The sequence below is a fragment of the Deltaproteobacteria bacterium genome (genome assembly GCA_016178705.1).
Lineage (GTDB): Bacteria > Desulfobacterota > Binatia > HRBIN30 > JACQVA1 > JACOST01.
Window position 1 is genome coordinate 57672 of the sequence record JACOST010000024.1, and the last position, 57671, is coordinate 115342.

The following is a 57671-nucleotide window of genomic DNA, read 5'->3' on the forward strand; positions in this document are numbered from 1 at the left end:
CCATTCCCTCGGCGGCACCATCGCCGCGATGGCCGCAGTCGAGATCGCCGACCGCTTGGCCGCGTTGGTGATCGTCGACTCGCGCACCAAAGCCAGCCCCGACGGCTCGCGCTTCATGAAGCGCCTGGCGCAGATGCCGCAGCCGCGCTACCGCACACTCGAGCAAGGCGTTGCACAGTATCGCTTGTTGCCGGTGGACAGCTCCGCGCGGCCCGACATTCTCGTCGCCGTCGCCACGCACGCGCTCAAGCCGACCAGCGACGGCACGCACTGGACGTTCAAATTCGATCGCGCCGCGCTCGCCGCCATCCGCTCGCACGATGTCGCCCCCGCGCTGGCGCAATTGCACTGTGCCATCTTAGCGGTGCGCGGCGGAGCCAGTCCGCTGATGTCGGAGAAATCCATCGCTGCACTACGGGTTGCCGCGCCGCAACTCGAAGTGGTCACGGTCGAGGGTGCGAATCACCATATCATGCTCGACCGTCCGGAGGAGTTTGCCGAAGTGGTGGCGAGTTTTCTCGATCGAGCGACGTAGGGGCGACGCATGCGTCGCCTCCTACTGCTTGCACAATATGATTGCACGCTGGCGGCGGGGAATCGAATTTCCCGGCTGAGTTTCCCCAAGTCGGCTCGGAGCCGACCTGCCCTGAGAAGTCCACTTCAGTGGACTTGATCTCGATTCAGCCAGGGAATTTATTCCCTGGCGCTACTGAGTGTCGCTTCGTGCACGCTCCCTTGCCGCCTGCAATCCTCGGGTGTAATCAGCAGCGCGATGGCGCATCGGTCGGAGTTCGTCTCGGTTCGCGGCGTGCGCACGCACTTGCTGCACGGCGGGCGCGGTGAGCCACTGCTGGTGCTGCACCCGGAATATGCCGCCAACTTGTGGCCACCCTATCTCGACCGCTTGGCCATGCACTTCCGCGTGCTCGCGCCCGACCATCTTGGCTTCGGAGACAGCGAGCGTCCCGACTGGCTCGACGGCATCGATGATCTCGTCCTCCACTACGCCGACCTCCTCGATGCGATGGAGATCCCACGTTGCGCCGTGCTCGGCAGCTCACTTGGCGGATGGATTGCGGCGGCGTTGGCGATGACGTATCCCGCCCGCGTCACGCGCTTGGTGTTGGTCGGCGCGGCGGGACTCAAAGTCGACGGCGTGCCCCGCTACGATGTCTTTCTCAACCAAGTGGAGGATACTCTGCGCCATCTCTTTCACGACGAGTCGCGCGCGGCGCAGTTGCTGCCGACCGAGTACGGCCCGGAGGTTTTGGTGCGCGGATATCGTGAAGCGACCACGCTCGCGCGCCTCGCGTGGAATCCATATCTCTACGATCCGAAGTTGGAGCGCCGGCTCGCGCGCATTACCGCGCCGACGCTGGTCGTCTGGGGCGAGCAGGACACCTTTCTCCCGCCCGCGTATGGCGAGGCGTATGCGCGCGCGATCCCGGGCGCAACGCTGCGCACGGTAGCCGAGTGCGGCCATCTCGTCGCATTCGAACAGACTGCGGCCTTCATCGAACTGACAACCGAGTTCCTGCTCCGGCCATAAGCCATCAGCCACAAGCCATTAGCCAACCGCGCCCATGCAATTCTTCTACTTCCATCTCATGCCGTGGCCGGATTTGCCGGCGGACTTCGATCGCCGTCACAAGTCGGCGTGGGTGACGCTGCCGAATCGCATCTACGATCCCAAGCGCGGCCAGCATCTCTACAATGAGTATCTCGACGAACTGGAGCGCGCCGAAGCGCTCGGGTTCGACGGCATCGGCGTCAACGAGCATCATCAGAACGCCTACGGTACGATGCCATCGCCGAACCTGATGGCGGCGGCGTTGGTGCGGCGCACAACCACGGTGAAGATCGCCATCCTCGGCAACGGCATAGCGCTGCACGACCATCCGCTGCGCGTCGCCGAAGAGATCGCGATGCTCGACGTGATGTCGGGCGGTCGCATCATTTCGGGTTTCGTCCGCGGCATCGGTTGCGAATATCTCTCCCTCGGCGTGAATCCGACCTACTCGCGCGAGCGCTTCTACGAAGCCCACGACCTGATCGTGCGCGCGTGGACCGAGGAAGGGCCGTTCGCGTTCGAGGGCAAACACTTCCGTGTGCGCTACGCCAACATTTGGCCACGGCCGCTGCAGCAGCCGCACCCGCCGATTTGGCTACCGTCGCAAGGCAGCACGGAGACGATTCGTTTCGGCGTGCAGCATCGCTACCCATTCGTGACGGTGTTCACCTCGTACAAACAAACGAAGCGGCTGCTTGAAGAGTACAAGGCTGAGGCCGAGCGCGTCGGCTACGCGGCGCCACCCGAACAGATTGGCTTCGCCCTGCCCGTCTATGTTGCCGAGACCGACGCCCGTGCACGCGAAGAGGCCAAGGCGCACGTGATGTGGCTGTTCCGCCGCGGCCTCAAGATGCCGCCACACTTTCTGCTCCCGCCGGGGTACGTGACGGAAGAGTCGCTGCGGAAGTTCATCGCGGTCGGACTGCGGCCGGTGTCGGACCTCAGCTTCGAAGAGTTGGAACGCGAAGGGTACGTACTGCTCGGCAGCGCCCGCACGGTGTTGGATCGCTTGAAGGAATGCCGCCGTGATCTCGGCTTCGGTCTATTCATCGGCGGCGGCCGCATCGGCGACATGCCGCACGACAAGGCAAGCAAGAGTCAAGAACTGTTCGCGCGCGAGGTCATCCCCGCGTTGCGATCGGAGGCGAGTCAATGACCCTTCGTTCGGTTGCCGTCACTGTCGTCGTCGCACTGTTCGCCGGCTTCGTCGCGCACGCCGCGTACCGTGAAAGTACGACCTGTCCGATCGTCGGGCCGTGTGCGTCGATTCACTTGAAGCTGATGCAGACGGTCGATTGGGCGCGTACGCAGCGCGGCGCGGCGCCAGAATTGATGCGGCTGGCGAGTCACTAGTGTTAATCTGAAGGGAAACGAAACCGCCGATGCACGCCGATGCACGCAGATCCGGAATTGGACACAATCCAGGCTGGATCACCACGCGTCTTTCGCCGAGGTGTGCCGATAGCCGCTGTCCTTGCAGAACTCTCTCATCGGCGTGGATCGGCGTCCATCGGCGGTTCCAATCAAGGGACCGAGAATCGTGATCGACTTCATCGACGAACCCGCGCGCCGCACGCCGGTGCTGGCCGAAACGCAGGTGTTGGTGGTCGGCGGCGGATCGGCGGGCGCGGCGGCCGCCATTGCGGCGGCGCGCACCGGCGCCGACGTGATGCTGGTCGAACGTAGCGGCTCACTCGGCGGACTCGCCACCAGCGGCCTCATCATCCTATTGCTCACGCTCGACGACGGCGACGGCCATCAGGTCATCGGCGGACTGTGCCAAGAAGTGGTGGACCGACTCGCCGCGCGCAACGCCGCATTCTTTCCATCACGCGACACCTGGGGTTCGAGCGACGAATCGCTTGTCGAACAGAACCGACGTTGGGGCTTGGTGTGGGGCGCCGGCCCGCATCGCGTGCGTTACTCGGTCGCGTACGACCCCGAAGAGTTTCGCTTCGCGCTCAACCGATTGTGCGAGGCGAGCAAGGTCCGGCTGCTGTTTCATTCCTGGGCATGCGAGGCGATACGCGACGGCGAGCGCGTGCGTGGTGTCACCTTCCAGAGTAAGTCGGGCCGCTTTGCCGTTTTGGCCGACGTCGTGATCGACACCACCGGTGACGGCGACATATTCGCTTCGGCGGGCGTGCCGTTCGAGTTGGAAAAGGTCTTGCCGTGGCTGTGGTTCCGCATGGGCGGTGTCAAGAACATCGACGCGGCGATCGCCGACGGCGGTTGGTTCTTCAAGACCATCGGTGTCGATCAAGTCTTGTTGCCCTGGGGCGCAACCGATCGCGTGATCCGCAAGATCGACGCCACCGATCCGCGCGATCTCACGCTCGCCGAGATCGAGTGCCGCAAGAAGGTGATGGACGCGGTCGATCAATTGCGGCGCGACGTGCCGGAGTTCAAGGACGCACACCTGTGCGACATCGCCACGCAGCTCGGCATCACTGAAAGCCGCCGCATGATCGGCGAATACGTCCTGACGCGTGAGGACATGGACAAACCCCTGCCCGAAGCGATTGCGCTCACGGGGCATTGGACCAAGTACGGCGCGCTGTACTGGATTCCGTATCGCTCGTTGTTGGCGAAGGAATACACGAACCTGATGGCGGCGGGTCGTTGCATCTCAGTGGATCACCGCACCCATCACGCCACCAAAGAGATCCCGTCGTGCATGGCCACCGGCGAAGCCGCCGGCACCGCCGCCGCATTGGCGTTGTCGGCGGGGGTGCCCTTGAAGCAGCTCGACGTGTCGACGTTGCAGCAGCGATTGCGAGATCAGGGCGCGATTTTGGAACGCAGATAGAAATGCGGGTGCGGCCGGCTTTGCCCAAGGTGTGCCCCTCGATACGCAACCCTTCGATACGAAGCCTTCGGCTTCTACTCAGTGCCGCTACTCGGGGAGGCGGATGTCTTCAGGTCATGCGAAATCCGTTTGCCCGAGGTCTCACCCCCTTGCTGTTCGAGGCGCGCTCGATTAACAAATGTTCACGCAGCCAATGCGTGAAAGGGATCGCACGCGAAAGGGATCGCACCGATGGATCTGAGCTACAGCGCTGAGTACGAACAGTTCCGCAACCAAGTCCGCCAATTTCTGAAAGAGAATTGGCGTCCGGAAGACGCCGATGGCGGCCCGCCACCGGAGAGTCAGGCCGCGATGATGGGCGCGGTGATCCGCACCGACGAGCGCGCCACGCAGTTCCGCTTGAAGGCGATCGAGCGCGGTTACCTCTACCGCCACGTTCCCAAACAGTACGGCGGCGGCGAGCAGCCGGCCAACGCGCTCCAGGCGCAGATCATCGCCGACGAATTCCGCAAGGTGAAGGCGCCACACGAAGTGATGGGCCAAGGTCCCAGCATGCTGGTGCCGACGCTGGTCGAACACGGCACCGAAGAGCAGAAACAGTTCTTCGTCCGCGACACGTTGCTCGGCAAGATCCTGTGGTGCCAGGGCTACAGCGAGCCGGGATCGGGCAGCGACCTCGCGTCACTGCGCACCCGCGGCGTGCTCGACGGCGATCACTGGGTCATCAACGGGCAGAAAATTTGGACGTCGAACGCCGACACCGCGCATTGGATGTTCTGTCTCGTGCGCACCGAACCCGACGCGCCGAAGCACGAGGGCATCAGTTACATCCTCGTCGACATGAAGACCCCTGGGCTCGATGTCCGTCCGTTGCGCCAGATGACCGGCGAAGCCGACTTCAACGAAGTCTTCTTCGACAACGTGCGCGTGCCGGCGAGCAACCTCGTCGGCAAACGCGGCCTGGGCTGGATCGTCAGCCGTTCGACACTCAAGCACGAGCGCGCGTTGATCGGCGGCTCGATGATCCACCGCCGTACCTTCGATGGCTTGATGATGCTGGCGCAGGCGGTCAATTTGCGCGGCGAGCCGGCGAGCAAGAACAAAGTGATCCGCAACCGGATGGTCGAGATCGAGTCGAAACTGCTCGCGCTCGAGTACAACCAATATCGCTTGCTCACTACCGGCGCGCGCGGCGAGGATCCGGGCCTTGCCGGCATGGTGACCAAGCTCTACGGCACGCAGCTCAACTACGACATCGGCCGGCTGGCGATGGACATCCTCGCCGATCGCGGCCTGATGGCGCCCGGCGAAGGCAGCGCCCCGGCGATGGGCATGTTCGTCACCGCGTACATGTGGTCGCTCGGCGTCCTGATCGCCGGCGGCACCGCGAACATTCAACGCAACGTCATCGGTGAACGCGGCCTGGGCTTGCCGCGCGACGCGGCAACGAAACGGTAGCAAGAATCGGAAACTTACCGCCGAGACGCGGAGACGGAAGCGAATCTCCGAGTCTCCAAATCCGCGCAATCCGCGTAATCCGCGGTAAAGGATCATCTTCATGGACTTTGGATTGTCAGCCGATCAATTGATGTTGAAGGACACCATCAAGCGCTTCCTCGACAAGCAGTGCCCAACCACTCGCGTGCGTGCGGTGATGGAGAGCGACACCGGTCACGACCCGAAACTGTGGCAGGAACTCGTCGACCTCGGCGTTGCGGGCCTGATCGTTCCTGCGGCGCAGGGCGGAGCGGGACTGGAACTGCTGGACTTGGCGCTGGCGGCCGAAGAGTTGGGTCACGCCTGCTGCCCCGGACCTTTCCTCGGCTCGGCTTTGGCAACCATCGCACTCGTGGAAGGCGCCGACGCGGCGCAGCGCGAGCGCTGGCTGCCGAAGATTGCCGGCGGTGAGATTCTCGCGACCATCGCCATCGGCGAGGACGACAGCCGCTGGGACCCCGCGACATTCACCACGCAGGTGCGCGGCGGCAAGCTCTCCGGGAGTAAGCCGCTGGTGCCGTACGCGTCGAGCGCGGATGTCATGATTGTCGCCGCGCACGACGAGCACGGCCCCGGCTTCTGGCTGGTCGAACGCGGCGCGCCTGGCATCGAGGTCAACCCGCTTAAACTGGTCGACATGACTCGGCGTGTCGAGTCGATGAGCTTCCGCGATACGCCCGCGACCGCACTGGGAGGATCGCGCACCGCCTTGCAGCGCACGATCGACGCGGGCTGCATCCTGGTCGCCGCCGACGCGCACGGCGGTTCGCGCCGCTGTCTCAACATGGCGGTCGAGTACGCCATGCAGCGCGAGCAGTTCGGCCAAAAGATCGGCGCGTTTCAGGCGGTGAAGCATCAACTCGCCAATCTCGCCTCCGAGATCGAGCCGGCGCTGTCGCTGTACTGGTACGCCGCGCACGCCTTCGATCACATCAAAGATCAATCCGAACGCCATGCCGCGATCGTGAAGGCGCACATGACCGACCTCTTCGATCGCGTGACGCGCGACACTACCGAATTGCACGGCGGCATCGGCTTCACGTGGGAGTTCGATTTGCATCTGTGGTTCCGCCGCGCGGTATTCGACCGCGGTTTTCTCGGCGAAGCGAACTACCATCGCGAGCGCGCGGCGACGTTGGCGGGATGGTGAGAAGAAGACAGTAGGCGGTAGGCAGAGGGCAGTAGGCAGCTTTGGACTTTGGACCTTAGACTTTGGACCAATCATTCAAGGCCATCGACTGTTGGGTCAATCCGCTAACCCCTGAAGCGGCCGTCGCGCCGCCGGAGTTTCTCAAGACGGTCGCGCGCGACTACTTCCATCGCGAAGAGGTTCTGAAAGGCACGCCGCTCGACGAAATGGTAGCGATGATGGAGGCGGCGGGCATCGAAGCCGGCTTGCTCACCATCAATGCCGCCGATCCCAAACCGTGCGCCGACATGGCGGCGCAGTATCCCGGCCGCTTTCTGTTGTCGGCGATGATCGATCCGATGCAGGGCATAGATGCCGTGCGCCAGATCGATCGTCTCGTCAAAGACTACGACGTGCGGCTGATCCGCATGGTGCCGTTTCTGTTCAACCGGCCGCCCAATGACAAGGTCTGCTACCCGATCTACGCGAAGTGCATCGAACTCGGCGTCGCCGTGTCGGTGAACACCGGCATTCCCGGTCCGCCGATGCCGGCCGAGCCGCAGCGGCCGATCTATCTCGACGAGGTGTGTCTGTTCTTCCCTGAACTCGTACTGATCATGGCGCACGGCGCCGATCCGTGGTGGGGCGAAGCAATCCGCTTCATGCTGAAGTATCCCAACCTATACATGATGACCTCGGCGTACCTGCCGAAGTACCTGCCCGCGGAGCTGATCCAATTCATGAACACCCGCGGGCAAGACAAGGTGATGTTCGCCACCGACTTTCCGTTCCTGCCGTTCGACCGCGCGATTGAGACCGCGAAGGCCCTGCCGTTTCGCGAAGGCGTGCTGCGGAAATATCTGCGAGACAACGCGCACCGCGTCTTCCGCTGGGAATGAGCGGCGACGGACCTTCCTTACAACAGATTGAACGGATTCAACGGATGCGGAGACTGAGCCAGAAGGCGGTCTCGGTTATGGCCCGGCGGGTATAGCGCATCAATTGGCGCCGGCCAATCGCGGCGTGCACTTGGCCGTTGTCATCCGCTATAGTGCGCCCGCCCATGGCGACGACACGGTCAGCGCAGACCATCGAGTCGATGGAGAGCCGGCTGCTCTTCGTCATCGGTCCACCACGTTCCGGCTCGACGTTGCTGATGCGCATGCTCAGCTCACACTCCGCCATCTACAGCCGACCCGAGCCGCATCTGCTGACGCCGCTGGCGCATCTCGGCTACTACGAGACCGTCGATGCCGCGCCCTTCGATCACCTGCAAGCGGCGCAGGCCGCGCGTGAGTTCGTCGCCGATCTCCCGCGCGGCGAACAAGACTATCTCGACGCCTGCCGCGCCTACACCGACGTGCTCTACGGCCGCATGCTGGCGGCGCGTGGCAAAGGCAAGCCGCTGTTCCTAGACAAGACGCCGGCCAACGGGTTGATCCTCCCGTTCATCGCCAAGCTCTACCCCAACGCGCGCTACGTCGTACTGACGCGGCACCCTGCCGCGGTCTTCAGCTCATTTGCGAATTCGTTTTTCGACAGCGACTACGAGGCGGCGCGCAAATTCAATCCGATCTTGAACCGCTACGTCCCGGCGATGGCGCGCTTCCTCCGCAAGCGGTCGGTACCGCTCGTCCAAGTCGGCTACGAACAGCTCGTGCAGCAACCTGAAATAGAAATGCGGCGGGTGTGCGAGTTCCTCGATATCGCCTTCGAGCCGAGGATGATCGAGTACGGCGAGCAGCAACCCGAATCGAAGGGGTTGGGCGATCCGGTCAATGTAGATCGGCACACTCGACCCGTAACCGAATCGGTCGAGAAGTGGGCATCCGAACTCGCGCTCGATTCGCGCAAGCTACAGATCGTGCGTGAAATGATCGAGACAATCGACGACGGCGATTTGTCGACGTGGGGTTTTCCGCGGGCGACCATCTTCGCTCCGGTCGAAGCCGCGGCGCAACGCGGTGGACTGCAGCCGCCGCACCCGCCGGCGCTCGATCGCTTTCAGATCCAACGCAAACTGCTCGTGCTGCTGCGCCGCAACATTCAGCAGAACGCCTTCGGCCGACTGGTTCGCCGTGTGCGCCTCTTCTGCGACGTGCTGCTGCGGGGTTAAGCTTTCGCGCTTTGCTTGCACGCCTACGGAACCAGGATCACCTTCCCCACCGTCTGCTGCGATTCGATCTTGGCGTGCGCGGCCGCGGCTTCGCTGAGCGGCATGGTCTCGATCGGCAGCGTGATCGCGCCGGACATCAGGCCCTCGAAGAGCGCGTTGTACGCGGACGGAATCTGATCCATGTGATTCTGGATCGTGGCGCCGAGGAAGTACGTGCGCAGACCGAGATTGCGACTCGATCGCATCAGATACGTGATCGCTTCCATCGGCGGATCGCCAGCGGCATGTCCGAACAGGACGATCGTTCCATCGGCGGCCGCCATGTCGACCGAACGCTGGAAGTACGGACCGGCCACCGAGTCGTAGACGACATTGGCGCCGTTCCCACCGGTCAACTCACGCACGCGCCCGACCGGGTCTTCGCTGCGATAATTGATCGCGTGCGTGTGTCCAGCTTGTTTCGCGATCGCCGCTTTTTCCGCGCTGCTCACCAAGCCGATGCTGGTGGCACCGATCTGTCGGCACAGTCCGCCGAGAAAGCAGCCGACGCTGCCAGCCGCCGCGTGCGTGACCACCGTCGTTTCTGGCGTGAGCGGACAGACTTGCCGCGCCAGAAAGTACGCCGTCAGCCCGGCGACCGGACAGCTCGCGGCTCTTTCGAACGACAGCCCTGACGGAATCGGCACCGCGATGGCGCTGAACGCCAGCGAATACTCGGCGTACGCGCCGCTGGTGTTGATGCACAGCACGCGGTCGCCGAGCTTGAGATGGTCGACGCCCTCGCCGACGGCATCGACCACGCCGGCGAAGTCGCTGCCGGGAATCAACGGCAACGCGATGTCGGGTTCATCGCCGCGGCGCGTGTTGATGTCGTGGAAGTTGATCGCGATGGCGTGATTACGAACGCGAATGAACCCCGGCGGTGGCTCGGGCACAGGAACCGTTACCACCTTGAGGACCTCGGGACCGCCGAGCCGGTCGTATTGGATCGCGTGCATCGTCTTGGGTGTCATGAAGCGAACATAGCGAACAAACGCCCCGAAAGCAGCGCCCCTCGATACGCCGCCCTTCGATACGAAGCCTTCGGCTTCTACTCAGTGCGGCTACTCGGGGAAGCGGTGCAGCTCGGCTGATGAAAGACGGGAGGGCGAGGCTCCCGCCGAGCCGCACGGCGCAAACCGAACGGCTCGCCGGAAGGCTCGCCCTCCCTCTTTTTCGCATGCTTCCTTCTGATGCCCTGCGCCAGCCCGGTTTCCAATCGCGCGAATCTTTGCCACACTCACGGCCCTCACTCCGATTTTGAGGATCAAGGAGCACAGCAGCATGACCCAACTCGAAGCGATCACCAAACTCTACGCCCGCCTTGCGGAGACCACCGCATTGATGCGCCGCCGCTTGAGCCGCGATCTGACGTTGGCGGAGAAGATTCTCTTCGCTCATCTCGACAAACTCGAGACCGCGGAGACCGTGCGCGGCAAAAGCTGGATTGATCTGTGGCCCGATTGCGTCGCGATGCAGGACGCTACCGCGCAGATGGCGCTGCTGCAGTTCATGCAAGCTGGCCGCAAGCACGTCGCGGTGCCAACCACCGTTCACTGCGATCATCTCATCCGGGCCCGCATCGGCGCCGATGCGGACATGCAAGTCGCGCTCAACGAGAACAACGAGGTCTATCAATTTCTGCGCACGGCTTCGCAGAAGTACGGCATCGGCTTCTGGAACCCCGGCGCGGGCATCATTCATCAGGTCGTGCTGGAGAACTACGCCTTCCCCGGCGGCCTGACCATCGGCACCGACTCGCACACGCCCAACGGCGGCGGACTCGGCATGCTCGCGATCGGTGTCGGCGGCGCCGACGCGGCCGACGTGATGGCCGGCCTGCCGTGGAACGTGCTGATGCCCAAGTTGGTCGGCGTCCGACTCACCGGCTCGCTCAACGGCTGGACATCGCCGAAAGACGTCATCCTCAAGCTCGCCGGAATTCTGACGGTGAAGGGCGGCACCGGTCGGATCATCGAGTACTTCGGCGCGGGCACACGCTCGATCAGCTGTACCGGCAAGGCCACGATCACCAACATGGGCGCGGAACTCGGGGCGACCACGTCGGTGTTCCCATTCGACGAACGCATGGCCACGTATCTGCGCGCCACCAATCGCAGCGACCTCGCGTCGCTCGCGCAACAACACGCGGCCAATCTGGTCGCCGACCCTGGCGTCGAAAACGATCCGAGCAAGTTCTACGACGAGATCGTCGACATCGATCTCTCCACGTTGGAGCCGCATGTCGTCGGCCCGCACACGCCTGATCTAGCGCGGCCGATCTCGCAACTCGCGGCCGACGCGAAGAAGGGCAACTACCCGATCGGCATCAAGGTGTCGCTGATCGGCAGTTGCACTAACTCGTCGTACGAAGACATCGGCCGTTCGGCGAACGTGGCGGCGCAAGCGCTCACGCACGGGCTCAAAGCGCGCACGCCGTTTCTCATCACCCCGGGCTCAGACCAGATCCACAACACAATCGAGCGCGACGGCCAACTAGAGACATTGGAGAAGATCGGCGGCACCGTGCTCGCCAACGCTTGCGGCCCGTGCATCGGCCAGTGGCAGCGCGACGACATCAAGAAGGGCGAGCGCAATACCATCGTCACATCGTTCAACCGCAACTTCCCCGCCCGCAACGACGAGAATCCGGAGACGCTCGCGTTCATCGCCAGTCCCGAGATCGTCACCGCGCTCGCGCTCGCCGGGCGGCTCGACTTCAATCCCCTCACCGACACGCTCGCAGTGAACGGCAAACAAGTGAAGCTCGAACCACCCACGGCACCCGAGCTGCCGGCACGCGGCTTTGCGCCCGGCGAGAGCGGCTTCGTCGCGCCGCCGGCGGACGGCAGTGCGGTCACCATCGTCGTAAAGCCCGACAGCGAGCGGCTGCAACTGCTCGCGCCATTCGCGGCATGGGACGGCAAGGACTACGAACGCCTCGCGGTCTTGGTGAAAGCAAAAGGCAAGTGCACGACCGATCACATTTCGCCCGCCGGGCCGTGGCTGAAGTACCGCGGCCATCTCGACAAGATCAGCGACAACATGTTCCTCGGCGCCAACAGCGCGTTCGGCGGCGATGCAGGTAAAGGCCTCAATGTGCTCTCCAACGAACGCGGCGTCGCGTTCGCCAAGATCGCGCGTCACTACAAAGCCGAAGGGCTCGCGTGGATCGCCATCGGCGACGAGAACTACGGCGAAGGCTCCAGCCGCGAGCACGCCGCCATGGAACCGCGCTTCCTCGGCGGCAAGGCGGTGATCGCGCGCAGCTTCGCGCGCATTCACGAGACAAATCTCAAGAAGCAAGGGATGCTGCCGCTGACGTTTGGCGATGCGAAGGACTACGACAAGATTCAGGAGACCGATCGCATCAGCATCGTCGGGCTGCGCGATCTCGCTCCCGGCAAGCCGGTGAAAGTCGTCATCCATCACAGCGGCGGCAAAGACGACACGATCGAGTGCCGTCACAGCTTCAGCGCCGACCAGCTCGCGTGGTTCAAAGCCGGCGGCGCGATGAACCTGCAACGCGGCGCGTGAGCAAGGCAGGTTGTTAGGGTGTTAGGTTGTTGGCTGTTAGGTCAGACGCCTAACGGCGAACAGCCTTCTCCAACCAATCCAAGTACGGCTGCGACCCGGCGCTGATCGACAACGCGATCACCTCCGGCGTTTCGTACGAATGCAGTGCGCACACGCGCGCCTCGAGTTCGTCGAACAACGCGGCGCGCGTCTTGATGATGAGCAGTCGCTCTTCATCGCGCTGCACGGCGCCCTCCCACATGTAGATCGAACGGATTGGCCCAACGACGTTCACGCACGCCGCAAGCTGCTCATCGACCAGTGCTTCGGCGATCCGCTCGCCTTCCTCGGCGGAGGCGACAGTGACGAGCACAACGATGAAGTCAGTCATCCGAAATCCTCACAGTGCTGCGTGAGCCCCAGCCCGCGCGCTTTCGCAGCGTAGCAGATAGAGAAGGGAAATGAGCAGCACCGCATTCGGCTTTGACTTCGAGACAGGTTGTGACCTACGGAAGTCGCAATCAAGGGCGTACAGACTCGCCGAACTCGGCGGCGGCTGTGAATTTCATTCGGGAGTAGAATTGCAGTTGGGCAGACAAGGGATGAGCGCCTTGCCGATCGTAGCCGGAGCGTCCGTGGTGGTTCTCGATCAGCGCGACCAATCCCGTCTCTCAGAGTTGTGCCGCCACTGCACAGACTTCTTCCAACTCGTACAGGGTCAGTCCGGTGGCTCAGAGACCGCCGCCGAGATTCTCGGTCCCTTTTCGGCAGAGGAGTCATCGGGCACAAAGCGGGTCTTCGGGATCGAGCGACGTGGCGCTCTCGTCGGGGTTGCTGAACTCCTCGACGGCTTTCCAGCCCCCAATGACTGGTATGTCGGACTATTGCTGGTATTGCCTGCTGCCCGGGGTAAAGGGCTGGGGGACAGACGTCTGGCTGGGCCTGCGCGACTGGATGCAAGGGCAACGGGCTGCGGTTGTTCGCCTGGTCGTGCAGAAGCAGAACGTCTTGGCGCGCACCTTCTGGATGAAGAAGGGCTTCACCATTGAGAAGGAGATCGTCGGAAGGGCGGGCAGGCTGGAAAGCCCCGCATGGAGGATGTTCCTTCACATCGCGACAGCCGTCCAACCGGGTGTTGCAGCAGACGTCGCGCCTCTCCGAACACGGTAACGAACACCTTGGCACTCAGTCGATTGTTGGGAAGAGAGATCCTTCGCCTGCGGATCAAGATGACACTTCAGGTCACTTCGCCCCGCGCAACTCGCTCGCGAGCTGCCGGTAGTCGAGTTGCGGTGGTGGTGTCACGTTCGGTTTGCCGTTCGGGCTGCGCATCCATTCGGCGACCGCCGCCGTGAGCGTCTTCCACCACGGCCGGCGGCGACGGCGCTGCGCTCGCGCAGGCGGCAAGAGACGCTGCGCCGCGAGATATTGCCACAATGCCGCCGTGGTTGCTGCCGTGATGTGTCCGCGACGGCTGACATCGGCGAGCGAATTCGCCAGCCGCTCCGGCGTGTAGCCGGACCCTTCGATGAGCGACTCGGCGACCTTGGCGACTGTCGCCACCGTGAGCTCGCCGTCTTCGAAGAGGCACACGGCGGTTTGGAAGTAGTTGAACGTCGGCACCAGGCGCGGGCCGTAGGCGCGGAAGTTCGCCGGCGGCGTGCGCCGTTCGAGGTTGATGTAGATGCGGACGACCGCATCGACGCGCACGATGTCGCGCTGGATCGCGATCACGTCTTCGATCTGCTGCGGATCGACGGGAATCTGCGCCAGCACCGCGCGCAAGTCGTCTTCGCTCACGCGGCCGGCAACCACATCGGCGTAGAGCGAGTAAATCAGCGGGTCCGACTCCCAGTCGTCGCCGAATAGAAACTCGCGCGCATGCGCCGACTGCTCGCGCCGGCCCTTGAGCAGCTCCGCCAGCTTGAAGCCGATATGCTCGCGGAGATTGCGGAACTTGCCGCGCACCAGGTGATGGAGCTGATCCTTGAACACGATCCCATCGTAGACGATGCCGTCGAGCGCCAGCTTGTCTTTGATCGCCTTGCCGATCTGCGGCGGACTGGCGGAGAGGAAATACACGCGCACGTCGAGCCCCGCTGCCGTGCCGACCGCGCGCAACGAGCGAATCAGCGCCACCACGCCGGGCGCCGCGACTTTGTCCTCCGGCTTCTCGAACGGAATCCTGACGAGCTGCCGCACCGAATCGAACTCGCTCTTGAGATAGGTCTTGTCGAGATCCCAGCGATAGATGCTGCAGCGCGGCGTGCTCGCCGCCGGCGCGCGTTTGCGCGATGCGCGAGCCACGTCACGACCTCGCGCGCGGGGGTTCGCTCTCATTGTTAGAGCATTGCACAAGAAATCCCGGCAAGGTGTCCGTCATACCGGCGAAAGCCGGTATCCAGGCGGGGGTGTGGGGATCGAGCCTGGATTCCGGCTTTCGCCGGAATGACGAGCGGAGAGATCGCTCCATTCTTGCGAGAAGCGCCCCAGGGGCGAGGGAGATGAAGTCGCCGTCGCCCACGTTCTTCACCGCCCCCCCGCGAGGCCGGTGGCGATTTCCTCCGCCACGCCGTCGCGGACGGCTTTCGCCGCAACCTTGACGGCGTTGGCGATCGCGCGTGCCGGCGAGCGGCCGTGCGCCTTGATGAAGATGTTCTCGAAGCCGAGGATCGGCGCGCCGCCGTAGGTGGTGTAGTCCGCCAGTTCGCGCAAGCGCTCGACGCCGCCAGCGAGCATGCGCATGCCGAGCCGCCAGCGCCAGCTCTCTTCCACCGCCGCACCAGCCATGTCGACCATCACTTCGGCCAAGCCCTCCAACAACTTCAACGCGACGTTGCCGACCAGACCTTCGCACACGATCACGTCCGCCTTGCCGCGCACGAGGTCGTTGCCTTCGATGTTGCCGATGAAATTCAATCCAGGCATCGCGGCCAACGTCCGGTGCGCCTCGATCAATTCTGGGCTGCCTTTGCTCGGCTCGGTCCCCATGTTCAACAACGCGACGCGCGGGCTGGCGACCTTTGACACCCGCTTGGCATAGGCGCTGCCCATCACGGCGAACTGCACCAACTCCAACGCGTCGCAGCGAATCGTCGCGCCGACATCCAGCAGCAGCGCCAGGTGATCCTGCCCCGGATACTCGGTCTGGCGCGGATAGACGCTCGCCAGCGCGGTTTTGCGAATGCCCGGGATGACCTTGAAGTGACGCGCGCACGCCAACACCGCGGCGCCGGTGTTGCCGGCGCTCACCAACGCGTCGGCGCGGCCGTCAGCAACCAACTGCGCGGCAACCAGAATCGAGGCATCGCGCTTGTGGCGCACGGCCTCCTTGGGCTCCTCGGCCATGCCGATGACTTCGCCCGCGGCAAGGATGTCGATGTTCTCGGGGTTGTACTCGGTGCGTTCGAGGGCTTCTTGAATGCGGCGTTCATCGCCGACCAGCACGCACTGGATGTTGGTTTGCAGCGAGGCCGCGGCGACTCCCTTGACCACCTCGTCAGGTGCCAAGTCACCCCCCATCGCATCAACGGCAATCGCCCGCATAGCGCACGACGCTACCGGCGGAAGTTCCATGTGTCAACGAAGCTTCCCGACCGTCGACCGCACGGCGCCCATTGCCAGCCTCCCCGATCGGCGTCATCATACGCGGCGGAGGGATTCAATCGATGCAGGATGAGGTCGAGGCTTATCTGGGCCTACATCGCTCGATGGTGCTGTCGTATGAGTTCGAGGGCGAAGTGCGCGCGGCAACCACGTGCTACGCCCTCGCCGATCGTCTGACGGTGTACTTCTTCGTCTTCCGCGACAGCGAGAAGCACCGCGCCATCGTCGCTCGCGCGCAGATATCGGTCGTGGTCGACGACGGCTTTCAGATTCCCATGCACGGCGTCGAGCTGCTCGGCAACGCCTCGATTGTCGCGGGTGAGGAAGCGCAGGTCGGACAACACCTGCTGACCCAGCGCTTTCCGCAATTGGCCGACGTGTGGAACGACAACCGCCTGCTGATCGCCAAGGTCGCGCCCGAGCGCATTCGCGTGATCGACTGGACGCAAGGGTTCGGACACAGCCGCCACGCCGCCGTGACCAAGCCGATCTGAACGGCCAAGTTTGGCCGCCGCTCCCGCCTCTAGCCTTCAAACTCATCCGTTTCCGTCAGCACCAAATCGTTGCGGTGAATGACTTCATCGGTGGTCTTGTAGCCGAGCGCGCCCTCGATGCGTGTCGAGTGCAGGCCCTTGATCTTCTCCAACTCGGCGGCGCTGTAGTTCACCAATCCACGCGCGAACTCTGCGCCGCGGGGATCGACGCAGCGGACGCACTCACCGACGCCGAAGTTGCCGTGGACTTCGCGCAGCCCTTTTGGAAGCAGACTGCGCCCGCGTTGCGTGATCGCGTCGCTTGCGCCTTGGTCGACCACCACTGTGCCCGCCGGCTTGAGCGTATAGCCGATCCAGTGTTTGCGGCGTGCCAAGCGATCGCCTTGCCCGAGCACCAGTGTGCCGATTGCGACCTGTGCATCGATGATGCTCTGCAAGACGCCGCGCCGCGCGCCGTCGGCGATGACGGTGGCGATTCCGGCGAGCGCTGCCTTACGCGCGGCGTTCATCTTCGACGCCATACCGCCCGTGCCGACCGGACCGGCTGAGTTGCTCGCATAGCTCAAGATGCGCGCCGTCGGATGCTCGACCAATTCGATCAGTTCGGCATCGCGATGCGCGCGCGGATCGCGCGTGTACAACCCAGCCACGTCGCTCAGAATGATCAGCAGGTCAGCGTTCACCAGCGTGGCGATCAACGCCGAGAGGTTGTCGTTCTCGCCCAGTTTTATTTCCTCGACCGCGACCGTATCGTTCTCGTTCGCCACCGGCACCACGCGCGCGGCCAGCAGCGTTTCGATGGTGTGGCGCGCATTGAGATAGCGGCGACGGTCGGCAAGATCGTCGCCGGTGAGCAGAATTTGACCGATCAGCTTGCCGCGCGCGGCGAAGAACGTTTCATACGCCGCCATCAGACTGATCTGCCCGACCGCCGCCGCGGCCTGGCGTTCGGGGATCGTCTTCGGTGCGCTCTTCAACCCCATCCGCGCCACACCTGATGCGATCGCACCCGAGGTGACGACGACCACGTCGAGGCCTCGATCATGCAGCACGCACAAATCGCTCACCAGTGCTTCAAGCCGTGCGCGATCGATGCGCTGGTGGTCCGACAGTAAACTGCTGCCGATCTTCACCACTACGCGGCGAAGCTTCTTGAGCAGCCGAACTTTGTGCGGCAGCTGCACGTTCATGACAGAGCCGACGATGCCTCGGCCGCGGCCCGGCGCGTGGCATCTACGCGCTGGCAGACGACGCGCATCAGTTCGCGCACACCTTCGGTGGTAGCGGCGGAGATCACGTACAGCTCGACGCCGCGAGTCGCCAACGCGGCGCGCACCGCAGGCAGTTGCGCGCGCGCTTCGGCGAGGTCGATCTTGTTCGCCACGACGATCTGCGGCTTGGCGGCCAGGTCCGCGTCGAAGCACGCCAGCTCACGATTGATCACGTCGAAGTCCCTCAGCGGATCGCGCCCAGTCAGTCCGCTGATATCGAGCAGGTGAATCAGCAGCGCAGTGCGCGACAGGTGCCGCAGAAATCGCAGCCCGAGCCCGTGACCGTCATGCGCGCCCTCGATGAGCCCCGGCACGTCGGCGAGCACGAAGGTGTGGTCCTCATTGCAGCGGACTACTCCGAGGTGCGGCACCAATGTGGTGAACGGATAGTCCGCGATGCGGGGACGGGCGGCCGACACAGAGCTGATCAGCGTCGACTTGCCGGTGTTGGGAAAGCCGACCAAGCCGACATCCGCGAGTAGGCGCAGCTCCAACTTGAGTGTACGCACTTCGCCCGGGAGGCCGGGCTGCGCGTATTGCGGCGCCTGCCGCGACGGCGTGGCGTAGTTAGCGTTGCCAAGACCGCCGCGACCGCCGCGCGCGACTATCGCGCGCTCGCCCACCGCACGAATGTCGGCGAGGACCTCGCCGCTTTCCGTTTCGCGCACGATCGTGCCGGGCGGCACACGAACGACGCGATCGGCACCGGCATGGCCGAACTGACACTTGCCGCGGCCGTCTTCGCCCGCCTCGGCGCGCACGATCGGCTGGAATTTGAAATCGAGCAACGTCGTGAGGCCGGCGTGCGCTTCGAAGATCACATCACCGCCGTTGCCACCGTCGCCGCCGGCCGGACCGCCCTTGGGGCGATACTTCTCGCGCAGGAAGCTGACGCAGCCCGCCCCGCCGTCGCCGGCGTACACGGTGACCTCGGCTTCATCGATGAATCTCATGGTCGTGCGGCTCGGATCCTTATTCTTACTGAGAAGATCGGATCGCTGCGGCCGCTCTTTCGATGCACCCCAGTACGGGTGCCCAACACGGACGTTCCTGGTCAGCGGGCGTTCAGACCGGGAAGACGTGGGCCTGTTTGCGATCCTTGCCGACGCGTTCGTAGCGCACGATGCCGTCAATCAGAGCGAACAGTGTGAAGTCGCGGCCCATGCCGACGTTCTTGCCGGGATGGATGCGGGTGCCGATCTGGCGCACCAGAATGTTGCCCGCGCGCGCCAACTCGCCGGCGTACAACTTCACCCCGCGGCGCTGCCCGCCGCTGTCGCGCCCGTTGCGCGTGCTCCCCTGTCCTTTTTTGTGAGCCATGACTTACTCCGCCTCGATGCCCGTGACCCGCACGGTGGTCTCGTACTGGCGATGCCCTTGGTGACGGCGATAGTTTTTGCGGCGCTTCTTCTTGAACACGAGGATCTTCTTGGCGCGCCCTTGCCGCACGATCTCCGCGGCAACGCGCACACCGCTGAGCAGCGGGGCGCCGACCTTCACCGCGCCGTTCGCCGACGCCATGAGCACCTCGGTGAATGCCACCGGGTGACCGGCCTCACCATTCAACTTCTCGATGCGAATTACGTCGCCCGGGGCGACACGATACTGCTTCCCGCCGGTGCGGATGACGGCATAGTCCATTGCGCTCTCCCTGGTTCAGCGAACCACTTCTCGTACTGGACAGGCTCCACCTTGTCAACGGTGGCTTGGCATTTTGACTTGCACTCGACCATGGCCATCGGAATCTGGAATCGTCACCAGAGTGCCATTTCCAGGGATTCGCCAACCCACTGACTTGTCGTCACCGCAAGGCAATCGCAAACGGGAGGCACACCCGCGCCACCTAGATGGCATGTCAGGTGCACCAAGCGAGAGAGCCACGATCGATGCTTGCGTCCAATATCAATGAGAGCCGCCAGCCATGACTGGGTACGAACCGTCTGCGCTGCTGGTTCGACGATTGCGCCTTGCCTTGTGGATGAGCCTGCCGGCGCTGGCGTTCTTTGGACTCGCCGATTTGTGGCGCGCCGCGAAACTGAATCTGCCGACACTGCTGGTCCGGCTCGCAGCCGCAGCAATCCTGATCTCGGTGCTTCTGGCGCTGCGCCGCCGCCGCTTGCGGTCATACGCGCTTGGGCTGGCGCTCGCAGCCGGGATCGCCCTGGTTGCCGACACAGCGGCGGTCGGCGTGCTGACCCAGGACACGACGACGCCGCACTTGATGAGCATGTTCCTGACGGTGGCGACGGCCACGTTGCTCCCCTGGGGGGAACGCTGGCAGCTCGCACTGGTTGCGGCTTCCGAGTTGGGAATCCTCGCCAACGCCTGGGTCCTCACAGGCAATGTAGCGCCGGCACTCGAGCGCACCGGCATTGCGGCGATCGTCGCCTTCGTCGGTTCGGTATTCATGGCGTACGAACTCGAGCGCAATCGCCGCACCATCGCCGAGCGCGACACGGCGCGCGACCGGGCCGAGGCCGCCCTGCGACAGAGCGAACTCCGCTATCGCATGGTCGCCCTCGCCACCCACGACGCGATCTGGGATTGGGACATCGTGACCAACACGCTGCTGTGGGGCGATGCCGTGCACAGCCTCTTCGGGTACTTGCCCAACCAAGTCGGATCGACTGTCGACTGGTGGGAGAATCATCTGCACCCAGACGATCGCGAGCGCGTCACCGCCGGAGTGATCACAACCCTCGGTGGCCGCGACACGACGTGGTCCGCGGAGTATCGTTTTCGCCGCAACGACGGCTCGTACGCCGATGTCGTCGACCGCGCTCAACTCATTCGCGACGAACACGGCCGCGCCGTGCGCGCCATCGGCGCGATGACCGACATCACCGACCGCAAGCAGGCGGAGACTGAGCGCCAAACAGCCGAGGCGGCGCTACGCGACAGCGAGCAACGCTTGCAGCTCGCCGTCGACGCCTCGGGCACCGGACTCTGGGATTGCGATCTGCACACCGGCACGACGCAATACTCGGCCGCTTGGCGGCGCCTGTTTGGGTACGGCGACGATGAACTGCCCGACACCCCGGAGACCTGGGCCGGAGTCGTCCACCCGGATGACCTGGCACGCATCGCCAACGACACGCAGTCATATGTTAGTGGGGCGGCATCGTCGTATGAGAGCGAGTTCCGCATCCGTCACCGCGACGGGTCGTACCGCTGGGTGTTGAGCCGCGCCCGAGTGTTCCGCGATGCCAGTGGCCTGCCATATCGGATGCTCGGTTCGCAGATCGACATCACCGAGCGCAAGCGCAGCGAAGGCGAGGTGCAACAGGCCAAGGAAGCCGCGGAAACCGCCAACCACGCCAAGAGTCAATTTCTCGCCAACATGAGCCATGAGATCCGCACGCCCTTGAACGGCATCATCGGGATGACGGAGCTGGCGCTGCAGACCGAATTGACGCCCGAGCAGCGCGAGTACCTGCGAATGGTGGCCGCGTCCGGCGACGCCCTCATGACCGTGATCAATGACGTGCTCGATTTCTCCAAAATCGAGGCCGGCAAACTCGCCCTCGACCCGGTCGACTTCGACCTGCGCGACGCCATCGGCGACACCATGCAGGCCGTGGCCGTGCGCGCCCATCTCAAGGGTCTGGAGTTGGCGTACGAGGTTCACCCCGACGTGCCCGCGGCGATCGTCGCTGATCCAAACCGGCTGCGCCAGATCCTGACCAATTTGATCGGCAACGCCATCAAGTTCAGCGAGCACGGCGAAGTGGTGGTTTCGGTGTCGCCCGAGACTTCGAGGGTCGACGAAGTTCGCTTGCACTTCCGCGTGCGCGACAGCGGTATCGGCATCGCCGCCGACAAGCAACCAGCCATCTTCCGCGCCTTCGAGCAGGCCGACGGCTCCACCACCCGCAAGTACGGCGGCACCGGCTTGGGTCTGACCATCGCGCGCCGACTCGTCGAGTTGATGGGTGGAAGTCTCTGGGTGGAGAGCGCGATCGGCTGTGGCAGTACGTTTCACTTCACACTCCGCGCCCGTGTTTGTCCCAGGCTCTTGCGCCCGCCCGCCCCGATCGAGTTCCTCACCGGGCTGTCGGTCTTGGTGGTCGACGACAACGCGACCAATCGCCGCATCCTCAACGAGTTGCTCACGCATTGGCAGATGCGCCCAACCACCGTCGACAGTGGCGAGGCCGCGCTCGGCTGTATGATGCATGCGGCGACCGGCGGCGCACCGTTTCCCCTTGTGCTCGTCGATGCGCATATGCCCGAAATGGACGGATTCGAGTTGGCCGAGCGGATCAAACGCACCCCGGCTCTCGCCGGCGCGACCATCATGATGCTGTCCTCCGCTGATCTCTTGGGCGAAGCCGCGCGCTGTCGAGAGTTGGGTGTCGCCGCCTTCCTGACTAAACCGCTGCGCCAATCCGAGTTGCTCGAAGCCATGCTGTTGGCTCTACGCAGCTTCACTCCCGACGCGTCGACCGCAAGCGACGTTCCGCGACCAGCCGATGCCTCGGCCCGAGCGCTGCGTATCCTACTCGCTGAGGATAACGCAGTGAATCAACGGCTCGGCGTACGACTGCTGGAGAAACGCGGTCACACGGTGATAGTAGCCAACAACGGCCGCGAGGCGTTGGCCATCTTTACCCGCGGCGTCTTCGATCTGGTGTTGATGGATATCCAGATGCCCGTCATGGACGGCTTCGAAGCCACCGCCGCCATCCGCGCGCTCGAACTGGATCGCGGTACCTACACTCCAATCATCGCCCTGACAGCAAACGCGATGAAGGGCGATCAAGAACGCTGCTTGACGGCGGGCATGGACGGCTACGTCAGCAAACCGATTCAGCCGGCACATCTCTACGACATGATCGAGCGCATCGTTCCGTCGCCACACCGGCTGCACAATCCATCGGTGGCGATGGGCCAACCCGGCTGCATCGATGTGCGATGGTGATCGATAGCGACCTTGGGTTAGCGCGTAGATACGCATTAAATCGTTTCTACGATGACTATTCGACCACAACTCATCGGTTGCCGCGAAATGTCCTCGACAAATGAGCGGGAGCAGAACGGCCCTCGTCAACTTTGCTCCCTACGCTTCCCGCGCTTCTGATGCTAATGTTTTTCTGCAAGCCTTGGCAGCTCACAACGTGAGCAACCAGCAAGGCCGCGCGCAGCGGGAAAGGGGTCCGAGATGAACGAGTCGAGAACCCGCAGGCGGCAGGCACCCGACGTTGCAACGCCCTTCGGCGCACCGCGCCCTGCCCGCCATGCACGGCAAGCAACCATCGAAACGCGGGACAGCGAGCAGCGCTTGCACGATCTGATCGAGTCGCTCGACGCTATCGTCTGGGAAGCCGACCCCGACACCTTCGAGTTCTCCTTCGTCAGCGGTCACGCGGAAACCATACTCGGCTACCCCATCTCGCAATGGCTGAGCGAGCCCGCTTTCCTGCTCAACCACATCCATGCGGACGACGTCGAGATGGTCCGCGAACGATACGCAGCCGTGATGGCCGTCGGTGGTCCGTTCAGTCATCGCTGCGACTACCGCGTCGTGGCGGCCGACGGCCGCGCGGTGTGGATGGAGGGTGTGTGTCGGGTGACGCGCGACGCCAGCGGCAGGCCGCGCCGGCTCAGCGGCGTGCTGCTCGACATCACCGATCGCAAAGCGGTCGAGCGCCACTTGCGGCTGAGCGAGCAACGGCACCAAGCGCTGGTCGACGCCGAATCCGAGTGCGTCGGGGTCGTCGCTCATGACCATACGCTCGTGAGCATCAATCGCGCCGGTCTGGCGATGGTCGAGGCGGACTCCTTGGCGCAAGTCGGCGGGCAGCCCGTGTTGCCACTGATCGCGGACCAAGACCGCGCCGCGTTCGCGGACCTCACCGCACGGGTGTGCCGCGGTGCGGAAGACTTCCTCGAATTTGACATCGTCGGGTTGAAGGGAACGCACCGCACCCTCGAAACCCACGCGGTGCCGCTGCGCAATGAACGCGGCGAGCCGATCGCCGCGCTCGGCATCACCCGCGACATCACCGAACGCAAACACGTGGAGCGCGCGCTCCGCACCCGCGCCCATCAGCAAGCGGTGCTGGCCGACTTCGGACAACGCGCGCTCGGGCTCAGCGATCTCACCGCGTTGATGAACGAAGCCGTCGTGCTGATCGCGCAGACTCTCGCGGTTGAGTACTGCAAGGTGCTCGAACTCCTCAGCGATGGCAGCCGCATGCGGTTGGTCGCCGGAGTCGGCTGGCACGATGGCTTGATCGGCCGCGCAACCGTCGGCGTCGATCGCGAGTCGCAGGCCGGCTATACCTTGATGACCGATGCCCCGGTGGTGGTCGAGGACTTGCGCAGCGAGACGCGGTTCAGCGGTCCGCAGTTGCTGCGCGAACATGGCGTGGTCAGCGGCATCAGCGTCGTGATTCGCGGATCGGCCGAGCGCTACGGTGTTCTCGGCGCGCACACGACGCAGCGGCGGAGTTTCTCTCCCGACGACGTGCACTTCACCCAGACGATGGCCAACATCGTCGCCCAATCCATTCAGCGTCACCACGCCACCGCCGCGCTGCGCGAGAGCGAAGAACGCTATCGACGGTTGTTTGAAACCGCGCCCGATGCCGTCATGCTGTGCGACGGCGAGCTCGAGCTAGTCGCCGTCAACCCATCCGGCGTGGCGTTGTTCGGCTACGACAGCGCCGAGGAGATGATCGGCAAGGACGTGCGCGAATTTTACGCGCCCGAAAATCGAGGCGCGACGGCCGCCGCCAAGGAGAGGCTGCTCCGCGTGGGGGCGATGAAGGGTCTCGAGCGCGTGGGTTTGAAGAAGGATGGCACCCGTCTTCCGCTCGAAGGGAGCGCGGCCTTGATCCTGGACGCCGACCGGAAGCCCAAGGCGATTATCGGCATGTTGCGCGACGTCAGCGAGCGCAAGCAGGCCGAGCGAGAGATTCACCGCCTCAACACAGAACTGGAGCGGCGCGTGGCCGAACGCACCGCCGAGCTCGAGGCCGCCAACGAAGAACTCGAGGCGTTCAGCTACTCCGTATCGCACGACTTGCGCGCACCGCTGCGCAGCATTGGCGGCTTCGGCCGCGCGTTGGCAGAAGACTGCGCCGCGCAGATCGACGCGCAGGGCCTGCACTACCTCGCGCGCATCCGCGCCGGGGCCGAGCGGATGGACCAGCAGATCGACGCGATGCTGAGCCTCTCGCACGTCACCCGTTGCGAGCTGCACCGCGAGTCGATCGACTTGAGTGCGCTCGCCGAGCGAGTCGCCGCGGAATTGCGGGCCACACAGCCCGAGCGGATCGTGGAGTTCGTCGTCCACCCAGGGCTGGTCGCCGACGCCGATGCGCGACTGATGCGCGTGCTGTTGGAAAACCTCCTCGGAAACGCCTGGAAGTACACGCGCAAGCATGTGACGGCGCGCATCGAATTCGGCAGCCTGGCCGATGGCGTATGGCCGATGGCTAAGGACCGGACCCAGGCTGGGCAGGACGGCGGGGATCAAGTGCCATCAGCCATCAGCGAGTCTTCTTCGTTCGCGACGACGGCGCCGGCTTCGACATGGGCTACGTCGATCGGTTGTTCCGCCCCTTCCAGCGTCTGCACGGCGCTAACGAGTTCGAGGGCAGCGGCATCGGCCTGGTCACGGTGCAGCGCATCGTGCGCCGCCACGGCGGCCAGGTGTGGGCCGAAGGCGCGGTCGAATGCGGCGCGACCATCTCGTTCACACTGGGAACAGCCATCAACAGCGCGACCAACGAGCCGCCGCAATGAACCAGGCCCGACCACGAATGCCCAGAGCCAAGCCGGTCCTCGCTCGCAAGCGCGCATTGCGCGCGGCCACTGCCACCTCACGGGAATCGCAGCGGCGATATGAGGCGCTGGTCGCCTCCCTCGACGGAATCGTATGGGAAGCCGATGCGACGACGTTTCAATTCTCCTTCGTCAGTCAGCAAGCGGAGCGGCTCCTCGGCTATCCCGTCGCTCGCTGGATTGCCGAGCCCAATTTTTGGAGGGACCATCTTCACCCGGAGGACCGCGAGTGGGCGGTGGCGTTGTGCCTAGCAGCCACTCAGCAGCAGAGCGCTCACGATCTTGAATACCGGATGATCGCCGCCGATGGGCGAGTGGTGTGGCTGCGCGACATCGTCAGTGTGGTGGTCGAGAACGGTCGCGCCACCGCGCTGCGCGGCATCATGGTGGACATCAGCCGGCGCAAGGAGACCGAGGCAGCCCTGCGCGAGAGTCAGGAGCGCCTGCAGCTCGCCGTCGACGGCTCGAACACCGGGCTGTGGGACTTCGATGTCCGCACCGGCTGCTCGCATTACTCCCCGGCGTGGAAGCGCATGCTTGGATACCGCGAGGACGAGATCACCGGGAGCCTTCGAGAATGGAACGCCTTGGTGCATCCCGACGACCGGGAGCGGCTGGCGACGGTGTTCCAACAGCATCTCGACACGGCAGCGGCACCCACCGTTCCCTACGAGATCGAACTGCGACTCCGCCACAAGGACGGCTCGTATCGCTGGATGCTCAGCCGCGCCAAGGTATTGCTCGACGAGGCCGGCCGACCCTATCGCATGCTTGGGGCGCACGTCGACATCACCGAGCGCAAGCACGCCGAGCAGGCGCTGCGCGAAAGTGAAGAGCGCTTCCGCACGGTGATCGAGCACAGCATGGACGCCGTCACGCTCGTCGGCGCCGACGGCACCGTGCGCTACCGCAGTCCCTCCGGCAGTCGCATCCTCGGCTACGCGCCCGAGGATGGCGCGGGGCAGAACGTGTTCCGCCGCATTCATTCCGATGACGCGCCCGGCATCGCCGCAGACTTCGCCCGCATCCTCACCACGCCCGGCGGCAGCCAGCGCTCAGATCTCCGGGTTCAGCACGGCGACGGATCTTGGCGGTGGATTGAAGCCATTGCCACCAATCTCCTGCACGAGCCGGGCGTCCAAGCGATCGTGGCGAACTACCGCGACGTCACCGAGCGCAAGCGCGCAGAAGACGAACTGCGGGCCAGCGAGGCGCGCCATCGCGCCGTCTCCGAGCTCATCTCGGACGCCGCCTACTCGGTGCGCGTCGAACCCGACGGATCATTGCAGCTGGAGTGGAGTGTCGGCGCATTTGAACAGATCACCGGCTATCCGCCGGAAGAGTTGAACGGGGCCTCTAGCTGGGTGAAGTTCGTGCACCCCGACGATTTTCCAAGCGCCTTCGATACCCTGGATCGGTTGTTTAGCGGCGAACCGATGAAGCTTGAAAGCCGCATCGTGACCAAAAACGGTGCGGAACGATGGTTGCGTTCAACTATCCGCCCTATCGTCGACGACGCCGAAGGCCGTGTGGTGCGCTTCATCACCGCGATTCAGGACATCACCGAGCGCAAGAGTGCCGAGGAAGCGCTGCGTCGCAGTGAACAGCGGCTCCGGTTTGCGCTCGAAGCGGGTCAGGTCGGCACGTGGTCCACCGATCCCACCACGGATTCCGTCGAGTGGTCCGAGAGCCTCGAACGAATCGCCGGCCTCGCCCCGGGGACCTTCGGGAAGACTCTCGACGCCGCGCTGCGCCTGATCCATCCGGACGATCGAGCCGCCGTGATCGAGGCGCGAAACCGCGCGATCGTGGGCGCCGATGTCGAGCTCGATTTTCGCATCGTGCGGCCGGATGGCAGCGTGCGCTGGCTGGTCACCCGCGGGCAGTTCATGCGCGCCAGTGTTGGCCAGCTCCCGATCATCATGGGGGTCGCGATCGACATCACCGAACGCCGGCAGGCGCAGATGGCGTTGCGCGCGAGTGAAGAACACTACCGTTCGCTGATCGAGAACTTGAATGACGGCCTGTTCACGGTGAACGTGCAGGGACAGTTCACCTACGTCAGTCCCGCCATGGAGCGCATGTCGGGCTACTCGTTCGAAGAGTTGGCCGGCCGGCCGTTCACCAACTTCGTCCATCCCGACGACCTGCCCGGGTTGCAGGCCAGTCTGGAACGCACCGCCGCGGGGCAACTGGAACCGTATGAGTTCCGCACGTTCAACAAGGCCGGGAGTGTGCTGCACATCCGTTCTTCGAGTCGCCCCCGGTTCGTGGGCGATCAGTTCGCCGGCTTCAGCGGGATTGTCAGCGACATCACGGAGCGCAAGCGCGCGCAGGTCGCGTTGCAAGAGAGTGAGGAGCGCTACCGCCAGCTGGTCGAGCTCGCCCCCGACGCGATCGTGGTTGACCGCGGCGGGCGGATCGCGTTCGTCAACTCGGCTGCCGTCTCGTTGCTCGGTGCTGCCGAAGCCGGAGACCTGGTCGGCAAACCGATCCTGGACTTCGTGCATCCCGACTACCACGCGCTGGTTGCGGAACACGTTCGCGCTATGGCGGACGAACCGAAACTGGTGCGCCGGGCAGAAGAGAAAATCGTCCGGCTCGACGGCACGGTGCTCGACGTCGAAGTGGCGGCGATGGCGCTCCCCTACGAAGGCGAACGGGCCGTTCAGGTGGTGATTCAGGACATCAGCGAGCGCAAGCGCGCGGGAGCGGCATTGGTGGCGAGTGAACAGCGCTATACCGACCTCTTCGAGAGCGCGCACGATATTGTCTACCGTCACGACCTGGCCGGTAACTTCGTGGCGATCAACCGAGCGGCCGAGCAGATCAGCGGCTACACCCGCGAGGAACTGCTGGTCATGAACATTACTCAGGTGATCGTGCCCGAAGATCTCGCCCGCATCCACGCAGAGATCGGCCGCATGATCGCAGGCGAGGAATCCCCAACAGCCCTGGAGTTCGAGATTCTGACCAAGGACGGCCGTCGCGTGGCGCTCGAAAACAACCCCCGGCTGATCTCGGACAACGGGGAGCCGGTCGGCGTGGAAGGCATCGCGCGCGATGTCACCGAGCGCCAGCGCGCCGCCACGGAGATCCGGCAGCTCAACGAGTCACTGGAGCGGCGAGTGCGCGAGCGGACGGCCGAACTCGAAGCGGCAAACAAGGAACTGGAGGCGTTCAGCTATTCGGTCTCGCACGACCTACGCGTGCCCCTGCGCGCGATCGACGGATTCAGCAAGGCGCTGGTCGAAGACTGCGCCGCGCGGCTCGATGACGATGGCCACCACTACCTGGCGAGGATCCGTGCCGCGACTCACCGCATGGGCATATTGATCGATGCGTTGCTCGGGTTATCACGCCTGAGCCGCAGCGATCTCCATCGCACGCGGGTGGATGTGAGTGAACTCGCCCGCAACATCACCATGGAATTGCTCGCCACCGCGCCCGAACGACAAGTCGAGTTCATCATCGCGCCCGGGATTGTGGCCAACGCCGATGCGCGCCTGGTGCGCCTGGTGCTGGAGAACCTCCTCGGCAACGCGTGGAAGTATACGACTCGGCACGCCAGTGCGCGGATCGAGGTGGGATGGGAAGGCGCAGGCGCCGGGGGTCGGGGATCAGAGGTCGAGCGACAATCTGAACGTGCCCCGGCTGCAAGCCTCCAGTCCCCATCATCCGTGTTCTTCGTTCGCGACGACGGTGCGGGGTTCGATATGGCGTTCGCCGACAAATTGTTCGCCATCTTCCAGCGCCTGCACACGGCGCGCGAATTCGACGGCAATGGGATCGGGCTCGCCACGGTCAAACGCATCGTTCACCGCCACGGTGGACGCATCTGGGCCGAAGGCGCGGTCGAACAGGGAGCGACGTTCTATTTCACGCTTGGCTGAGTGTTGATTTCGATTTTCGATTTGAGAAGGTGCCCCGGTGATCCTCCGCTTGTACACTCGCGTTGACTGCCACTTGTGCGACGAGATGAAGGCGGTGGTCGCGCCGCTGGCACTCCAGTTTGGTGCCACCGTCGAGCAGATCGATGTCGACAGCGATCCCGCGCTCGCCGCCGCGTTCGGCGCAGAAGTTCCGGTTTTGTTCATCGACGACCGCAAAGCGTTCAAGTACCGTGTCACGCCGCATGAGCTGCGCGCGCGGCTACAGCGAGCGCGCTGAGCGCGCTCACACAACCTTGATGCGGGCGGCGAAGTAGCGGTCGATTGGCTCGGCCGCGCCGGCAGCGATCAGTTTCTGATATGGACCTGGCACGTAGGCGCAAAACGGATCCGATTCGAGATAGTCGCGGGTCAGGCTGAAGGCACGCGCGCGTGAACCACCGCAGACTGCGCGGAACTCACACACGCCACACTTGCCCTTGAGTTGCGAGTAGTCGCGGAGCGTCCGGAACAACTCGCTGTCGCGATAAACGGTCGCCAGCGCGGTCGCTCTCACATTGCCGGCGGACAGCGGCAGGAAGCCGCTCGGAAAAATGTCGCCGGTGTGCGAGACGAACACGAAGCCGTTGCCGTCGTTGACGCTCTTGGCGGCGCGCGACCCGCCCCCTTTGATGGCGAAACCGACGCCGCGCCGCGGCGACATAGGCTGATTGCTACGCCGAGCCGCGGTGCGCCGCTGCAGCAGGAAGCGCCGGTAGTGCGGCGCCGCCGTGCTCTTGATATCGAACGAAACGCGTTGCGACAGCGCGAGCATCTTTTCGAAGACCACTTCGTACTGTGCGGCGCTGATCTCGTCCTCTGGTCGGCCGCGCCCGGTCGGCACTAGGAAGAACACGCTCCACAAGTCGATACCGAGCCCGCTCATCAATTCGGCCATCGAGTCGAAGTGTTCGAAGTTGAAACGCGTGACGGTGGTGTTGACCTGGGTCGACAAGCCGATGCGGCGGGCGTGACCCAGCATGCCGAGCGACCAATCGAACGAACCGCGCACGCGGCGAAAGCGATCGTGCGTCTCCGCGTTCGGCCCGTCCAGACTGACGGCCATGCGAGCGAGGCCGGCTGCCTTGAGTCGGTCAATCACCGTCGGCGTCATCAGCGGCGTGCCCGACGGCGTCATCGTCATGCGCAAGCCGAGGCGATCGCCATGACCAATGATCTCGAAGATGTCCGGTCGCTTGATCGGATCGCCGCCGGTGAGCACGAACAACGGGCTACCGAACTCGGCGGTCTGATCGAGGAGCTGGAACGCTTCGGCGGTGGTCAGCTCGCGCGGATCACGGAACGCCACCGCCTCGGCGCGGCAGTGAACGCAGGCGAGATCACAGGCGCGGGTGACTTCCCAGATGACGATGAATGGTACGCGGTCGAAGTCGACGCCGGAGAGATCGGGGTGCGTGCGGGTCGGGGTCATTCTGTCTATCGTATTCAGGCTTCATGCCATCAGACCCGTTCACGGCACACGTCGCGTCGCGCCGCCACCGTACTCAGAATTGCAAAGCCATCGCGCTCGCAGCCGCGGGGTTGAGAATGCGAGAATTGCGACGCGCTAGAAGAACACCCCGCTACGCTCGCGCAGGCCACGATCGATCATCACGTGGATTGCGGCTTTCACTTTATCGACCTGCCGCTCGATCACGCGATCCTCGTCGTTGGGGTCGCCCTCGAAGTGCAGCGGCTTGCCGAAATAGATGCGGTACTTCGTCGGGAACGGAATCATCCCCAGCGGTCCGAGCCACGGCCAGGTGAGCGTGATCGGAAACGCCGGCATGCCGAGCAGTTGCCCGAGCCATTTCAGATTCGCGATCGCCGGCGCCTGCTCTTCCGAGCCGACGACCGCCACCGGCACGATCGGCGTGTGAGTTTCGAGCGCTAAGCGCATGAAGCCGAGGCCGAACTCTTGCAATTGATAGCGCTGGCTGAACAGCTTGTTCATGCCGCGCACACCTTCGGGAAAGGCGATGACCGCCTCACCGTTGTGCAAGAGATCGACGCAGTTCTTCGGCGTGCCCACCACGGAGCCGGTGCGCACCATCAGTTCGCTGATGAACGGCACGGTCGGCAACCAGTACTCGCCCATGCCGCGCACGATGCGCGGCGGCTCGGCTTCGAGAAACGTGGCGGTGCCGATCATCGCCGCGTCAATCGCCACCTGCCCGGCGTGATTGCCGATGATCAACACACGGCCGGCGGGCACATGCTCGACGCCGTGAGTCTGGACACGGAAGTAGTAGCGATACGCCAATGCGCTGGCGACGAGCGCGCGCCGCGCGGTGTCGGGGCGCAGCCCCCATGGATCATAGCCGAAGCTGTTGAGCTTGAGCGGCACGCGCTCGATGCGCTCAGCCACTTCCTTGTTCAAACTCCGAATCACCGACGGATCGACCGCGTCGGCGAGTTGGGAGAGGAACTCGCCAACCTGATCGAACACGTCGGGCTGATGCTTCGCGGCGCGCTTGGGTTTGGTCGTCGGCGCGGAGTCCGCGCGCTCGTGTGTCGCCACAGCGCGACGTCGTGCTGCCAATGACTCGACTCGAACCGCCATGATGCGCCTCCTCGGTGACACTCAATTGCGAACGCTTGCAAAAGTCTCTTCGAGCGAGAACCGCGGCGTAAAACCGGCCGCAGCCTCGAAGCGACTTCCATCCAGCGTGCAGGGATACTTGACGAAGTCGATCACCCCCGGCGGGAACGGGTACATGCCGAAGCGGAACAGCGCCGTGACGGCAGGACGCGTGATGAATTCCGGCAGCGGCACCGCCAGGCCGCCGGTGGCGCGGATCGCGACCGAGAGCGGCACCGCCGGCGGGCCAACGACGTTGTAAATCCCGCGCAGGTTCGTCGCGATCGTGCGCCCAATCGCGTCGGCGACATCTTCTTCGTGAATGAACTGCATCATCGGATCGAACCCCATCACTGTCGGCACCAGATCCAACCCGAGGTAGCGACCGATCGCGCTGCTCACGTCGTAGCCGAGCACGCTGACCGGTCGCAGGACGGCGGTGTGGATCTTGGGATAGCGCCACAGATACGCGCCGGCGAGCGTGTCGACTTCGACCAGGTCACGCACCTCCGGATAAGTGCGGCTGGCGTTGAGCGGATAATTTTCATCCATGTAGAAGGGGTTCTCCGGCAGCGCGCCGTAGACGTACGAACTGGAGAAGATGATCAATTTCTTCACGGCGTACTCGACCGCAAGCTCCAGCAGGCGCGTGGTGCCGGCAACGTTGACCTCGTGCCGGGTCGTCGGATCGTCGTCGAAGTGACGAATGAACGCGAGGTGAACAATGGCGTGGGGCTTCTCGCGCCGGATCACATCCTCGAAGCGTTTTTTGCGATGATCGACTTGATAGAAGCGGACCTCGCGCGGCCGGTTCTCCCACGGCACACGGTCGACCCCAACGACGTCGTAGTCGCCGTGCAAGCGCCGCGCGAGCAACCGTCCCAGCCCGCCGGCGATGCCGGTGATCAGCACCTTTTCCATCGCGGCGCGAATCTAATCCGTTCGCACCAGCCAGGCAATCGAAGGACGACCGCTCACCGCGAAGACGCGGCGGCACTGAGCAGCAGCACACGCGAAGCGTCAGCGAGTTCGGAGTGCCCACCAAGCTGTTGCTCCAGTGCGGAGAACGGGTCGGCCGCACCGTCGGCCGCGTGCAGGACGGTGGCGATGGTCTGCGCCAGGTCACCGTGCTCGCGCTCGAATATCGCCTCGAACAGAGCGAGCCGGTCGTTGTAAAGCTGGTAGTGGAGAATGCGCGCGTTGTTGAGCGGCGCGCGGCCGAAGTCGACGTAGAGATTGGTCTGCAGCGGCAGCGCGCGAAAGTCGGTCTGCATGCGGGCGAAGAGACGCTGGCGTTCGGGTTCGTCAATTCCACGCGCGTAGGCGTCATGCAGGCGCGTCGTCGCGTCGCCGAGGAACGTCGAGAACGCCAGCGCGTCGTTCCACAGCTGGTGCGCCCTAGCGGCGCCGTCCGTGTCGTAGCGACCTTCAAAGAATGCCAACGCTCCGCGGTAGCCGACGAAGTCGGCGAACGACTCGTTGAACGCGCCCTGCCCTGTCAGGTAGCGCGTGTTGTGCGTCAGTTCGTGGATGACGATGCTGGTCAAGCTGACCCCGTCGAAGTGCAACAAGTTTGACAGCAACGGATCATCGAACCAGCCCAAGGTGCTAAAGGCCACCGACGGCTGCACCACCGTATCGTAGCCTTGCGCTTCGAGCGCGGCGGCGGCTTCACGCGCGTCATTCTCGTCGAAGAATCCCTGATACGGCACCGCTCCTACGATGGGAAACCAGCGAGTCACAAGCTCCAGACGGTCGCGGTGCGCGGCGACGACGACGTGAACGACCTGATCGGCATCGACGCGCGTCAGGCTGGTGAAGCTGCCGCCAACGCGCAAGCGCAGCGTGTCGCGCGCGAACCCGCGCGCATCGAGCACGAGCTGCAGCTTGTGTTTCGTCTCGGCGTTGAGGTCGGGCTGCTGCAACACCCGTTCGATCGGCTCGCGTCGCCACAGAATACGAGCCTCTTCGTAACTTGAGCGCAACACGTACAGCGACGACGCGCAGCCGCTGAGCGGCAGCACGACAACCAGCAGCGCGAGCGTGACCCGATGCACCGCGCACCCGTCGCCGCGGCTACTTCGCAGCGCCGGCGCGCAGTTCGGCGGGTGCGGCGGCGGCCGGGCGGTTATACTGCAACTGATACAAACGGAAGTACAGTCCACGCTGCGCGATCAGCTCGGCGTGCGAGCCGCTCTCGCGGAGTTGGCCGTGGTGCATGACGAGAATGCGGTCGCTGTGTTCGATGGTCGACAGGCGATGGGCGATCACCACCGCGGTGCGACCTGCCATCAATTTTTCGAGCGCGTCTTGAATCAACAACTCGGTTTCGGTGTCGACGCTGGCGGTGGCCTCGTCGAGAACGAGAATCGCCGGGTCGTGCGCCAGCGCGCGGGCAAAGGCGAGCAGTTGCCGCTGGCCGGTGGAGATGTTGTTGCCGCGCTCGCGCAACGGTGCATGGTATCCGCCGGCCATGCGCTCGATGAAGCGGTGCGCGTTGACGATGGTGGCCGCGCGCTCGACGGTCGCCGCGGTGATCTCCGCACGGCCGAGGGTCAAGTTTTCGGTGATGCTGCCGGAAAACACGAAGACATCTTGCAGCACGACACCGATGCGGCGCCGCAGCGCGGCGAGATTCCACTCGCGCACATCGACGCCGTCGACCAGAACCCGGCCGCGGGTTGTGTCGTAGGTGCGATTGAGCAGTTTGATGATCGACGTCTTGCCCGCGCCGGTCGCACCGACGATAGCAATCTTCTCGCCCGGCGCGATGACGAACGACACGTCGCGCAGTACCCAGTCTTCATTCTTGTAAGCGAAGGAGACGTGCTCGAACTCGATCCGGCCCGACGCATGCTCCGGCACGCGCGCGTTCACGGCGCTGGTGATGGTGGCGGGCGTATCGAGCAATTGGAAGACGCGCTCGGCGGCGGTCATGGCCGATTGCATCACCGCATACTTGGTCGAGAAGTCGCGGATAGGCACGAAAAATTTCTGCACGTACTCGATGAACGCGACCAACGTGCCGAAGGCGAACACGCCGGCGACGATCTGCCCACCGCCGTACCAGACGATCAGGGCGATGGAGATCGCGCTCACGGCCTCGATCATCGAGAACAGCATCGCCTCGTAGATGTTGGACCAGTGATTCGCTTCGCGATGGGAATCGTTGAGCTGATCGAACAACCGGAACGTCTTGTCTTCGCGCGCGAACAATTGGATCACCGCCATGCCCGAGATGGCTTCCTGGAGATACGCGTTGAGGCGGGCAATGCGCTCACGGATCAAGCGGTAGCTCTCGCGCGCCCGCAGGCGGAAGAAATTAATGGCGAGGACCATCAGCGGCAGCAGCGAGAGCGTCACCAACGCCAGCCGCGCATTGATGGTCATCATGATGACCACGATGCCAAGCAGGGTCACCACGTCCATCAGGATGGTCATGGCCCCGGCGGAAAACATCTCGTTGATGACGTCGACGTCGGTGGTCAGTCGCGTGAGCACGCGGCCGACGGGATTGCGATCGAAAAACGCCGCCGGCAACGTCTGCACGTGCGCGAAGAGATGCATGCGCAGATCGGCAAGGCTCTTCTGGGCGACCAGCATCGTCAGGTAGTACTGCAGGTAAAAGAACGCGAAGTCGCCGACAACGCTGGCGGCGTACAGCAAACCCATCGTGCTAAGGCCGGCGGCGTCCCTGTTGGCAATGTAACGGTCGATGGCGAGCTTGAGAATGTAGGGCTGCGCCAGCGTGAACAACGAGGTCAGCGGCAGGCACGCCAGCGAGAGCACGAACAGTCCGCGATACGGATGGATGTACTGATACAACCGCCGCATCAGGCGCGCATCGTAGGCTTTGCCGAGTGCGTCTTCTTGGTGCACGTCGCGCTGGAGGGCGACCGGTGGTGCGGCGACGGTGCTCACAGCTCGGCGAGCTCCTCTTCCAGGCTCTGCTGGCGGACCATCTCAGCGTATAGCCCGTCGCGCGCCAGCAACGACTCGTGATCACCGAGCTCGACAATGCGTCCGTCGTCGACGACCGCGATGAGATCAGCGTGCTGAATGGTCGAAATGCGATGCGCGATGACGATGCTGGTGCGGCCGCGCTGCGCGTCGCGCAGCGCTTCGAGGATGCGGCGCTCGGTGCGGGTGTCGACGCTCGAGAGCGCGTCGTCCAGCACGAGAATCCGCGGATCGGCGGCGAGCGCGCGCGCCAGCGTCAGCCGCTGGCGCTGGCCGCCGGAGAGCGTGATGCCGCGCTCGCCGATGATCTGGTCGTAGCCGTAGCGAAAGGCGGTGATCTCGTCGGCGATGCCGGCAACGGTGGCGGCTTCATGGACCCGTTGATCGTCGACCGGATCCAGCGGGAAGCCGATGTTGGCGCGAATCGCGTCGGAGAACAGAAATGGATCCTGCGGCACGAAGCCGATGCTGCGCCGGAGTTGCTGCAGCGGCAGCGTGCGGATGTCGCGCCCGTCGAGGAGGATCTGTCCATCGCTGACATCGGCGAGGCGCGGCAACAGTTGCGCAATGGTGGACTTCCCCGAACCGGTGCGGCCGACGAGCGCGAGTTGTTGTCCGGGCTCGATCGTGAAGGTGATGCCGTCGAGCACTTGATGACCGTTGCCGGGAGTGTGGTAGGCGAAGTCGACCTGACGGAACTCGATGCGCCCCTGCACGGCTGCGAGCGGCGCGGCGTCCGGCGCGTCGCAAATGTCCGGCACGGCGCCGAAGACGTGTTCGAGGCGTTGCAGAGCGGCGCGCCCGCGTTGGAGGATCGAGAGCATCCAGCCCAGCGCCATGGTCGGCCAGGCGAGCAGGCCGAGGTAGCCGATGAACGCCACCAGATCGCCGAGCGTCAAGCGGCCGCTGATCACGTGGAGGCCGCCGTACCACAGCACCACCAAGGTGCCGAGGCTGGCGGCGATCTTCATCACCGGCAACATGCGACCGCGCACCCGCGCCAGGCGGACACTCGAGGCCTGGAAGCGCTCATTGATAGCAGCGAACTTCGCCGTGGCCGCGGCCTCAGCAACATACGACTGCACGACGTGGATGCCGCTCAGGTTCTCCTGCACCACGCTGCTCATCTCGGCGAGTTGCTCCTGCACGCGCAGCGTTTGCTCCATCATTTGGCGGCTGTAGTGCTTCACGACGACGAGCACGAGCGGATACGGCAGTAGGGCGATTACTGTCAGCACCGGGTCGAGCCGGATCATGATGGAGACCGCGTAGACGTAGTAGAGCGGCGTGTTGACGAGGTTGAGGATCGCCGGCCCGAGCAGCATGCGGACGGCGGTCACGTCGTTGACCAGGCGCGACATCAAGTCGCCGGTCTGTTGGGCGCGGTAGAACGATTGCGGCAGGCGCTGCAGGTGGGCGAACAAATCGTTGCGCAGGTCGTACTCGATGTCACGGCCGACGTTGAAAATCAGCGTACGCGACAGCGCGCGCGCGACCGCTTGCACCAACGCGATGCCGACGATGGCAGCGGCGAAGAGGGTGACTTCACGAGACGATTGTCCGAGCTCGATCGCGTTGATTGCGCGTTTGAGCAGGTACGGGATGCTCATCGCCAGCGTGGCGGTGATGAACAAGCACGCGCCGCCCGCCAGGTAGCGTCGGCGATAACGCCAAACGTAAGATTTCAACCGCCGCACGGCGGCCATCATCCCACAACGTCATCGCGATGCAACGGAGGGGTGAAAAGACACGGGGCGAGCGCATCGCGCGCTCGCCCCGTTAGGTCACGGTCGAATGTCGATCGATTGGGTCACTTGTTGATGTGGCCGAGCCAGACGTCGATCTCACCGAAGCGGCCGCGTTCGGGGCCACGATCCTTGGCTTCTGCAGCCTTAGCATCCTTCTCTGCCGGATCGGCCTTCTCGGCCTTGTCGCCCTTTTTCTTCTTTCCTTCGGCCTTTACGTCCATCTCTTTCTTCTTGCCCGAACGGTACGTCGGCGACAGCACATCACCGAAGGCGACACCGATGTCGAGCACGCCGTCACGGTTGACGTCGGCGAGGCCGGCACCCCAGGTGCGCTCGCGCCCCGTGGTCGGCAAACCGGTGGTGTCGTCGAGGCTCCAGTTCCCCTGACCATCACCGAGGAACGGGAAGACACCATAGACGCCTCCAATTTCTTCGAGATTAGTTTTGCCGGCGACTACCAGATCCATCTTGCCATCGTTGTTGAGGTCGCCGAGCGCGACACCGAGCGCGTTCATCGGCGGCAGGCCGTTGTTCGAGGCCCGCCACTTGCCGTTGTCCCACAGAAAGACTTCGATACCGGGGATCGCACTGCTGACGGCGATGTCGAGCTTGCCGTCACCATTGATGTCGCCGAGCGCGATGCCGAACATGTAGAGACCGTGCACATCCGGTGCCGGCAGGCCTTCGGAGGTTTCCTTGAACGATCCCTTTCCATTCCCCAGCCACACGCGAGGTCCAAGAGCATAAGCGGCTGCGATGTCGGCGTTGCCGTCACCGTCGATGTCACCAACCGCCACCGCGTTACCCCATTCGGTCAGGGGCAAGCCGTCGGAGTGCTCGCGCCAAGTTCCTTTGCAGTCACCCTGGAACGCCCGCACACCTTCTTCCTGTGCGGCGACCACAACCAAGTCGGGGCAACCGTCATTGTTGAAGTCACCGATCGCGACATCCTCGCAGCCGATCGTCGGCAAGCCGGATGACGACAGTTTCCAATGCCCGGCCCCATCGCCCAGGTACACGTAAACACCTTTGCAGTGGTCGGCGATGGCGATGTCCATTTTCCCGTCCCTATTGACGTCGGCGAAAGCGACACCGCCGCCGCAAAAGGTCTCGCGCGGGAGTCCCTCGGAAGCATCCTTCCAATGGCCGTTGCCGTCATTGATGTAGACATATGGGCCATCGGCCAGACGCGAGACGAGACCCAAGTCCGGGAAGCCGTCCCCGTTTACGTCTCCGAAGGTGATCTGCGATTTCCAGATCTTGTTGCCGGGCAGTCCTTCCCGCGCCATTTCGTAGGTCAAAGGTCCTTTGGCGACAGGGGCCGCCGTCGACTTGGCCTCAGCCGACAACGTGGACGCCGCCGGCTTCACCTTGTGGCAGCCCGCCATCAAACCGATCGCCACCAAGGCACACAGAAAACGCGCTCTCGATTCCATCATGATCCCAAACCCTCCCCGGTTGTGTGTGGTGTAGAGACAGTCGACAGGCGGATAATATTCGGCGTGAAAAACGTGCCGTCGTCTACCAGAGGCACTGGAGGGCGTCAAGAAGCTCGCCCGAGGCACTGACTGGAATCCGCGGTTTTACCGGCACTTCCGGACACCAAGGTGCGCCAAACCGGCGCTTTTCCGCTTGACAACCTTGACCGCTTCAAGTATCTCAACGGCGCTCTCCGTCCACCTGTTCAAAGGAGGGATGGAGGCCGCGTGCCGAACCGAGTTTGACCTGACTCGGCGTGCGGAGTGGCGAGTGGCCCTGGGTGAGCGGTGAATTTCTCCGCTAGGGAAAGGAGAAAGAAGATGAGTTTTGGACTGGGAAAGCGACGGCTTGCGGCTCTCGGTGTAACGCTGGCTGCGGGGCTTCTATTCGGAACCGGGACGCGCGCCTACGCAGGCGACCCGAACGTGGACTCCGGGGCCACTGTCGATCAGCCCGGCGCCATTCTGGTGTTCGCTAAAGTGGTCTTTGACGGGCCGACTCCAACGATAGCGAACCCAAAACCGCGTGATACGATCATTCAGATCAGCAACACGATGAATGTCACCGCGCACGTGCACTGCTTCTACATCGATGCCGAGACTGTAAACCCGAGCCTGCCGTTCAATCCGGTGTTCAACCCGCGCATCTGGCAAGAGACAGATTTCAGCCTGTGGCTGACGCGCCAACAACCGACACACTGGGTAGCCAGCTTTGGGCGACCAGTCGATCCGAATGACGGACTTGGCAACCAGAACTCTGGTCTCGATCCGGGTCCGATTCCGCCAGTGCGAGCCGGCTTCGAAGGCGAGCTGCGCTGCGTCGTGGTCGATGCGGACGATAAGCCGCTGGCCGATGCCAACTGGATCAAGGGTGAAGCCACCATCCGCGACACCACTCATGATGTGTCAGACTACAACGCGATCGCGCTCCGCGCGGGACACGCCGCGGGCGCGACTGACAACATCCTCGCGCTCGACGAGATCGGCAAGGACAACGGCGGACAGTACACCTCGTGCCCCGATTCGTTGTTGTTCGACTTCTTCGCGTACGGTCACAACGATCCGGTTGTCGAAGAAAACGGCTTGTGCGATGACGGCAATGGCTCGACGCCGAATGATTGCCCCATCAACACCACTCTTACGCTGGTGCCCTGCGGCGAGGACTTCGAGAATCTGGTTCCCGGCCGCGTGACCGTGGGTTTCGAAATCATCAATGAGTTTGAGAACAAAACGTCTCGCGATGGCGTGCAGGTGGACTGCTGGCTGGACGAGCCGCTGAACAATCTCGGAACCAACGCGTTCAATGCCGGCGTGCTCGGATCGATCACTGGATCGGCACGCGTTACACCGGCAGACGGTCAGGGCGGCGTTCTCGGCGTTGCGGAAGAAACACACCTCGATTCGGACGGTAACAGCGGTCGAGCGGCATTCAACCTCCACCAGGAGGGCAGCCGCGCCGCGTCGCAAGAGACCGTTGACCGCATCGTCCTCTCCGCACCGTAAGCGGTGGAGCTGCGGGAGTGGAACAACAACGACCCTTGTCCAGCGGTGAGGAAAGGAGACACGTGATGAGCACGAAGAAGGGGCTTTGGCGGCGCGCGGTCCTTGGGGCGGCGGTGGTAGCGTTCGGGTCAGTAGCAACGGCCCGCGCAGATGTGGTGACGGACCAGGGGGCCAGCATCATTGTGTTCCCGAAGATCCGGGTCAACATCGAAAACGCGGGCGCTGTCAAGACAGATACGATTATCGAGGTGACCAACACCGCCACGTTTCTCGTCAAGGCGCATTGCTTTCTGATCAACGCCAATTCACACTGCAGCAACGCCGACCCGACTGGAACCCCAGCGGTGCCGCTAGTCTGCCAGACCAACGCCGATTGCAATCCTACTCCAATCCGCGGCGGTATTTGTCAGCCGACCACGTGGCCCAATCACGACTTCAATCTGACCCTCACCAAGCGCCAGCCATTGTCCTGGCGAGCCAGCGAAGGACTCGCAAACCCGTGTCCGTCGAGTTTCACCAACGAAGAGTGCCAGCAGGGGAACTTCGTTCCGCTCAGCGGCGGGCGTACCTCGATCGACGGCCAGAGCAACGAAGATACGCGCGCCCTTGCCGCCGAAGAAGATCCGTTCACCGGCGAACTCAAATGTATTCAGGTTGACCCCGTCAGTGAGCTACCGTTTGATCGCAACGACCTGAAGGGCGAGGCCACCATCGTCAACGTAGACTCGGGTGGCGGCGTTGACGCGGCGAAGTACAACGCCATCGGTATCCAGGCGACCGGCTTTCAGGATACCAGCCCAACCCAGCTCACTCTCGGCGGGCCGAATCCGGAGTACAACGCCTGCCCGAGCGTGATTATTCTCGACCATTTCTTCGATACGCCGCCATTACCGGCGGGCCGACTCAGCACCAGCGCTGGCGTCGAAACCCACAACGACGGCACTGGCACCAGCACGGTCACGGGTGCTGTGGCAACCGACCTCATCGTCGTTCCCTGCACCGAAGATCTGTTGCACCAGGATCCGACCCCGGGCAACGCCACGCTGCAGTTCCTGATTTACAATGAGTTCGAACAGCGCTTCTCCACCTCCACCCGGGTGAATTGTTACAAGGAAGTGCAGCTCTCCGACATCGACACACGCGTCGGCACATCCGACAACGCCAGCTCGATCTACAGCGCCGGCGTGCAGGGAACCCTGACGGGTCAGACCCGTATCCGCCCCGTTACCGGGATCGACGGCGGACGTCGGGTGCTCGCTATCGCGCAGGAGCGGTGGACGGACTCAGACAATGATTTCCTAGAGTTCGTCCACACAACCGCACGCAATCTGCAGACGATCCAGCGGCAGCCTGACGATATTGGGCCTATCGGATTGCCCGACACGATTCAGATCACCTGCCCAAGCGGCGGTGCACCGAACGAAGACGGCACCTGCAGCTGATCATTCGAAGAATTGCGCTCTCGAAAAAGGGCCAGGAGGAGATCCTCCTGGCCCTTTTTCTTTTCTCCTCGGATCCCCCCGCTTACGGATAATCGCGCAACCGCGCCGGTTGCGCCCGGCCAGTTGATCCCAGCCCCACCAAAGTAAATTGTGCGCGCACCTCGAGTTCGTGCGGATTCGACTTGTCGACCACGGCGAACTCAAAGCCCCAACAATCGCATTGCGACAGCAGGCGCAGGCCGAAGTAGTTGTCCAGAAAATTGTTGCTCTCCAAATCCACGCGGCCGGCGTACACCAAACCGACCGTGTCGGTCAGGCGAAGCTGCACATTGCTCTCAACCTGGCGCAAGAGGCCGCTGGTGACAAAGCGATAGGTCACGCCGAGCGCGTTGCGCGTGTCCAAGCGCAGTCCGTCTTGATTGCCGTCGCGTCCGGGACCACGCACGCGAAACCCCACGCTCGCGCCCGAGACATCGCTGACGCTGGTGTCGTAGTCCATGTGGGCCCGCAGTGCGAGGAGCGGACTCGGCTGCACCCGCACCGCCAGATTCACGTCCGAGAAGTGATCAGCCGCTCCCGAGCCACCGACCGGAGCGATGCGCCGTTGCGTGTCGACGCTGTCGGTCAGCGCGACGCGCGCCAGTTCGCGAATCTCCCCACGCGCCGGCGGGGATGTTGGCGCGTCAGACGCTTCGGCTTCAGCGTCCGAGGCCTCGGGTTTCGACTTCGCGAGCAACCGACTGGCAACACCATAGGTAAACAAGCTGCGCCGATTGTCGCGGTCGACGCCATCGAACAACGCCAAGTCGTCTTGGTTCACACCGGGCACGAACGTGTAATCGAGCGCCGGTTCGATCGTGTGCTTGAGCTTCGAGATGCCAAAATGATCGAACGCGTAGACGCGGCTGAACGACGTGCCGCTCTCGGCGGTCAGATGGACCAGCTCCCGGCTGCGATTGGTAGGCAGCGAGACCGGTTGATTCGGCTGCGTGCCGTTGAGCCCATCTGTCGACGTGCCGTCGAACAGGTGGTACGCGGTCTCGCGCAGGTCGGCGCGCAACGAACCAAACACCGCCGGCGTCGCGTGGATCGGCACGACCGCCTCCGGTCGCACATCGAGCCGCAAACCATCGATTCCGCTGTGCCGCTGAAAATCCGATCCCGAAGCGTTCAGCCGCGCCAGCAGCTGATCGCCGAAGATCTGCTGCGCCCACAGCTCCGAATCGGGCGCGCGCTGCAGCACCACGTCGTCGCCGCCGGTGAGATCTTGATAGAAGGTACTCTGCGTCCGCAGCGCCGCACGATCCCACTCGCGCACGATGCCGACCTTCGACGTCGTGTACGGCAGCGTCCGGATCAACGTTTCGCGCGGCCGAGTGATCGCAAACGTGTTGATGTCGCGCACGAAGTTGTCGTCACTGACGAAGAACAGATCGGCATACGCTTGCGCGGCACCGATACTGTTGGTGTGCTCGGTGACCACGCTCCAGCGATTCTGCACCGTCGCGGAGTTGGAGCCCTTGAAGATCTCATTGAAGTACGACGGGCTGATCGCACCATGAAAGTCCCGACTGAACGCGTAGCGATAGTCGGCAACCGCGCCGATGCGCGCACTGGTTTCGAGATCCATCGCCAACGTCAGATCCTGGCTGCGATTGATCGCCCAGTAGAACGGCGCAAAAATTTGAAAGCCGCGCCGATTCGATGCGCTGAAGCGCGGCAGCAAGAAACCGCTCTGGCGCTCGCGATTGACCGGGAACGCCGCGCGCGGCAGATAGAAGACCGGCACGTCGAGGATGTTGAAGGTGCCCGCCCGCACGGTACCGTAGCCACGTAGTGAGACGTCAACTTCTTTGCCGGCAATACTCCAACTCGGCGGCCCGTCATCGCAGCGACAGGCCGTGAACTTGCCATTCTCGATGTGGTAGCTCTGCCCTACCCCTTTCTCGATGCGATCGCCGCTGAGCGAATAGTGCAGCCGCTCGGAACTCACCGTCCCCTTGTCCAACAGGCCGGTTTCCTCGTCGAGATTCAGCGCAATCGCGTCGGCAAACAAAGTTCCTTGCGGATCGCTGACGGTGACGGCGCCGCGCGCGACGACTTCGTTGGTACCGCGATTGAATCGGACTTCCTCGGCATGGATCTCGGTGTCGCCGCGCCGGATCACCACATTGCCATGCGCGCTGACCGTGTTGGTGCCCTGATCGTACGACAGCGAGGCGGCGTCGATCGCCACTTCGCCGGCGTCGTCCGCACTCGGCGCTAACACCTGCGCGCGCGCGGGCCCAGCCAGCGCCGCAGCGAGAGCCCATCCGACTAACGCTCGACGCACGCCCACCCCACTTCGATCGAGCCGCTTAGGGATGAATGGTCGCGGCAGTCCATGGACGACCGCGATCGAGTACGGGAAGCACCGCACCGATGAGAAACAACGAGCCGGTGACGAGAATCGCCCCATCTCGCGGCGTGCGCTGCCATGTCACTGCCATCGCACGGCGCGGGTCATCGATGACCTCGACCGGGCAATGAGTCCGAAACTGCGCGGCTACGCGTTCCGGCTCTTCACCTCGCGGCGGCAGCACGCTGGCAATCGTCGCCGAACGTACGAGCGGGCCAAGACGCTCTACCATCGGCTGCCAATGCTTGTCGCGCATCACGCCGAACAGCAGGTGAAGTGGCCGGTCACCAATGATGGCCGGCAACTCGCCGATCAAAGTGCGTACGCCATCCTCGTTGTGCGCCCCGTCTACAATCACCAGCGGGTCGCTCGCCACGACATCGAGTCGGCCCGGCCAACTCACGGTCGCCAACCCCGAGCGCACGGCGTCTGGCGTGATTCCAAACCGCTCGCGCACCAACGCGGCAGCCGCCACCGCCGTGGCTGCGTTGTCACGCTGAAATCGGCCCCGCAAGGCCAAGCGCGCACCTTCCAACTGCCAACCCATACCGGAAATGCGTGGCGATGCACCGCCTTCAACGCTCACTGCGCCGGCTGCGTCGATGACATCGGCGCCCTGACTCGCCGCGATGTCGCGCAGCACGCGCTCCGCCGCGGCGGGCAGGCGACCCAGAACGACCGGACGGCCTGGCTTGATGATGCCGCCCTTCTCGGCGGCGATCAGCTCCAAGGTGTCGCCCAAGTACTGTTCGTGATCGCGGCCGATTGTGGTGATCACGGCAACCTCGGGGTCAATCACGTTGGTCGCATCGAGCCGGCCGCCTAGGCCTACCTCGATCACCGCCGAGTCGACGCCGCGACGCGCAAACGCCAGGAATGCGATCACCGTAACAAACTCGAAGAACGTCAGATCGATCCCGCGCGCGGTTGCCGCGCTGCGAATCTCGCGCGTTAGTGCGACCACCTCGGTCTCTGTGATCTCGTCCGCTCCGATGCGGATTCGTTCTGTGAAGCGCACCAGGTGCGGTGACGTGTACAGCCCGGCACGCCGGCCGGCGGCCAGCAGCATCGCGTGCAGCATGGCTGCCACCGAACCCTTGCCGTTCGTGCCCGCGATGTGCACGCACGGATACCGCCGCTGTGGCTCACCGAGTGCCGTCAAGGCCAACGCGACGCGCTCGAGCTTGAAGTCCATCCCACGTGCGGTCTCGAGGTTGTACAGCCACGCGATAGTGTCGGTGTATGCGCTCATCAGCGTTCAGCCAGAATGCTCGGTACGCCCGTTGCGTATCGCGGTCTTCAGGCTGCGGATGAAGCTGCTCACGCGCTCGACCACGTCCGGCGCGCTCCCGTACTCTTCGATGATCCGCATCATCGCGGTGCCCACCACCACGGCATCGGCAAACTGCGCCACCGCCGCCGCTTGCTCGGGTTTGGTGATGCCAAACCCGACGCCAACCGGCAGCTTGGTCTGCCGCTTGACCTTCTCGATCATCGGCCGCACGTCAGCCGGCATGATCGCCTGCACTCCGGTGACACCGGTCAACGACACGTAGTAAACGAAGCCGCGCGCATGGCTGAGCACTTTGCGCATCCGATCGCTGTCACTCGTCGGCGCCAGCATGGGAATGATGTCGACTCCCGCAGCATCGGTGTGGCGGCGCAGTTCGCCGGCTTCTTCCGGCGGCAGATCCACGATCAGTGCGCCGTCGACTCCAGCGGCCGCCGCATCACGCGCGAAGCGCTCCGTCCCGTAACGAAAAATCGGGTTGTAATATCCAAAGAGGATGATTGGCATCGTCAGGCCCTGCACCCGCAGCTCCTGAACCAATTCCAGCACGCGCGCCAGCGAGACGTTCCGCTTCAATGCGCGCTGCGCCGAGCGCTGCAACACCGGTCCGTCGGCGGTTGGATCCGAGAACGGCACACCGAGTTCGAGGATGTCCGCACCGGCATCCTGCGCCGCAATCACGATGGCGCGGGTGCGTCCCATGTCCGGATCGCCAGCCATGATGAAGGGAATGAGCGCCGCCTCGCCGCGCTTGCGGAGCTGCGCGAAACGTTCCGCGATGCGACTCATTGATCGAGCTTCACGCCGAGGTAAGCCGCCACCGTGTTCATGTCCTTGTCGCCGCGGCCGGAGAGGTTGATGACAACGATCTGCTCGCGCGCCAAGGTTGGCGCCAACCGGGCGGCATAGGCAATCGCGTGCGAGCTCTCGAGCGCCGGAATGATGCCTTCGGTCTCGCACAGGAGCTGCAGCGCAGCGACGGCTTCTTGATCGGTCGCCGACACGTACGTCGCCCGACCCGAGTCCTTGAGGTAGGCGTGCTCGGGACCGACGCCGGGATAATCCAGCCCCGCAGAAATCGAGTGCGCGGTGCGCACCTGCCCCAACTCGTCCTGCAGCACGTAGGTCTTCTTGCCGTGCAGGACGCCGACCTGCCCGGCCGTGATCGAGGCGGCGTGCTTGCCGGTGTCGATTCCTTCGCCGCCAGCTTCGACACCGACCATCTTGACGTCAACATCGTCGAGAAACGGATGGAACAGCCCCATCGCGTTGCTGCCACCGCCGATGCACGCGATCAAATAGTCCGGCAATCGGCCCTCATGCTGGCGGATCTGCCGGCGCGCCTCGGTGCCGATCACCGACTGGAAGTCGCGCACCAACATCGGATACGGGTGCGCCGACATGGTCGAGCCGACCAGATAGTAGGTGGTCGCGACGTTGGTCACCCAGTCGCGCAGCGCTTCATTGATCGCGTCCTTGAGCGTGCAACTGCCGCTCTCAACCGAGTGCACCCTCGCGCCGAGCAACTTCATGCGGAAGACGTTGAGCGACTGCCGCTGCACGTCTTCGCTGCCCATGAACACTTCACACGGCAATCCGAAGAGCGCACAGACAGTCGCGGTGGCGACGCCGTGTTGACCCGCGCCGGTCTCTGCGATTATGCGCTGCTTCCCCATGCGGCTGGCCAGCAGCGCTTGGCCGAGGGCGTTGTTGATCTTGTGCGAACCGGTATGACAGAGATCCTCGCGCTTGAGATAGATCTTCGCTCCGCCGAGTCGCTCGCTCAGGTGCTTCGCGAAGTACAGCGGCGTCGGTCGCCCGGCGTAGTCGGCGAGGTGATACTTGAGGTCGCGATGAAACTCCGCATTGCGGCGGATCTGGCGATACGCCGTCTCCAACTCCAGCAGCGCCGGCATGAGCGTTTCCGCGACATACCGGCCACCGTAGATGCCGAAATGGCCGTGCGTATCAGGCAGTCTGTGCATTGGCGATGAACCTCTTCATCAGTTCGGCGTCTTTGATCCCCGGCTGCCGTTCCACTCCGCTCGCAACGTCCACCGCCAGCGGTCGCACCGCCCGCACCGCGTCGGCGACGTTGTCGGCGGTCAAGCCGCCGGCCAAGATCAAGCGCGACCGATCGCACGCAGCCGCCCATTCCCACGTGAATGCTCTTCCGGTCCCCCCTGGGTGCCCCTCCACATAGGCATCCAGCAAGATGAAATCAACGGGGTACTGCGCCGCCGCAGACACCGATTCGCGATCGCGCAGGCGTAACGCCTTGATCACCTTCAGCGACCAGCCCGCGCAATCGCTCGGAGATTCCTCGCCGTGAAACTGCACTGCCCGCAGGCCGACGCGTTCGGCAATCTCCGCCACACGCGCGCGCGCTTCGTTGACGAAAACGCCAACGCCACACACCGACGCCGGCAGCGTTGCAATGATGGCCTGCGCGGTCTCGACGTTCACACAGCGCGGACTGCGCGCATAAAAGTTCACGCCGATCGCCGCGGCGCCCGCCGCAACCGCCGCACGCGCATCTTCCACACGCGTGACGCCGCAGACCTTCACCTTCACCATCGCCACTAGCCCGTGACGCCGCGCAGCTCGTCCAACTTCACGCCCGGATCCGGCGCGCGCATGAACGTCTCTCCGATCAAGAACGCGTGCGCGCCCGCGCGCAGCAAGCGTTCGATGTCGGCGCGCGTCTCGATTCCACTCTCCGCCACCACCGTGCAGCCGGCCGGCACGCGCGGCAGCAGCCGCTCGCACGTCGCCAGCGACGTTACGAATGTGTGCAAGTCGCGATTGTTCATTCCGAGCAGCCGCGGCCGTACCGACAGCGCCAGGTCCAACTCCGCTTCGTTGTGAACCTCCACCAACGCATCAACCCCGATCATCTCCGCCTCAGCCGCCAAACTCATGAGCTGCTCGGGACGCAACGCCGCGACGATCAGCAAGATCGCATCGGCGCCGTACGCGCGCGCCTCGGTGATCTGGTACGGATCGACGACGAAGTCTTTTTCGATCAACGGAAGCGTCACGGCGGCCCGGATCATCGCCAGGTAGTCGAGCCGACCTTGAAAGAAGCGTTCGTCGGTGAGCACCGAGACCGCCGCCGCGCCATGGGTTGCATAGGCGCACGCAATGGCGAGGGGATCGAAGTCCGAGCGAATCAATCCCTTCGACGGCGACGCCTTCTTCACCTCGGCAATGATCGCACCGGGTTCGCTAACTGCCGCCACAAACCCGCGACGCGCTTCGCGATAGAGCGGACGCTCCCGCAGCGCCGCCAGCGACACTGCGCGCTTGCGCGCCGAGACTTCTTCGCGCTTGTTGGCGAGGATGTCGTCGAGGATCATGCGTTGGTGAACTCCACCATTGCCTCCAACTTCCGGCGGGCGCGGCCGCTGCCGATCGACTCACGCGCGAGCGCCACCGCATCCCGAACGCTGCTCGCACGCTCGCCGACATAGATCGCCGCCGCGGCGTTCAACACCACCACGTCCAGACGTGGCCCTGCCTCACCGTCGAGAACGGCGCGCACGACGCGCGCACTGTCTGCCGCACTCACCGGCCCCAGCAAGTCGTCGAAGCGACACGGGGTGAACCCGAGTTCCTCCGGCGCGATCCGATACGTAGTGACCGCGCCAGCGTGCCACTCGGCGATGCTGGTCGCGGCGGCGAGCGAAATCTCATCGAGACCATCGTCGCTGTGCACGACTAACGCGTGAGCGCTGCCCAACTCGCCGAGCGCGCGAGCGATCGGCTCGATCCATTGGGGCGCAAACACGCCTACCACCTGATGGCGCGCGCCGGCCGGATTCAACAACGGGCCGAGCAGGTTGAAGAGCGTCCGCACACCAAGCTCACGACGCGGGACCGCCGCGTGCTTCATCGCAGGATGAAACACCGGCGCGAAGAGAAAACCGATACCGATGGTATCGATGCACCCACCCACGCGCTCGGGCGTGAGATCCAGCTTCACGCCCAACGCTTCGAGCACATCGGCGCCGCCGACCGTGCCCGACATGGCGCGGTTGCCATGCTTCGCTACGGTGAGCCCGGCGCCGGCCACGACGAACGCCGCTGCCGTCGAGATGTTGAACGTGCCTTTGCGATCACCGCCGGTGCCACATGTATCGACGACGATCGCAGCCCGCGGCGTGATGCGCGTGGCGGCGGCGCGCAGCGCGCGCGCGGCGCCGATGATTTCGCCAACCGTCTCGCCCTTCATGCGCAACGCGATCAGCAGCCCAGCAATCTGCGCCGCCGTCGCGTCGCCGCGCATGATCCGGCCGATCACTGCTTCCATTTCGGCTGCAGTGAGATCGTGCCGATCAATCAGCCGCGTCAGGGCGTCGGATAGTTCCATTGCTCAGTCGCTCGCGCGTCCGCAGGCTCACGGAGAAGCTCCCTCTTCAGTGTCTCTCGCGCGCCACGTTGAGAAAGTTCTTCAGCAGCGCCTTGCCCTCGATGGTCAGGATCGACTCGGGATGGAACTGGACGCCTTCGACCAGCAGCTCGCGGTGGCGCACGCCCATGATCTCGCCCTCGGCGGTCCACGCGCTCAGTTCCAAGCAGTCGGGCTTGGTTGCCGGATCGATCACCAGTGAGTGATAGCGCGTGGCCTGAAACGGATTCGACAAGCCCGCGAAAATCGTCCGGCCATCGTGCAGGATCGGTGAGGTCTTCCCGTGCATGATGCGCGGCGCGCGGACGATGGTGCCGCCGAACGCCGCGCCAATGGCTTGAAGCCCGAGGCAGACGCCGAGAATCGGGATCTTGCCGGCGAAGCGCTCGATCACGGGGACCGAGATGCCCGCCTCCCGCGGCGTGCACGGCCCGGGCGAGATCACGATCATCTCGGGCGCCAACTCGGCCACCTCCGCCACCGTCAGCGCGTTGTTGCGAAACACGCGCACGTCCGCCCCCAACTCGCCCAGGTACTGCACGATGTTGTAGGTGAAGGAGTCGAAGTTATCGATCATCAACAGCATACGTCACCGCGGTTCGTGTTCGTGGCTCGTGCTCGTTCGGGGCTCGCCATCCGACACGACCACGACTCACGAGCACGGTTCACGACCTCACATCGCCTCCGCTAGGCGCACGGCGTGGATCAGCGCGCGCGCTTTGTTCACACACTCGGCATGCTCACGCTCGGGATCGGAGTCGGCCACGATACCGGCACCGGCACCGATGTAGACGGTGTTGCCGGCGACCAGCAGCGAACGGATGGTGATGCAGGTGTCCATATTGCCCGAGAAGTCGAAGTAGCCAACCGCGCCACCGTAGATGCCGCGGCGCACCGGCTCCAACTCTTCGATGAGTTCCATCGCGCGCACTTTCGGCGCCCCGCTCAACGTCCCCGCCGGGAACGTCGCGCGGAAAGCGTCGAAGCAGTCGAGTTCGGCGCGCAGATCACCGCGCACGTTCGACACCAAATGCATCACATACGCGTAGCGCTCGACTACCATGTGCTCGGTCACCGCCACGCTGCCGATCTTGGCGACACGGCCGACGTCGTTGCGGCCGAGGTCGAGCAGCATGATGTGCTCGGCGATTTCCTTGGGGTCGGTCATCAATTCCTGCTCAAATTGTGAGTCCTGCTTCTCTTCCGTGCCGCGTGGCCGCGTACCCGCGATCGGGCGTACCGTCACCTCGCGACCTTCGAGTCGCACCATGACCTCGGGCGACGAACCGAGCAACGTGTGCGGCCCCATGCGTAGGAAGAACATGTACGGCGATGGATTCACCGTGCGCAGGCAGCGATAGATGTTGAACGGGTGCGCGCGCAGGGGACACTCGAAGCGTTGCGCCAAGACCACTTGGATCACGTCGCCCGCGACGATGTACTCCTTGGCCCGCCGCACCATGGTTTCGTACTGTTCCTGCGTCAGATTGGACCCCACCGGCCCCGGTTCGCGCAACGCCAACGATCGCGGCGCTTCGACCGCCTTTTGCAAACGCGCGATCACGCGCTCCACCTTTGCGCCGGCCGCGTCGTACGCCGCGCGCAGCGCATCGCGTCCGCTGCCGGGCGTCAGGTGCGCGTGCGACACGACTTTGATCTTCTGCGCGACGTTGTCGAAGATCAACAGCGTATCGGCGAGTAACAGGTAGAGGTCCGGCATCGCGAGGTCGTCGGCCGCGCACTCGGGCAGGTGCTCGATGAAGCGAACGACATCGTAGCCGAGATAGCCCACGAAGCCGCCCGAGAAGCGCGGCAAACCCTTCACGGCGACCGCGCGATACTGGGCGAGCAGATCGCGCACGGCGCTGAGCGGATCGGCGACCTCGCGTTCTTCGGGCGGTTGGCCGGCACGTTCGAAGGTGAGGCGCGTGCCCTTGCTGCGCACGATCAATTCGGGTGCCGCGCCGAGAAAACTGTAGCGTGCCCACTTCTCGTTGCCTTCGACGCTCTCGAGCAGAAAGGCATCGCCGCCCTCGTCGATCTTGAGAAAGGCCGACACCGGCGTTTCGAGATCAGCGAGGATCTCGCGATACACCGGCACCAGATTGCCCTGCTCCGCCAAGCGGCAGAACTCGTCGAACTCAGGCGTGTACATTGGTCGTGACTCGTGGCTCGTGACTCGTGAGTCGTAAATCGTGATTCGTATCTGGCCGACCCCTTCTGCCTACTGCTTACTGCTTACTGCTTACTGCCTACTGCCTACTGTACTGCTCTTCCCTACTGCGATGTCACGTAGGCCGCTTCGAGTCCTTCCAAATTCTTCAGGCGCTGCTCCATCTCCTGTGCGCGGTCGTGGTTGGAGAAGCGGCCCACACGGACGCGGTACCACGTTTGCCCACGCATCGGCGCTTGCAACGTGTAAGCGTCGTAGCCTTTCGCGAGCAGGCGACGCGCGAGCGCCGTGGCCTGATTCGGATCGGTCGTGGCATAGACCTGCACCGTCCACCCGGCGTCGGCCCATTCTTGCGGCGATCGCTTTTCGCCCTTCTCCACCTTCGCCGCCGGCAGCGCGGCGGTCGGCTTTGCGGGCGCAAGCGTCGGCTTGACCAGGGCCAAAGTGGCGACGGCCTTGCCCGGCGTCGCTGTCGGCGTGGCGCGTAGCTTCATGAACGGCGTGTCGCTCGGCACCGCGTTGGCCGGCACGGCGGGAGCCACTGGCACCGCTGCTTTGGGCGCGTCGGACGCGGCGACCTCACCCGGTCCCTCTATCGCGGTGCGATCCGCAGGCTTGCGCACGATGCGTTCTTCTTGCGCCAGTCGGCGCTCGACCAAATCCTTCCCCACCCAGATGCCGAACACGAAGATCAACAACGAGGCGACCAGGAATCCCAAGGTCAACGTGAGCACCTGCCCCAAACTCAGCCCAGCGGAACGTGTGCGGCGTGCCATCATCCCCTCATCTTCATCACATGCTTTCGGGCGCGTGTACCCCTAACAGACCCAGGCCGCTGTGCAACACCTTGCGCACTGCATGCGCGAGGTAGAGGCGGGCGGCGGTGCGCGCGAGGTCATCGGTCAAGATGCGGTGCGAATTGTAGAAGCGATGAAACTCGCCCGCCAGCTCCATCAAGTAGAACACCACGCGGTGCGGCTCGAACCCGCGCGCGGCGTCTTCCACGGTATCGCTGTACCGCGCCAGTAACTTCATCACGGCGAGCTCTTCCGGTGCGGTCAACGTTTCCAAATGCGACGCGGCGGCCGGCGCCAGCTTCGCGCCCGCGGCCGTCGCTTGCTTGAACAGGCTGTGAATCCGCGCGTGCGCGTACTGAACGTAGAAGACCGGATTGTCCGAAGACTGCTTCTTGGCGAGGTCGAGATCGAATTCGAGGTGACTGTCGGCGCGGCGGGTGAGGAAAAACACCCGCACCACGTCGGCGCCAACTTCATCGAGCAACTCATCGACAGTGACGTACTCCGCCCGCCGCGTCGACATCTTCACCTGCACGCCACCACGCGTGAGCGTGACGAACTGGTAAATGATCGAGTGGATCTTCTCCGCCGGCAGTCCCAGCGCTTTGATCGCCGCCTTCACCTCTTCGTGCTCAGCGATGTGATCGGCGCCGAGCACATCGATGATCAGATCGAACCCACGTCGCAACTTGTCTTGATGATACGCGATGTCGGGCAAGCGATACGCCGGCTCCCCGGTCGACTTCACCAGCACGCGGTCCTTATCGAGCTCGAGCGCCTCGCCGGCCAACCACACCGCGCCATCACGATCGAACGCGAGCTGACGCGCGCGCAGCGCCTCGAGCACCGCAGCGATCTGACCGCCTTTGTAGAGCGTGTCCTCATTGAAATAGACGTCGAAATGGATGCCAACGCGGCCAAGCGTCTGCTCAATGTCGGCGAAGATGGCGCGCTCGGCCACGTCTTTGAACCTGCCAGCCGCTGGCTCGTCGCGCAGGCGATCGCTGTGCTCGCTGATCAATGTGCCGGCAATCTCGCGGATGTACTCGCCTTGGTAGCCATCTTCGGGAAACGTGATCGTGTCACCGAGCTGTTCGAGATAGCGCGCTTTCACCGATTCCCCCAGGAGCTTCATCTGGCGCCCGGCGTTGTTGAAGTAGTACTCGCGCGTGACCTGATGCCCGGTGGCTTCGAGCAGTCGCGCGATCGCGTCACCCAGCACCGCGTTGCGGCCGTGGCCGACCGTGAGCGGGCCCGTCGGATTGGCGCTGACGAACTCGACTTGGACCTTCTTGCCTTGCCCGATGTCGTTGAAGGCGAGCGGACCGTCGTGCTCGCCGATGTCGGCGAGCGTGTCGCCCCAGAATTTCAGCGAGAAGCGGAAGTTGAGGTAGCCGGGCCCTTCGACGTCGACGCCTGCGAGCAAACCGTCGGGGTCAGCGATGAAGCCGTGAATCGTTTCGGCGATCTGGCGTGGGGCGCGGCGTTCGGCGCGCGCCAAGCCGAGGGCGATCGCCGACGCCAGGTCGCCGAAGGCGGGATTCTTGGGCACCTCAAAAAGCAAAGGGGGGAGGCTGTCTGACTTCAGCGCTCCCCCCTCAATGGCTTGCGATAGTGCGTGCTGAAGCAGCGCTTCAAGTCGTTTTTTCATCCTCCCAACGCCAGTATCGCCCTTCGGTCATGTTCGTATTCGTCGCTGTAGTTACGCGCAAAGATGCCCGCAGAGATAGCCCGCACCTCCCAACGAGTCAAGGTGAAGGTTGCAACAGGCGTGGAGCGGAAACGAATGCAAGTGAGCACGATCCTCACCATCCTCGTTGCGAACACCGAGCAACTGCACCAGAAGCGCTGCGCGCACTCCCGATGGGCAACTTCGAACTGGCCAGCGGCTATCAAGATACCCCGGCTCCGTCGATCATCCTCGCAAACCCGCTCGTGAGGAATCTGCACCTACGGGTGCTGCTTTACGTGCCCCGTTTTTTCGGGCAGAAGTTCGAGGCGCAATGCTTGTGCTGCTCGCTGGAAGCAGGGTTCAAGGAATTAACCAAGGCCGGGCAGCGGTAGCCGGAGCTTGCTGCCGATGAACGAGGTTCACCGCACCCAATGGAATGCCTATCACTCGGCGCCGGGTTCTGTCTGGACTGTGCACGACGCACAGATGCCCGAAGAGACTGCTCCTTGCTGTGCAGTCTGTGGGCACTGTGACTGCGAGAGCTACGACCCGGTTGCTGGGCACTGTGCCGACGACGGCGATGAATCGTGCGAGGGCCAATACTTCGCCTATGTGCACGCCGACGGGCAGGTACTCTGCGAGCAGTGCGCCGATCAAGCCGGCATCCGCATCGCCGGGTGCGATTGCCTCGACTCCGCGGACGGCCGTCCCTGACGCCAACCGCCGAACGGCCATCGCGGGCCATCGTCGCCGGACGTAACTGGATGAGTAGAGCCGCACGAGCAACGCCGGTCGTCGGGGCTCGGCCGTGAGCTAGAGGGGGCAGCAGGTGCCACGCATCTTCGACAACATCGAGCAGCAATTGCTCCCTGCGCTTCGCGAGACCATCGAGGTGTCGGATCGCACCAACTGCCTCGCTGCGCATCGAGCGATGAGTGCGAATTCTAATGCGGCGAGGTTAGCGTGAGGTTGAGCGAGTCGGATACGCGAGCCAAGCTGATCGATCCCGGGCTGCACGGGCGCGGGTGGACCGAGGATCTCATTCGCCGCGAGGAAACGGCCGGCGCCATCCAGATCATCGACGGGAAGCCGCGCAAGCAGGCGAAGGGTCGGGTCGACTACGTCTTACGGATCAAGGTCAACTCGGAGACGCAGCCCGTCGCCGTGGCACTCATCGAGGCGAAGAAAGAGGGCCTGCCGCCTACCCACGGCCTGGAGCAGGCGAAGTTGTACGCGAGCGCGAAGCGGATGAACGTGCCGTTCGTGTTCTCCAGCAACGGGCACTTGTTCGTTGAGTACGACCGCTTCACCGGACTCACGACCGATCCGCGGCCCTTGGCCGCGTTTCCGAGCCCCGCAGATCTCCGCACTCGGTACGAAGGGGCGATGGGCTTCTCGTTGGCGGACTCTGCCGCACAGCCGTTGCTGATGCGTTACGCCGGTGGCGAGGCCACGCGGCGGTACTATCAGGACGCTGCGATCCGAGCGGCGCTGGAGAAGATCGCGCGCTGCGAACGGAGCGGGCAATCGAAGCACGTACTGCTGTCGCTGGCGACCGGTTCCGGCAAGACCTTCATCGCGGTCAATTTGCTGAAACGGATCGCCGATGCCGGCCAGTTGCGCCGGGCGCTCTTTGTCTGCGACCGCGACGAGCTACGCAGCCAAGCGCTCGGTGCCTTTCAGAACGTGTTCGGTGCCGACGCCGCGGAGGTGTTCAAAGAGTCCGACGGATCGAATCACGCGCGCAACGCGCGGGTTCACATTGCCACCTATCAAACGCTCGATGTCGACAACGAGGGCGGTACGGCCAACTTCCTGTCGACGTTCTATCCCGAGAACTACTTCAGCCACATCGTCATCGACGAGTGTCACCGGTCCGCGTGGGGCAGGTGGTCGGAAGTTCTCACCCGTAACCCGGATGCGGTGCAGGTCGGGCTGACCGCGACGCCGCGACAGCTCCAACCCGGCATCCGCACTCGCGAGTACAACGCTGACGCAGAGATCCAAGCCGACAACATTCGCCACTTCGGTGCAGCGGTGTACGAATACGACATGAGCCAGGGTATCGAGGACGGGTACCTCGCGGCCTGCGAGCTGGTCCGTCGCGACATTTTCCTCGACAAGCAGGATCAGACAGAGCGTCTGACCGGCATCAAGCGGGAAGACCTGAAGGGTAAGAAGCTCACCAAGGCGACAACCGGTGAAGACGTCAGCGAGGGCGAGACGCGGGCGCACTACGTCGCCGAGAGCTTCGAGGACGATCTGGTATTGCCGGATCGGGTCAAGGCGATGGCGGCCGATCTGTTTGCGCATCTGCTCGACACCGGCGGACCGGAGCAAAAGACGATCATCTTCTGTGCCCGCGATCATCATGCCGACGCGGTAGCAGTGGCGCTCAACAATCTGTACTCGCGCCGGTGCACGGAGAACGGGAAGCCGCGACTGGAACC

General features: G+C 63.9%; 47 protein-coding genes (2 of these 47 cut by a window edge). 21 read left to right on the forward strand and 26 right to left on the reverse strand.

The annotated features are described in order from the left end of the window. The 9 genes from HYR72_16030 to HYR72_16070 form a co-directional block, all read left to right on the forward strand. Window positions 1–535, forward strand: partial view of an alpha/beta hydrolase gene (locus HYR72_16030; protein MBI1816488.1) — the 3' portion only. Its footprint begins 296 nt before the window's first position; only the last 535 of its 831 coding nucleotides appear in the window; its start codon lies beyond the left edge, outside the window; it ends in the stop codon at window positions 533–535. Window positions 536–772: 237 nt separating this feature from the next. Next, entirely contained in the window at window positions 773–1549 is a 777-nt protein-coding gene (locus HYR72_16035) for an alpha/beta hydrolase (protein ID MBI1816489.1), read from the forward strand. 34 nt (window positions 1550–1583) lie between these two features. Next, on the forward strand, window positions 1584–2726 hold the full coding sequence (locus tag HYR72_16040; GenBank protein ID MBI1816490.1) for an LLM class flavin-dependent oxidoreductase: 1143 nt from the start codon (window positions 1584–1586) through the stop codon (window positions 2724–2726). Then, window positions 2723–2923, forward strand: a complete 201-nt coding sequence (locus HYR72_16045; protein MBI1816491.1) for a hypothetical protein — start codon at window positions 2723–2725, stop codon at window positions 2921–2923. The genes HYR72_16040 and HYR72_16045 overlap by 4 nt, the downstream gene beginning before the upstream one ends. Before the next feature lie 187 nt (window positions 2924–3110). Beyond that, window positions 3111–4379: an FAD-dependent oxidoreductase gene (locus HYR72_16050; protein ID MBI1816492.1), complete on the forward strand. Its 1269-nt coding sequence runs from the start codon at window positions 3111–3113 to the stop codon at window positions 4377–4379. Window positions 4380–4610: 231 nt separating this feature from the next. Beyond that, complete coding sequence (locus HYR72_16055; GenBank protein ID MBI1816493.1) at window positions 4611–5837, forward strand: acyl-CoA dehydrogenase family protein; 1227 nt, start codon at window positions 4611–4613, stop codon at window positions 5835–5837. A gap of 100 nt (window positions 5838–5937) precedes the next feature. Next, window positions 5938–7026 (forward strand): acyl-CoA/acyl-ACP dehydrogenase, encoded by a 1089-nt coding sequence (locus tag HYR72_16060; protein MBI1816494.1) that lies wholly within the window; start codon window positions 5938–5940, stop codon window positions 7024–7026. Between the two features lie 206 nt (window positions 7027–7232). Beyond that, the gene (locus tag HYR72_16065; protein ID MBI1816495.1) at window positions 7233–7904 is read left to right on the forward strand and encodes an amidohydrolase; all 672 of its coding nucleotides are present in this window, start codon (window positions 7233–7235) and stop codon (window positions 7902–7904) included. A gap of 164 nt (window positions 7905–8068) precedes the next feature. Continuing rightward, on the forward strand, window positions 8069–9121 hold the full coding sequence (locus HYR72_16070; GenBank protein MBI1816496.1) for a sulfotransferase: 1053 nt from the start codon (window positions 8069–8071) through the stop codon (window positions 9119–9121). 23 nt (window positions 9122–9144) lie between these two features. Here HYR72_16070 and HYR72_16075 read toward each other — a convergent pair whose 3' ends face one another. Next, on the reverse strand, window positions 9145–10134 hold the full coding sequence (locus HYR72_16075) for a zinc-binding dehydrogenase (protein ID MBI1816497.1): 990 nt from the start codon (window positions 10132–10134) through the stop codon (window positions 9145–9147). A gap of 310 nt (window positions 10135–10444) precedes the next feature. On the opposite strand from HYR72_16075, the gene HYR72_16080 reads away from it, so the two are divergent. Then, complete coding sequence (locus HYR72_16080; GenBank protein MBI1816498.1) at window positions 10445–12697, forward strand: aconitate hydratase; 2253 nt, start codon at window positions 10445–10447, stop codon at window positions 12695–12697. 49 nt (window positions 12698–12746) lie between these two features. Here the strand turns inward: HYR72_16080 and HYR72_16085 are convergent, their stop codons facing one another. Beyond that, on the reverse strand, window positions 12747–13067 hold the full coding sequence (locus HYR72_16085) for a divalent-cation tolerance protein CutA (GenBank protein MBI1816499.1): 321 nt from the start codon (window positions 13065–13067) through the stop codon (window positions 12747–12749). A gap of 482 nt (window positions 13068–13549) precedes the next feature. Between HYR72_16085 and HYR72_16090 the strand changes: the two genes are divergently transcribed. Beyond that, on the forward strand, window positions 13550–13846 hold the full coding sequence (locus tag HYR72_16090) for a hypothetical protein (protein ID MBI1816500.1): 297 nt from the start codon (window positions 13550–13552) through the stop codon (window positions 13844–13846). A gap of 72 nt (window positions 13847–13918) precedes the next feature. On the opposite strand, the gene HYR72_16095 is transcribed toward HYR72_16090, so the two are convergent. Together HYR72_16095 and plsX are read right to left on the reverse strand one after the other, a co-directional pair. Continuing rightward, window positions 13919–14983, reverse strand: a complete 1065-nt coding sequence (locus tag HYR72_16095) for a hypothetical protein (GenBank protein MBI1816501.1) — start codon at window positions 14981–14983, stop codon at window positions 13919–13921. Window positions 14984–15205: 222 nt separating this feature from the next. Further along, window positions 15206–16252 (reverse strand): phosphate acyltransferase PlsX, encoded by a 1047-nt coding sequence (gene plsX / locus HYR72_16100; protein MBI1816502.1) that lies wholly within the window; start codon window positions 16250–16252, stop codon window positions 15206–15208. Between the two features lie 92 nt (window positions 16253–16344). Here plsX and HYR72_16105 point away from each other — a divergent pair, with 92 nt between their 5' ends. Continuing rightward, window positions 16345–16776: a hypothetical protein gene (locus tag HYR72_16105; protein MBI1816503.1), complete on the forward strand. Its 432-nt coding sequence runs from the start codon at window positions 16345–16347 to the stop codon at window positions 16774–16776. A gap of 29 nt (window positions 16777–16805) precedes the next feature. Here HYR72_16105 and proB read toward each other — a convergent pair whose 3' ends face one another. The 4 genes from proB to rplU form a co-directional block, all read right to left on the reverse strand. Next, window positions 16806–17966, reverse strand: coding sequence for a glutamate 5-kinase (gene proB / locus HYR72_16110; GenBank protein MBI1816504.1), 1161 nt, complete (start codon window positions 17964–17966; stop codon window positions 16806–16808). After that, window positions 17963–19000, reverse strand: a complete 1038-nt coding sequence (obgE, locus tag HYR72_16115; GenBank protein MBI1816505.1) for a GTPase ObgE — start codon at window positions 18998–19000, stop codon at window positions 17963–17965. The genes proB and obgE overlap by 4 nt, the downstream gene beginning before the upstream one ends. Window positions 19001–19112: 112 nt before the next feature. Continuing rightward, window positions 19113–19367, reverse strand: a complete 255-nt coding sequence (rpmA, locus tag HYR72_16120; protein MBI1816506.1) for a 50S ribosomal protein L27 — start codon at window positions 19365–19367, stop codon at window positions 19113–19115. Between the two features lie 3 nt (window positions 19368–19370). Further along, a complete protein-coding gene (gene rplU, locus HYR72_16125; GenBank protein ID MBI1816507.1) occupies window positions 19371–19688 on the reverse strand; it encodes a 50S ribosomal protein L21 in 318 nt (105 codons plus the stop codon). Between the two features lie 280 nt (window positions 19689–19968). On the opposite strand from rplU, the gene HYR72_16130 reads away from it, so the two are divergent. From HYR72_16130 to HYR72_16145, 4 genes are all read left to right on the forward strand, one after another. Further along, the gene (locus HYR72_16130) at window positions 19969–22968 is read left to right on the forward strand and encodes a response regulator (GenBank protein MBI1816508.1); all 3000 of its coding nucleotides are present in this window, start codon (window positions 19969–19971) and stop codon (window positions 22966–22968) included. A 240-nt stretch (window positions 22969–23208) separates the two neighbouring features. Continuing rightward, window positions 23209–25902 (forward strand): PAS domain S-box protein, encoded by a 2694-nt coding sequence (locus tag HYR72_16135; protein ID MBI1816509.1) that lies wholly within the window; start codon window positions 23209–23211, stop codon window positions 25900–25902. After that, window positions 25817–29731 carry a PAS domain S-box protein gene (locus tag HYR72_16140; protein ID MBI1816510.1) on the forward strand — a complete coding sequence of 1305 codons (3915 nt, stop codon included), beginning with the start codon at window positions 25817–25819 and terminating at the stop codon, window positions 29729–29731. The genes HYR72_16135 and HYR72_16140 overlap by 86 nt, the downstream gene beginning before the upstream one ends. A 37-nt stretch (window positions 29732–29768) precedes the next feature. Next, window positions 29769–30008 (forward strand): glutaredoxin family protein, encoded by a 240-nt coding sequence (locus HYR72_16145; protein ID MBI1816511.1) that lies wholly within the window; start codon window positions 29769–29771, stop codon window positions 30006–30008. 6 nt (window positions 30009–30014) lie between these two features. On the opposite strand, the gene HYR72_16150 is transcribed toward HYR72_16145, so the two are convergent. From HYR72_16150 to HYR72_16180, 7 genes are all read right to left on the reverse strand, one after another. Beyond that, a complete protein-coding gene (locus tag HYR72_16150) occupies window positions 30015–31199 on the reverse strand; it encodes a TIGR04053 family radical SAM/SPASM domain-containing protein (GenBank protein ID MBI1816512.1) in 1185 nt (394 codons plus the stop codon). 135 nt (window positions 31200–31334) lie between these two features. Then, complete coding sequence (locus HYR72_16155; protein MBI1816513.1) at window positions 31335–32330, reverse strand: acyltransferase family protein; 996 nt, start codon at window positions 32328–32330, stop codon at window positions 31335–31337. 21 nt (window positions 32331–32351) lie between these two features. Beyond that, on the reverse strand, window positions 32352–33269 hold the full coding sequence (locus HYR72_16160; GenBank protein ID MBI1816514.1) for an NAD-dependent epimerase/dehydratase family protein: 918 nt from the start codon (window positions 33267–33269) through the stop codon (window positions 32352–32354). Between the two features lie 53 nt (window positions 33270–33322). Continuing rightward, window positions 33323–34405, reverse strand: a complete 1083-nt coding sequence (locus HYR72_16165) for an aminopeptidase (protein MBI1816515.1) — start codon at window positions 34403–34405, stop codon at window positions 33323–33325. 19 nt (window positions 34406–34424) lie between these two features. Continuing rightward, window positions 34425–36182: an ABC transporter ATP-binding protein gene (locus HYR72_16170; GenBank protein MBI1816516.1), complete on the reverse strand. Its 1758-nt coding sequence runs from the start codon at window positions 36180–36182 to the stop codon at window positions 34425–34427. Between the two features lie 83 nt (window positions 36183–36265). Then, window positions 36266–38005 carry an ABC transporter ATP-binding protein gene (locus HYR72_16175; GenBank protein ID MBI1816517.1) on the reverse strand — a complete coding sequence of 580 codons (1740 nt, stop codon included), beginning with the start codon at window positions 38003–38005 and terminating at the stop codon, window positions 36266–36268. Window positions 38006–38118: 113 nt separating this feature from the next. After that, window positions 38119–39495, reverse strand: a complete 1377-nt coding sequence (locus HYR72_16180) for a VCBS repeat-containing protein (GenBank protein MBI1816518.1) — start codon at window positions 39493–39495, stop codon at window positions 38119–38121. Window positions 39496–39855: 360 nt separating this feature from the next. On the opposite strand from HYR72_16180, the gene HYR72_16185 reads away from it, so the two are divergent. Continuing rightward, the gene (locus HYR72_16185; GenBank protein ID MBI1816519.1) at window positions 39856–41037 is read left to right on the forward strand and encodes a hypothetical protein; all 1182 of its coding nucleotides are present in this window, start codon (window positions 39856–39858) and stop codon (window positions 41035–41037) included. A gap of 65 nt (window positions 41038–41102) precedes the next feature. Continuing rightward, window positions 41103–42479 carry a hypothetical protein gene (locus HYR72_16190; protein MBI1816520.1) on the forward strand — a complete coding sequence of 459 codons (1377 nt, stop codon included), beginning with the start codon at window positions 41103–41105 and terminating at the stop codon, window positions 42477–42479. Window positions 42480–42561: 82 nt separating this feature from the next. On the opposite strand, the gene HYR72_16195 is transcribed toward HYR72_16190, so the two are convergent. The 11 genes from HYR72_16195 to HYR72_16245 all read right to left on the reverse strand — a co-directional run bounded on the left by HYR72_16195 (window position 42562) and on the right by HYR72_16245 (window position 55200). Next, window positions 42562–44811 carry an LPS-assembly protein LptD gene (locus tag HYR72_16195; protein ID MBI1816521.1) on the reverse strand — a complete coding sequence of 750 codons (2250 nt, stop codon included), beginning with the start codon at window positions 44809–44811 and terminating at the stop codon, window positions 42562–42564. A gap of 25 nt (window positions 44812–44836) precedes the next feature. Further along, window positions 44837–46129, reverse strand: coding sequence for a bifunctional folylpolyglutamate synthase/dihydrofolate synthase (locus HYR72_16200; GenBank protein MBI1816522.1), 1293 nt, complete (start codon window positions 46127–46129; stop codon window positions 44837–44839). A gap of 6 nt (window positions 46130–46135) precedes the next feature. Continuing rightward, complete coding sequence (locus HYR72_16205) at window positions 46136–46957, reverse strand: tryptophan synthase subunit alpha (protein ID MBI1816523.1); 822 nt, start codon at window positions 46955–46957, stop codon at window positions 46136–46138. Continuing rightward, window positions 46954–48153: a tryptophan synthase subunit beta gene (gene trpB, locus HYR72_16210; GenBank protein MBI1816524.1), complete on the reverse strand. Its 1200-nt coding sequence runs from the start codon at window positions 48151–48153 to the stop codon at window positions 46954–46956. Before trpB ends, HYR72_16205 begins: the two co-directional genes overlap by 4 nt. Next, on the reverse strand, window positions 48137–48751 hold the full coding sequence (locus HYR72_16215; GenBank protein ID MBI1816525.1) for a phosphoribosylanthranilate isomerase: 615 nt from the start codon (window positions 48749–48751) through the stop codon (window positions 48137–48139). The genes trpB and HYR72_16215 overlap by 17 nt, the downstream gene beginning before the upstream one ends. Beyond that, the gene (gene trpC, locus HYR72_16220) at window positions 48751–49527 is read right to left on the reverse strand and encodes an indole-3-glycerol phosphate synthase TrpC (GenBank protein MBI1816526.1); all 777 of its coding nucleotides are present in this window, start codon (window positions 49525–49527) and stop codon (window positions 48751–48753) included. The genes HYR72_16215 and trpC overlap by 1 nt, the downstream gene beginning before the upstream one ends. Continuing rightward, a complete protein-coding gene (trpD, locus tag HYR72_16225) occupies window positions 49524–50540 on the reverse strand; it encodes an anthranilate phosphoribosyltransferase (GenBank protein MBI1816527.1) in 1017 nt (338 codons plus the stop codon). Before trpD ends, trpC begins: the two co-directional genes overlap by 4 nt. A gap of 46 nt (window positions 50541–50586) precedes the next feature. Beyond that, window positions 50587–51165 carry an aminodeoxychorismate/anthranilate synthase component II gene (locus HYR72_16230; protein ID MBI1816528.1) on the reverse strand — a complete coding sequence of 193 codons (579 nt, stop codon included), beginning with the start codon at window positions 51163–51165 and terminating at the stop codon, window positions 50587–50589. 87 nt (window positions 51166–51252) lie between these two features. Next, a complete protein-coding gene (gene trpE, locus HYR72_16235; protein ID MBI1816529.1) occupies window positions 51253–52734 on the reverse strand; it encodes an anthranilate synthase component I in 1482 nt (493 codons plus the stop codon). A gap of 122 nt (window positions 52735–52856) precedes the next feature. Next, on the reverse strand, window positions 52857–53531 hold the full coding sequence (locus HYR72_16240; GenBank protein MBI1816530.1) for an SPOR domain-containing protein: 675 nt from the start codon (window positions 53529–53531) through the stop codon (window positions 52857–52859). 13 nt (window positions 53532–53544) lie between these two features. Next, window positions 53545–55200 carry an arginine--tRNA ligase gene (locus HYR72_16245; GenBank protein ID MBI1816531.1) on the reverse strand — a complete coding sequence of 552 codons (1656 nt, stop codon included), beginning with the start codon at window positions 55198–55200 and terminating at the stop codon, window positions 53545–53547. Window positions 55201–55412: 212 nt separating this feature from the next. On the opposite strand from HYR72_16245, the gene HYR72_16250 reads away from it, so the two are divergent. The 3 genes from HYR72_16250 to HYR72_16260 all read left to right on the forward strand — a co-directional run. Then, entirely contained in the window at window positions 55413–55613 is a 201-nt protein-coding gene (locus HYR72_16250) for a hypothetical protein (GenBank protein MBI1816532.1), read from the forward strand. Between the two features lie 16 nt (window positions 55614–55629). Further along, on the forward strand, window positions 55630–55935 hold the full coding sequence (locus HYR72_16255; GenBank protein MBI1816533.1) for a hypothetical protein: 306 nt from the start codon (window positions 55630–55632) through the stop codon (window positions 55933–55935). A gap of 249 nt (window positions 55936–56184) precedes the next feature. Then, window positions 56185–57671 carry the 5' portion of a DEAD/DEAH box helicase family protein gene (locus tag HYR72_16260; GenBank protein MBI1816534.1) on the forward strand. 901 nt of this gene lie beyond the right edge of the window, so 1487 of the gene's 2388 nt are visible here — the first part of the coding sequence; its start codon is at window positions 56185–56187; its stop codon lies beyond the right edge, outside the window.

Excerpts from the sequence above, each read along its gene's own strand:
- HYR72_16035 (MBI1816489.1), top strand. The coding sequence starts at position 773 with ATGGCGCATCGGTCGGAGTTCGTCTCGGTTCGCGGCGTGCGCACGCAC.
- HYR72_16040 (MBI1816490.1), top strand. The coding sequence starts at position 1,584 with ATGCAATTCTTCTACTTCCATCTCATGCCGTGGCCGGATTTGCCGGCG.
- HYR72_16045 (MBI1816491.1), top strand. The coding sequence starts at position 2,723 with ATGACCCTTCGTTCGGTTGCCGTCACTGTCGTCGTCGCACTGTTCGCC.
- HYR72_16055 (MBI1816493.1), top strand. The coding sequence starts at position 4,611 with ATGGATCTGAGCTACAGCGCTGAGTACGAACAGTTCCGCAACCAAGTC.
- HYR72_16060 (MBI1816494.1), top strand. The coding sequence starts at position 5,938 with ATGGACTTTGGATTGTCAGCCGATCAATTGATGTTGAAGGACACCATC.
- HYR72_16065 (MBI1816495.1), top strand. The coding sequence starts at position 7,233 with ATGGTAGCGATGATGGAGGCGGCGGGCATCGAAGCCGGCTTGCTCACC.
- HYR72_16070 (MBI1816496.1), top strand. The coding sequence starts at position 8,069 with ATGGCGACGACACGGTCAGCGCAGACCATCGAGTCGATGGAGAGCCGG.
- HYR72_16075 (MBI1816497.1), bottom strand. The coding sequence starts at position 10,134 with ATGACACCCAAGACGATGCACGCGATCCAATACGACCGGCTCGGCGGT.
- HYR72_16080 (MBI1816498.1), top strand. The coding sequence starts at position 10,445 with ATGACCCAACTCGAAGCGATCACCAAACTCTACGCCCGCCTTGCGGAG.
- HYR72_16085 (MBI1816499.1), bottom strand. The coding sequence starts at position 13,067 with ATGACTGACTTCATCGTTGTGCTCGTCACTGTCGCCTCCGCCGAGGAA.
- HYR72_16090 (MBI1816500.1), top strand. The coding sequence starts at position 13,550 with ATGTCGGACTATTGCTGGTATTGCCTGCTGCCCGGGGTAAAGGGCTGG.
- plsX (MBI1816502.1), bottom strand. The coding sequence starts at position 16,252 with ATGGAACTTCCGCCGGTAGCGTCGTGCGCTATGCGGGCGATTGCCGTT.
- HYR72_16105 (MBI1816503.1), top strand. The coding sequence starts at position 16,345 with ATGCAGGATGAGGTCGAGGCTTATCTGGGCCTACATCGCTCGATGGTG.
- proB (MBI1816504.1), bottom strand. The coding sequence starts at position 17,966 with ATGAACGTGCAGCTGCCGCACAAAGTTCGGCTGCTCAAGAAGCTTCGC.
- obgE (MBI1816505.1), bottom strand. The coding sequence starts at position 19,000 with ATGAGATTCATCGATGAAGCCGAGGTCACCGTGTACGCCGGCGACGGC.
- rpmA (MBI1816506.1), bottom strand. The coding sequence starts at position 19,367 with ATGGCTCACAAAAAAGGACAGGGGAGCACGCGCAACGGGCGCGACAGC.
- rplU (MBI1816507.1), bottom strand. The coding sequence starts at position 19,688 with ATGGACTATGCCGTCATCCGCACCGGCGGGAAGCAGTATCGTGTCGCC.
- HYR72_16130 (MBI1816508.1), top strand. The coding sequence starts at position 19,969 with ATGACTGGGTACGAACCGTCTGCGCTGCTGGTTCGACGATTGCGCCTT.
- HYR72_16135 (MBI1816509.1), top strand. The coding sequence starts at position 23,209 with ATGAACGAGTCGAGAACCCGCAGGCGGCAGGCACCCGACGTTGCAACG.
- HYR72_16140 (MBI1816510.1), top strand. The coding sequence starts at position 25,817 with ATGCCCAGAGCCAAGCCGGTCCTCGCTCGCAAGCGCGCATTGCGCGCG.
- HYR72_16150 (MBI1816512.1), bottom strand. The coding sequence starts at position 31,199 with ATGACCCCGACCCGCACGCACCCCGATCTCTCCGGCGTCGACTTCGAC.
- HYR72_16155 (MBI1816513.1), bottom strand. The coding sequence starts at position 32,330 with ATGGCGGTTCGAGTCGAGTCATTGGCAGCACGACGTCGCGCTGTGGCG.
- HYR72_16160 (MBI1816514.1), bottom strand. The coding sequence starts at position 33,269 with ATGGAAAAGGTGCTGATCACCGGCATCGCCGGCGGGCTGGGACGGTTG.
- HYR72_16170 (MBI1816516.1), bottom strand. The coding sequence starts at position 36,182 with ATGCGGCGGTTGTATCAGTACATCCATCCGTATCGCGGACTGTTCGTG.
- HYR72_16180 (MBI1816518.1), bottom strand. The coding sequence starts at position 39,495 with ATGATGGAATCGAGAGCGCGTTTTCTGTGTGCCTTGGTGGCGATCGGT.
- HYR72_16185 (MBI1816519.1), top strand. The coding sequence starts at position 39,856 with ATGAGTTTTGGACTGGGAAAGCGACGGCTTGCGGCTCTCGGTGTAACG.
- HYR72_16190 (MBI1816520.1), top strand. The coding sequence starts at position 41,103 with ATGAGCACGAAGAAGGGGCTTTGGCGGCGCGCGGTCCTTGGGGCGGCG.
- HYR72_16200 (MBI1816522.1), bottom strand. The coding sequence starts at position 46,129 with ATGAGCGCATACACCGACACTATCGCGTGGCTGTACAACCTCGAGACC.
- HYR72_16205 (MBI1816523.1), bottom strand. The coding sequence starts at position 46,957 with ATGAGTCGCATCGCGGAACGTTTCGCGCAGCTCCGCAAGCGCGGCGAG.
- trpB (MBI1816524.1), bottom strand. The coding sequence starts at position 48,153 with ATGCACAGACTGCCTGATACGCACGGCCATTTCGGCATCTACGGTGGC.
- trpC (MBI1816526.1), bottom strand. The coding sequence starts at position 49,527 with ATGATCCTCGACGACATCCTCGCCAACAAGCGCGAAGAAGTCTCGGCG.
- trpD (MBI1816527.1), bottom strand. The coding sequence starts at position 50,540 with ATGGAACTATCCGACGCCCTGACGCGGCTGATTGATCGGCACGATCTC.
- HYR72_16230 (MBI1816528.1), bottom strand. The coding sequence starts at position 51,165 with ATGCTGTTGATGATCGATAACTTCGACTCCTTCACCTACAACATCGTG.
- trpE (MBI1816529.1), bottom strand. The coding sequence starts at position 52,734 with ATGTACACGCCTGAGTTCGACGAGTTCTGCCGCTTGGCGGAGCAGGGC.
- HYR72_16240 (MBI1816530.1), bottom strand. The coding sequence starts at position 53,531 with ATGATGGCACGCCGCACACGTTCCGCTGGGCTGAGTTTGGGGCAGGTG.
- HYR72_16245 (MBI1816531.1), bottom strand. The coding sequence starts at position 55,200 with ATGAAAAAACGACTTGAAGCGCTGCTTCAGCACGCACTATCGCAAGCC.
- HYR72_16250 (MBI1816532.1), top strand. The coding sequence starts at position 55,413 with ATGGGCAACTTCGAACTGGCCAGCGGCTATCAAGATACCCCGGCTCCG.
- HYR72_16255 (MBI1816533.1), top strand. The coding sequence starts at position 55,630 with ATGAACGAGGTTCACCGCACCCAATGGAATGCCTATCACTCGGCGCCG.